This window comes from Stenotrophomonas lacuserhaii (assembly GCF_039674585.1).
GTDB lineage: Bacteria > Pseudomonadota > Gammaproteobacteria > Xanthomonadales > Xanthomonadaceae > Stenotrophomonas > Stenotrophomonas pennii_A.
Window position 1 is genome coordinate 1 of sequence record NZ_JBDJNU010000031.1, and the last position, 44,044, is coordinate 44,044.

Sequence of the window (44,044 nt, forward strand, 5' to 3'; positions counted from 1 at the left end):
CCGGGCGGCGCGCGGGGGGGCGGGGGTCCGGGCCGCCGGGGGGGGGGCCGGCCCGCGCCCGGCCCCCCCGCTACCAGGGCGCGACGCTCGCCGAGCATGGCTCGGCGCTACCAGGGCGGGGCGCTCGCCGCGCATGGCTCGGCGCTACCTTGCGGCCTGCTTCCACTCGCGCGGCGACTGCCCGGTCTGCGCCTTGAACGCACGCGACAACGCTGCTTCGCTGCCGTAGCCCACGTCGCCGGCGATGCGCTTCAGCGGCTGGCCACGGCGCAGTGCCTGCTGCACCAGCCGCGTCCGCCACGCCTGCAGGTACTGCCCCGGCGTGCTGCCGATGACCTCGCGGAAGCCTTCGGCAAAGGCACTGCGTGACATCCCTGCACGTTCGGCCAGCGCGTGCAGCGACCACTCTTCCGCCGGCTGCTCATGCATGGCCACCAGTGCGTGGCGCAGCCGTGGATGGCCCATGCCGGCCAGCAGCCCGACCTGGATCTGGCCGTTTTCCATCAGCGTGCGCAGCACCTGGATGATCACCAGTTCGAACAGGCGGTCGAGCATCGCCTGGCGGCCGCAGCGCTGCGCGAACGCTTCTTCGAACAGTACGCCGAGCACCGCGTTGCTGCCCAGCAGGTCGGCCAATGGCAGGCAGACAGGGCTCGGCAACGCGTCGGCCACCGGGCTGCCTTCGCCGGCTTCGAAGCGCAGACCGGCCGTCACCAGCGGTACCTGCGCTCCCCCATCGATGTTGAAATGATGTTCGCGCGGCCGGGCGTACAACAGCACGCTGGGCTGGTCGATGCGCAGGCGGGTGCCATCGCGGTCCGCCAGCTCCACGCCGCCCTGGCTGAGCAGGTGCAGCAGCGGTCGGCTGGCAGCCTGCGCCGGCACCCAGTGGCCGCTGACCTGGCCGCCCTGCAGCAGCCGCGCACTGACCGGGAAGCGGTCGAGCAGGGATTCAAGTCGATCAAGCATGGCTGGACGATCCGTCAAGTTTTCCGGACTCGATGTTGCCACACGTCCAGCCAAGGCGCGCAAAGTACACCTCACCGGCCAACCGGCCACCCCAACAAGGAACTCCGCCATGTCGATCGAAAAGGTTCTCTTCACCGCCCAGGCCACCGCAACCGGCGGCCGCGAAGGCCGCGCTGTTTCCTCCGACAACGTGCTGGACATCCAGCTGTCGACCCCGCGCGAACTCGGCGGCGCCGGCGGCCCGGGCACCAACCCGGAGCAGCTGTTCGCTGCCGGCTATTCGGCCTGCTTCCTGGGCGCGCTGAAGTTCGTCGCCGGCCAGGCCAAGGTCGCGCTGCCGGCGGACACCACCGTGGCCGGCAAGGTCGGCATCGGCCAGATCCCGACCGGTTTCGGCATCGAAGCCGAGCTGACCATCACCGCACCGGGCGTGCCGCGCGAGCAGCTGGAAGAGCTGGTGCAGAAGGCCCACGTCGTATGCCCGTATTCCAATGCGACCCAGGGCAACATCGACGTCAAGCTGATCGTGGCCTGAAAAAAAATGGGCGGATGCCGGTCGTGACCGTGCATCCGCCCATCCCACCGCTGTCGGTCGCAGGGCGACCGCTGGTCACCCCCGACCCCGTCCTGCCCGCCAGCACTCGCTGGCCGTGGGCTATTTTTCGTTGCTCACCAGCTGCACCACGCTGGAGAAATCCAGCTTGCCGCGGCCTGCCTGGTGGTTCATCGAATACAGGTTGCGCGCCAGCTCGCCGAGCGGGATCGAGGCGCCCACGCTCATCGCCGCTTCCACCGCCAGGCCCATGTCCTTGAGCATCAGGTCGCTGCCGAACCCGCCGCTGTAACCGCGGGAAGCCGGTGCGTTTTCCAGCACGCCGGGCCACGGGTTGCACACTTCGGTGGCCCAGCTGCGGCCGGTGCTGACCGCCATCATCTGCGACAACACCTTCGGGTCCAGCCCGTGTGCCACGCCCAGCGCGATGGATTCACCGGTGACCGCCATGATCACGCCCAGCGCCATGTTGTTGCACAGCTTGGCGACCTGGCCGGCACCACTGGCGCCCACATGGAAGATGTTCTTGCCCATCGCCTGCAGGTAGGGACGCGCGCGTTCCAGCGCGTCCTCTTCGCCGCCGACGATGAAGGTCAGCGTGCCGGCGCTGGCCCCGGCGGTACCGCCGGAAACCGGCGCGTCCAGCATCTGCAGGCCACGCGCCGCGGCGGCTTCGGCGACCTTGCGCGCGGTGGCCGGGGCGATGGTGCTGCAGTCGATCACCAAGGCGCCGCCCGGGATGTCGGCCAGCAGGCCATCGTCGCCGAGGTACACGCCTTCGACGTGGCGGCTGGCCGGCAGCATCGAAATCACGACTTCGGCATCGGCCAGCGTATCCAGTGCAGAGGTGGCCGCGGTGGCGCCTGCGTCCACGGCGGCCTGCACGGCGGCCGGCACCAGGTCGAACACGCGCACGGCGTGGCCCGCTTTGGCCAGGTTGGCGGCCATCGGACCGCCCATGTTGCCCAGCCCGATGAATGCAATGCGACTCATGCGACGGTCCTTTCAGCAGCGGTGGCGCCAAGGTCGGCCAGCGGATGCTGGTCGGCCGGCCACGGGGAAATGAAGAAGGTCTCTGCCCACGCCGCGCTGGCGTCGGCCAACGTGGCCGGGTCCCAGCGCGGAGTACGGTCCTTGTCGACCAGCAGCGCGCGGATGCCTTCGGCGAAGTCACCGTGTGCGGCGCAATGCAGGGCCGTCACGTACTCCAGCCGGTACACGCTGGCCAGGTCCGCGCCGGCGGTGCGGCGCTGCAGTTCGAACGCCAGCCGCGCCGAACCGGGCGCGCCGGCCGCGAGCGTCTTCTGCGCGTTCTGCAGCCACGCGTCCTCGGTCTGCAGGGCGCCGATGCGTTCGATGATCGCGGGCAGTTCGTCGCCGGCGCACAGCGTGTCCAGCACGGCCGCATGCGCCTGCAGCGGCCCCGCGGGTGCGTCGCTGGCGAAGGACTGCAGGAGGGTGTCCAGGCGGCCGTGGTTGGCCTCGCTGTCGCTGCCCCAGTCCGCCTGCAGCAAGGCATCGATAACTTCAGCGCGCCGCACTTCGGCAATGTGCACGTCGGCAAGGTCGGCATGGATCGCGTCGCCCGGGCCGAGCAGCGCGCCGGTCAGCGCCAGGAAAAGCCCCCCCTTGCCCGGCACGCGCTGCAGCAGCCAGCTGCCGCCCACGTCCGGGAACAGGCCGACGGTGATCTCCGGGAACGCCAGTTTCGAGCGCTCGCTGACCACGCGATGGCTGGCACCGGACATCAGGCCGATGCCACCGCCCATGACGATGCCGTGGCCCCAGCACAGGATCGGCTTGGGATAAGTGTGGATCAGGAAATCAACGCGGTATTCAACATCGAAAAACTCCGCAGCGTAGGCGTTCTGGCGGATATCCGCGTGGCCTGCCTGGCGGTACGCCAGCATGCTCTGGTGAAGGCTGTGCAGGTCGCCGCCGGCGCAGAACGCCTTCTCTCCGGCGCCCTGCAGCACCACCATCGCGATCTGCCCGTCGCTCGCCCAGGCCTGCAGCCGCTCCAGCAGCAGGTGCGCCATCGGCAGCGAGAAGCCGTTCAAGGTACGCGGCGCGTTGAGCGTGGCAACGCCGATGCGCATGCCATTGGCCGCCACGCGCTCTTCGAACAGCACCGGTGCCTCGTCGACCACGATGTCGGTTTCCCGGGTCATGCGTTCTTCCACTGCGCGCTGCGCTTTTCCAGGAAAGCGCTGACACCCTCGACCTGGTCGGCGCTGTCGAACAGGTCGACAAAGGCTTCGCGCTCTGCAACCAGCGCGGCGGCGTGGGTGCCGGTGCGGGTGGACTGCACCAGCGTCTTGCAGGCGGCGATGCTGGTCGGGCTCTGCTTGCCAGCCTTCTTCGCCCATTCCAGTGCCAAGGCCTTGGCTTCGCCCTTGCCGGCTTTCTGTTCCGCCAGGCCGATGCGCACGGCGGTGTCGGCGTCGATCCGCTCACCGAGCAGGATCATCCGCTTGGCCCAGCCTTCACCGACCAGGCGCGGCAGGTTCTGGGTGCCACCGGCGCACGGCAGCAGGCCGACGGTGGCCTCCGGCAGCGCCACCTGGGCATGTTCTTCGATGATGCGCAGGTCGCAGGCCAGCGCGCATTCCAGCCCGCCGCCCATCGCATAGCCGTTGATCGCAGCGATGGACACGCCGCGGAAGCCGGACAGCGCCTCGAAGGCTTCGCCGAAACGACGCGCGGCTTCTCGCGCAGCGCCCTTGTCACCGGAAGCGAACTGGTTGAGATCGGCACCGGCGGAGAAGAACTTCTCGCCCTCGCCACTGATCACCAGCGCATAGATGGAGCGGTCCGTGTTCAGCGCAGCAACCAGGTCGCGCAGCGCCGCCAGGCTGTGCACGGTCCAGGTATGCGCCGGCGGGTTGTGCAGGGTGATGACCGCGACGTGGCCATCGGCCTCGACCTTCAGGCCGACATGATCGTGGGTGCGCCAATCGTTCATCGCAGTTCCTCTTCGGTGTTGAGCAGGTGGCGGGCGACGATCACCCGCATGATTTCGTTGGTGCCTTCCAGGATCTGGTGCACGCGGCTGTCGCGCAGCAGGCGCTCGATCGGGTATTCGCGGATGTAACCGTAGCCGCCGTGGATCTGCAGCGCTTCGTTGCAGATGGTGAAGCCGGCATCGGTGGCGAACCGCTTGGCCATCGCACACCAGACAGTGGCATCGCTGGCGCCGGTGTCGAGCTTGCGCGCCGCCGTGTGCACCATCTGGCGGGCCGCCACCAGTTCGATGGCCATGTCGGCCAGCTTGAACTGCAGGGCCTGGAATTCGGCCAGCGCCTTGCCGAACTGGCGGCGTTCGCCCATGTAGCGGCGGGCAGCATCCAGCGCCCCCTGGGCGGCGCCCAGCGAGCAGGCGGCGATGTTGATGCGGCCACCGTCCAGGCCCTTCATCGCCAGCTTGAAGCCGCCACCTTCCTCGCCCAGCAGGTTGCCGACCGGCACCCGCACGTTCTCGAAGGTGATGCCGCGGGTCGGCTGGCTGTTCCAGCCCATCTTCTCTTCCTTGCGGCCGTAGCTGATGCCCGGCAGGTCGGCTGGCACGGCGATCGCACTGATCCCGCCCGCGCCCGCGCCACCGGTACGCGCCATCACCACCAGCAGTTCGGTGGCACCGGCCCCGGAAATGAAGGCCTTGGAACCGTTGAGCACGTAGTCATCGCCATCGCGCACCGCCGTGGTCTTCAGCGACGCCGCATCGGAGCCGGCGCCGGGTTCGGTCAGGCAGTAGGAGGCCAGCTTGATGCCGGCCGCCAGGTCCGCGCCCCAGGCCGCGCGAAGCGCCTGCTGGCCCCACGTGGATACCATCCACGAGGCCATGTTGTGGATGCTCACGTACGCCGCGGTGGACGGATCCACGTTGGCGAGTTCCTCGATGACGACGGCGGCGTCCAGTCGGCTCAAGCCGCTGCCACCGACCTCGGGATCCATGTACAGGCCACAGAACCCGAGTTCCCCTGCCTTGGCGATCGCCTCGCGCGGGAAGATGCCCTCCGCATCCCACCGCGCCGCGTGTGGCGCCAATTCCGCCTGGGCGAAGTCACGCGCTGCCTCGCGATAGGCCTGCTGCGCTTCTTCGAGTTCCGTCGTCATCGAGTTACTCATGGCTGGAACTCCGTTGTTACTTGAGGCTGATGGTGGTGTTGACGCCGTGGCCGAGCGTCTCGTCATCGAACCAGCGTGCGGTGATGGTCTTGGTCTGGGTGTAGAACATGACCACCTGCTTTCCGTACGGGCCGAGGTCACCCAGCTTGGATGCCCGCGAACCGGTGAAGGAGAACAGCGGGACCGGCACCGGGATCGGTACGTTGATGCCGACCTGGCCGACGTCGATGTCTTCCTGGAACCTGCGGGCGGCCGCACCGGACTGGGTGAACACCGCCGTGCCGTTGCCATTCGGGTTGCTGTTGACCAGCGCGATGGCCTCTTCCAGCGTTTCCGCTTCGAGGATCACCAGCACCGGCCCGAAGATTTCTTCCTGGTAGATGCGCATGTCGGTGGTGACGCCGGAGAAGATCGTCGGACCGACGAAGTTGCCCTTCTCGAAGCCGTCCACCTGCGGATTGCGGCCGTCCAGGTCCAGCGTGGCGCCCTGCTCCACCCCCGAAGCGATCAGCCCTTCCACGCGCTCACGTGCGCTGCAGGAGATGACCGGGCCGACATCGGTGCCGGCGACCGAACCGGCGCTGACCTTCAGCGTCTTCGCCTTGGCCACCAGGTCCGGCACCCACGAACGCGCCTCGCCCACCAGTACCAGCGTGGAGGCCGCCATGCAGCGCTGTCCGGCGGCACCAAAGGCGGCACCGACCATCGCGTTGAGGGTCTGTTCCTTGTTGGCATCCGGCAGCACGACGGCATGGTTCTTGGCGCCCATCATGCATTGCACGCGCTTGCCGGCCAGCGAGGCGCGGTTGTATACGTGGGTGCCGACGCGGGTGGAACCCACGAACGAAACCGCCTTGATGTCGGGGTGGTCGCAGATTGCGTTGACCACTTCTTCGCCACCGTGCACCACGTTCAGCACGCCCTTCGGAATGCCGGCTTCCAGCGCCAGTTCGACCAGCCGCATGGTGACCATGGGGTCCTGTTCGGACGGCTTGAGCACGAAGGTATTGCCGGTGGCGATGGCCATCGGGAACATCCACAGCGGGATCATCGCCGGGAAGTTGAACGGGGTGATGCCCGCGCACACGCCCAGCGGCTGCATCAGGGTGTAGGTGTCCACGCCGTTGGCCACGTTGTTGGCCAGCTCGCCCAGCTGCAGGTTGCCGATCGCCGCGGCGTGCTCGACCACTTCCAGGCCGCGGAACACATCGCCTTCGGCGTCCGGCACGGTCTTGCCCTGCTCGGCGCTGAGGGTATGGGCCAGCTCGCTCATGTTCTCGCGGATCAGCTGCTGGTACTTCAGGAAGATGCGCGCGCGGGTGCCGATCGGCGTCTTGCGCCAGGTCTTGAAGGCTTCCTTGGCGGCGGCCACCGCATCATCCACTTCGCTGGTGGTGGCGAAGGGCACCTGGGCCAGCACGTCCTGGGTGGCCGGGTTGACGACGTCCTGCCAGTGGGCGGTGGACGATTCGATGAACTGGCCATCGATCAACAGGCGGATACGGGGCGCTGCAACAGTCATGGCGGTACCGTGGGGTCTCAGGGATGCTTGGCATTATTCACAAGCGACCACTCGATTTCCGGGCTGTCTACGCTTAATCTGGCCAACCGGAACGACGAAAGTTGTTAATTCTGTGAATACGGAGTCACCCCAACGCCAGCTCGGGCTCCGCCTGGCGAAGCTGCGCGAGCAGCGCGGCTATAGCCAGGCGCAGCTGGCACAGCAGCTCGGCGTCTCGGCCAGCTACCTGAACCAGATCGAGCGCAACAAGCGGCCGTTGACCCCGGCGGTCCAGCAGCGCCTGCGCGCGGTGCTGGGTGAACTGGGCGATCTGTTCGACGCGGGCGGCCCGGCCGCGCTGCAGGAGGCACTGGGGCAGACCCTGCGCGACCTCGGCCTGGCCGATGTCAGCGCCAACGAACTGCGGGCACTGGCGGGCAACCTGCCCCAGGTCAGCCAGGCCCTGCTGGACCTGCACCGGCGCCATCTGGCGCTGCGCGAACACGCCGCCGCGCTGGAATTCCAGCTGGGTGAGCCCGGCGCCGGGATGAGCCTGCCGGCCGGCGACCAGGTGCGCGATTTCTTCAACCGCATGCACAACCACATCCCGGAACTGGACGCATTGGCCGAGCGCCTGTTCGCCGAGTGGGGCCTGACCGTGGGCCACATGGCGCCGCGGTTGCGCCAGCTGCTGGCCGACCGCCACGGGGTGATGGTGGAAGTGGCCCCGCTGCAGGCCGGGCGGGAGAAACGCGTGATGGACCGCCAGGCACGCACGCTGTGGCTGCCGGACTACCTGGAACCGGGCCAGCAGGCGTTCCAGATGGCGGCCGAGCTGGCGCTGCGCGGCCATGCCGAACAGGTGGATGTGGTGATCGAGCGGGCCGGCTTCCACGATGACGAGCGCATCGCGCAGGCACGCATCGGCCTGTCCAATTATTTCGCCGGTGCGCTGGTGATGCCGTACGGCCCGTTCCTGCGCGCGGCCGAGTCCAGTGGCTATGACATCGAACTGCTCGCCCACCAGTTCGGCGTGGGCTTCGAGGCGGTCTGCCACCGCTTGAGCACGCTGGCGCGGCGCAGTGCACCCGGCCTGCCGTTCTTCTTCATCCGCGTGGACCGGGCGGGCAATGTGTCCAAACGGCATTCGGCCACCGATTTCCACTTCTCGCAGGTCGGCGGCTCGTGTCCGCTGTGGATCGTGTACGAGGCGTTCAACCAGCCCGGGCGCATCCTCACCCAGACCGCGCGCATGCCCGATGGACGACGCCATTTCTGGCTGGCGCGGCAGGTCAGCAGCGGGCCGGTCGGCCACGGCCAGCCGCGCAAGACCTTCGCGGTGGCGTTGGGCTGCGACCTGCAGCACGCCGAGCGGCTGGTGTACACGCGTGGGCTGGATATCCAGAGCCCGGGCAATTCGGTGTCGATCGGCCCCGGCTGCCGGGTATGCCCGCGCGAAGACTGCATGCAGCGCGCGTTCGTGCCATTGCCGGGACGCTGAGCTGACGGGAAAGGTAGGGACGGCCGCTGGCCGTCCAACGGGAATGACGGCCAGCGGCCGTCACTACCTAGTAGATCGGGGTGACCTTCATCTGCGGCAGCGGGCGCGGGGCACCGTCGGTGAGGTCTGGACCGCAGTCATCCCAGCTTGCGCCCTGCTCCACCATCAGCGCGTACAGCGCCTGCGATGCGCGACGCTTTTCCTGCGATCCCAGCGGATACGATGGCGGTGCCGGTTGCCCTGCCGCGACGCTGGCATACGCGGCGCGGTAGGCCACCACCTGCTGGCCCGCGGCATCGGTGCGCGACACTTCCAGCGTGTAGCGCTGGTAGGCCGAAGCGGCATTGCGCCACCGTATCCAGTAGTGGTTCTCGAAGGAGAAACGGCAGAAGCGCTCGCCGGCCAGCGTGCCCTTCTGCGCGATGCGACCGAGCACCTCCTGCGGCATGTCCAGGTTCATGCCACCCTCGTCGCCCTCCAGGGCGACGTGCACGATGCGGTCGCGATAGCCGGGCGCGCGGGCCTGCAGCAGGTCGCGCCAGTTCTGCATGGTGGCGACGATGGCAAACAGGAACCGGGTCAGCTCGGTGGCGGCCACCGGCGAAGCGATATCGCGGTAACCGCGCTGCCAGCGTTCGCGATTGCCGGTGGGCAGTACCACCGCGCGTTCCAGCGCCTGCTGCGCATCGCCCGCTTCGGGCACTTCCCGCGCATCGCCGGGGTAAACCAGATTGATGGCGAAGGTCGGCCAGCGCGGCAGTGCGGCGTCGAACAGGTGGATCGGAAAATTGCTGCTGATACCCCCATCGGAGAACCAGCAACGGCGGTAGCCGGTGATCGATGAGCCGGCCGCGGCCGCTCCCTGCTGGCCCCCGCTGGCCAGGCCCTCCATGCTGTCGGCCACGTTCTTCCCGCCACGTCCGGGCTCGGCCCGGTTGCCCTGCGCGGGTGCAGCGTGACGTGCCGGCTCATGCAGCGGCACCGCACTGATCAGCAGCGGAAAGCTGAGGCTCATCCGTGTGGCGACCAGGACCGGCAGCTGGCCTTCCGGCGGCAGCCGGTAGTACCGCCTTCCGTCGACCTGCTCCGGTGCGCCGGCATCGGCCACCAGCCAGTCCACCACGCTGCGCGGAAACAGGCGATCGAACTCTTCGCGCAGGAACCAGAAGCGCGCTTCGGAAAACGGCAGCGTACGCGGTTCGTTGTGCGATACGCAGGTGCTGATCATCTGCAGGGTGATCGCCCGGTCATCCTGCGGTTCATCGGCATAGCGCGGCGCGGCGTGCAGGTCGGCGAAGGTCAGCGGCTGGTCGTCTGGTTTGCCCGACAACCGCTGCAGCGCATCGTGCAGCCAGTCGGTCAGCGCGGGGCGCCGTGGGTCGTCGCCGCGGCCATTACACAGTCCCAGCAGGTTGCCCCGGGCCACCCGCGCCACCCGCAGCAACGCGCCGGCCACGCCCGCGCCATAGGCGCACAGCAGCGCAGGCAGGAGGGCAGCCAGCACGCCCGCTACGCCGCCCGCGCCGTGGCCGATACCCAGCAGCACGACCAGCGACAGCAGCACTTCCAGCGGTGCGATGGTGAACACCGCGACCAGCAGGCACAGCAGTTTGCGGGGCCAACCCGCATGGCTGGCCAGCACCACCAGCAGGCGGTATGCCGCGCGTGCGCCGCGTGCGGGCTGGAACAGCCCGTAGATGAAACCGCGCGTGGACAGTTGCGCCGATACGGCGGCGAGTCCCTCGAAGCCGGCCTGCGGACCCACCGCTTCGCCCGCCTGGCGACGGCGATCACCGAGTGCGGCAGCCGCCGCCACGGCCGCCGCGATGGCCCCGGCCGAGGTGCCGCCGATGCTCTTGAAGCGGTATTCCCTGGCCAGCGCCAGCACCGCATTGGGATACACGATGCCGCTGGTGATGCCGCCCTTCATGACCAGATCGCAGTACTTGGCTGCCACGTGCCGACCCTCTGCTGGATTCGACCCTGATTATGGCAAGAGCGCCTCTCACCACATGAGATGCCTGACGCATTTCGCAGGCAAGGCGGCGCCCGGTAGTCGGCCGCTGGCCGTCATGCCTTGGCCCTTGGTAGGTGACGACCGTTGGTCGTCACGCCTTGGCCCTTGGTAGGTGACGACCGTTGGTCGTCACGCCGTTGCCTTTGCCGCTGCGCTCGCCGAGCATGGCTCGGCGCTACCGCTCCGACTGCGGCACCTTGCGGATCTTGCTGGTGTCGTACCCCATCGCGGCGATGCGCTCGATGGCCTGCCGGTAATCGGCCTCGCTGACCTGCGGCGTGCGCGCCATGTACCAGACGTAGTCACGCTTGCTGCGCGCCACGATGGTCTGCTGGTAATCCGCATCCAGCCAGGAAATCACGTACTCGGCCTGGATCGGCCAGATGAACTGCATGCCCCACACCGCACCGTTGCCTTCCTCCTCCACCCTACCCACCGGATGCATGGTCTTCAGCGGTGCATCGAAGCTGCCCTTGCGGTAGGTGAAGGTGGTCTGGATGCGCCCGTCAGGCCGCAGTGCATAGCGTTCCACCGAATCGAACGCCTTGCGTTCGATGAAGGTGGGGATCTGTGCGATCACATACCAATCCCCCATGAAGCGCGGCACGTCCACGGCGCTCGCGCGCGGCAATGGACGTTCCGGGCTGGACGAACAGGCGCTGGCCGACAACGCCATCGCGATCACGGGAAGCAGGCTGGACAGACGCATCGCGTTCTCCTTCAACGGGGACGGAACAGGTAGTGGGCCACCAGCCACTGCTGGCCGTTCTCATAACCGAACAGTTCAGCGCAGGCCATCCAGAACATCCGCCAACGCCGGAACCACAGCGCAGCGGCGGCATCACCGTAGGTCTGGCGCAGCACTGGCATCAACACGTCGCGCTGGCTGTCCTGGTTCTGCAGCCAGTGGTTGGCCGTGCGCTGGTAGTGCGTGCCGTCCAGCAACCAGCGCTGCTGCAGCTGCAGGTCGTGCTGGAAGTGCAGCAGCGTGTCCGCTGCCGGCATCAGGCCACCGGTGAAGAAATGCCGCCCCATCCAGTTGTCCTCGCCCTCGGTTTCAAAGGGATACATCGCGGTGCGATGCACGAAGATATGCACGAACAACGCGCCATCGCTGCGCAGCCAGCGGGCGATCCGGCCGAGCAGGCGGTCGTAGTTGCGCATGTGTTCGAACATCTCGATGGACACTGCGCGGTCAAAGGAGTTCGCGGGCAGGTCCAGCTGGTTGACGTCGCGGGTCAGTACCTGCACGTTGCGCAGCCCGCGTGCCTGGCACTGCGCCTCGATGTGCGCACGTTGCCCGTGCGAATTCGACACCGCGGTGATGCGTGCGTGTGGATAGCGTTCGGCCATCCACAAGGTCAGTGATCCCCAGCCACAGCCCAGTTCCAGGATGTCCTGCCCATCGGCCAGCCCGGCACGCTCCGCGTACAGTTCCAGCATCGCCTCTTCGGCCTGGTCGAGCGTCTCCGTGCCGGTGCGGTAGTAACAGCTGCTGTACTTCAGCCGCTTGCCGAGGCAGGCCTGGAAGAACGCTGCCGGCACTTCGTAGTGCTGGCGGTTGGCCGCATCCACGTGCAGGGCCAGCGGGCTGCCCGCCAGTTCGGCGATGCGCTCGGAAAAGCGCATTGCCTGGGCTTCGGTGCCGCCTTCGAACTCCTCGCGCAGGCGTTGCGCGCACTGGCGGCGGATGCCGTAACGCAGCAGCGCGTCCGGCAGCAGCCCGCGTTCGGCCAGGCCGGTCAGCCCGGCGGCAGGGTCCGGCAACGGCAGGCTCTGGAATTGGGTGCTCATCAGCGCAGCTCCTTGGATGTAGCGGATTTTCGGGGGAACCAGGGGAAGATCATCGAGGTGCTGCGCTGGTAATCACGGTAGTCCTCGCCGCGGCTGCGCAGCGCCTGTTTTTCAGTGAACGGCACGCCGCTCAGCCAGCGCAGGAACACGTACATCACCACCGGGCCGGCGCAGGCCAGCCACCACAGCGGAGAACCCACGGCCAGCAGCACATAGGTGAACCAGTGCAGCCATTCGAAAAAGTAGTTGGGATGCCGGGAATAGCGCCACAGGCCTTCGCGGCAGGTGCGACCCTTGTTCGCCGGGTCGGCGCGGAAGCGTGCCAGCTGACGGTCGGCCAGGCTCTCCCCACCCACGCTCAGCACCCACGTCGCCACCGCTGCCAGCACCCAGCCGATACCATCGCCGCGCGGGTTCTGCGCCACCGCGATGAACGGCAGGGCGAACAGCACCACCAGCAGCGCCTGGGCCTGGAAGAAGCCGAAGATCCTGCCCTGGTGGCCCTGCCAGTGATCGCGCAGGTAGCGGTAGCGACCGTCCTCTTCTTCGCTGCGCACGCGCCGCCACAGGTGGTGTGCCAGACGGGCTCCCCACAGCCCGCCCAGCACGCCCAGCGCCAGCCGTGGCAGCAGCGCGCCGGCCCCCAGCAGCGCCAGCAGCAGCGCGGCGGCGGCAACGCTCTTGGCCCACAACACATCCACCACGCCGATGTTCTGGTGCCGGCGTTGCCACCACCAGCCCCAGCTCATCACCACGGCGGCATACAGCCACACCCACCACAACAGCTTCATCGTGTTTCTCCTGTTTCCATGGGGTCGGCGCGGCGCGCCGGCTGCCAGCGCCGCGCGCAGGTGGCCAGCAGCGGCAGCGCGAGCGCCCAGCCGATGCCCAGCAAGGCGATGCCCTGCCAGGCCGGCGCGGCGAAACGCACCGAAGAAAATCCCCGCGCAGCCGAGACATAGGCCAGGGGGGCCAGCAGCAGGCCGACCAGCACGGCCAGCCGCCACCGGCGCTGCAGGGCAGCGAAAGAGACGGTCAGGGTCATCGCGAACGATGCCCACAACGCAAGGATCCAGACCGGCGCCAGCCCGCGTTCGGCGTTGCCTGCGGCATACACCACCCGTCCGGAAGCACCGGCCACGCCGTCCACCACCAGCCCGCAGCCGATCGCCAGCGCGATCAGCTTCAGGTCCACCACCGGGTGCGGGGACAGCAGCAGCTGGCTCAGCACATAGGCCGCTGCCGCCAGCAGCGCCGGCCAGTACAGCCCGCGCCCGGCACCGGCCACCGCGCAGAACCACACCAGCTGGTTGCCGATCACGTTGCCCCAGAAGTGCATGTCAGTGGGCTCCAGCCAGCGACGCGGGACGGTAGCCCGGTCGCGCCAGCAACAGCTGCGACACACCGATCGAGCGCTCCAGGAAGCCGCCTTCGCAGTACGCGAGATAGAACTCCCACAGGCGGACGAAGTCTTCATCGAAGCCTTGGGCGCGCACCGCCGGCAGCTGGGCGAGGAAGCGCTCGCGCCAGGCGCGCAGTGTCAGTGCGTAGGACTGCCCGAAGTCCATCTGGCCGATCAGCTGCAGGTCGCTGCTGCGGGTCTTGGCCGCCAGCATGGCGTTCAGCGAGGGGATGAAACTGCCCGGGAATACGAAGCGCTTGATGTAGTCCACGCTGCGCCGGGCCTGCTGGTAGCGCTCGTCTTCGATGGTGATCGCCTGCAGCAACGCCAGTCCTTCGGGCTTCAGCAGGCCGGTCAGGGTCGCAAAATACGTCTGCAGGTACTGCGCGCCGATGGCTTCGATCATTTCGATGGACACCAGCTTGTCGTACTGCCCGTCCAGGTCGCGGTAGTCCTTCAGCAGCAGGGTCACCCGGTCGTGCAGTCCGGCTGCCTCGATGCGCTGGCTGGCCAGTGCGTGCTGCTCCACCGATATGGTGGTGGTGGTGACACGGCAGCCGATGTGGCGTGCCGCGTACAACGCGAACCCGCCCCAGCCGGTACCGATCTCCAGTACGTGGTCGGTGGACTTGAGCTGCAGCTGTTCGCAGATGCGCGCGAGCTTGCGCTGCGATGCCGCGTCCAGCGTATCGCCGTCTTCGAACAGCGCCGAGGAGTACATCAGGTCCTTGGAAAGGAACAGCGAGAAGAACGGATTACCCAGGTCGTAGTGCGCGGCGATGTTGCGTCGGCTGCCTTCACGGGTGTTGCGGCGCAGCTGTGCCCAGGCCTTCAGCGCCCAGCCCCCGATCCGTGCCGGACCGCGTTCCACGCCGTCGAGCAGCACACGGTTGCGCACCAGCAGCTGCACCAGCGCCACCAGGTCATCGCAGCGCCAGTGACCGCGGATATAGCTTTCGCCGGCGCCCACGCTGCCCTGGGTCGCCACCGCGCGATAGAACGCCGGGTCATCGACGGTCACCGTCACCAGCGGGCCGCTGCCCTGCGTGCCGAGCACCACCTCACCGAGTGCGTCGCGGACCCGCAGGCGGCCGTCACGCAGCGCGCCCAGCTTGGCCAGCAGCTGGCGGCGCAGGAAAGTGTCCAGGCGCCCGGGCCGTGGCAGGGCCATGCAGTGGCTCATGTCGTTCATTGGTGTTTCCCAGCAAGCGAAGGATGGTCGTGGACCGGATTGCGTTTCAGCCACAGGCGCAGCGCCTGCCAATGGATCGCGCCGACCACCTGCAGGGTCATCAGCGGGTGCCGGGCCAGCACCATGGCCAGCCCGCGGCCGTCCAGCGCGCGGCGCTGCATCGACTGGGTCGCATCGAACTGGCGCTGGCCGTCGCGCCATACCTGCATGTGAACGCGCAGGTCGTCGCCGGGCACGGTGAAGCGCCAGTCGTAACCGCAGTCCATCTGCATGAACGGCGAAACATGGAACTGTTTGTCGAAACGCCAGCGCAGTGCGCGTCCACGCGCTTGCGCATCGGCGACCGGCAACACGTAGGCGTGGCGTTCCTTCCACGGCGTGTTGGTGATCTCGGCGACGATGCACTCCAGTGTTTCGTCCACCGCATGGCAGTAGTAGAAGCTGACCGGATTGAACACATGGCCGGCGTGGCGCAGGTGGGCGAGCAGGCGCACCGGGCCCAGCGGACGGTGGCCAAGCGCGGCCTGCGCGCGGTCGCGCACGGCCTCGGCCAGCGGTTGGCCGGGGTCGCCCAGGTAATCGCTGCGACGGAACTCGACCAGGTTGCGGCGACCCACCGACCACAGCCAGCGCCGGTCGAACACGCGGTCCACTTCGTCCAGGTCCAACAGCAGCTGCGCGATCGGATAACGGAAGGCGTGCGCATGCGGCAGGTGCCTGCGGTGCACGACATGGCCACGATAGATCGCACTGGTGCTCACGCGGTGGTTTCCTCGTGACGCGGCCAATGCGTCTGCGCACTCATGGCGTGCAGCGCATCCACCACGCGCCGCGCGCTGCGGATGCCATCTTCGTGGAAGCCCCAGCCCCAGTACGCGCCGGCAAACCAGGTATGGCGGCGCCCTTGCACTTCGTGCCATCGCCGCTGCGCACGGACCATGGCGTGGTCGTGCACCGGGTGCGCGTAGCGCAGTCGACGCAGCACCTTGGACGGGTCGATCGCCGCGCTGCGGTTGAGCGTCACCAGCAGCGGGGTCGGCGTGTCCAGGCCCTGCAGCAGGTTCATGCAATAGGTCACCGTGCAGGCCTGCGCCGGATCGCGCGGCACGTGCGCGTTCCAGGCCGCCCACGCCGCGCGGTTGCGCGGCAACAGACTGGCATCGGTATGCAGCACGACCTCGTTGGGCTGGTAGCGGATGGCACCGAGCACGCTGCGTTCCAGCATGTCCGGATCCTGCAGCAGCCACAGGGCCTGGTCACTGTGGCAGGCCATCACCACGTGGTCGAACCCTTCCGCACCCGCTGCGGTGTGCACCAGCACGCCATCGGCCAGCCGTTCCACCGCCAGCACCGGGCACTCCAGCCGCTCACGCACCTGCCAGCGTTGGCGCAGCGCGTCCACGTAACGCGCCGATCCGCCCTGCACCACCCGCCATTGCGGGCGGCCGGTGAGCTGGAGCATCTGGTGGTTGGCCATGAACTGCACCAGGTAGCGCGCCGGGAAGTCGCGCACGCAGGTCGCCGGCGAGGACCAAAGGGCCGATGCCATCGGCAGCAGGTGCTCTTCGATGAAGGCCTCGCCGTAATGATGGTCGTCGAGGTACTGGCCCAGCGTCGGCCCGGCCTCGTCGCCCTGCAACAGGGCCGGCGCCTCGCGGTAGAAGCGCCGCAGGTCCGCCAGCATCCCCCAGAAGCGCGGCGACAGCAGGTTGCGGCGCTGGCAGAACAGCCCGTTCAACGAGGTGGCGTTGTACTCCACCCCGCTGCGTTCGCTGTGGGCGGAGAAACTCATCGTGGTCGGCTGCGAGGCGACACCGAGCTCGTCGAACAGCCCGCTGAGCAGCGGATAGTGCTGCGGGTTGAACACGATGAAGCCGGTGTCCACCGAGACCGCGCGGCCATCCACCTGCAACGCGTGGGTGTGGGTGTGGCCCCCCAGGTAATCGTTGGCCTCGAACAGGGTGACCTCGTGCTGCGGGTCCAGCCACCATGCGCTGGCCAGTCCGGCAATGCCCGAACCAATGACGGCGATGCGCATGTCAGTCCTTTGCCTTGGCCAGCACCCAGGCCGGCACCGGCTTGAGTCCGTGCACCAGGCGCAGCGACTGCATCAGCCGCAGCCCGTACCAGGTGATGTCCACTTCCCACCAGCGGAAGCCCTGGCGCGCGGTACCCGGGAAGAAGTGATGGTTGTTGTGCCAGCCCTCGCCGAAGGTGAGCAGCGCCAGCCACAGGTTGTTGCGGCTGTCATCACCGGTGTCATAGCGCTGCCGGCCGAAGCGATGGGCGAGCGAATTGATGGTGACCGTGGCATGGAACAGCACCACGGTGGAGATGAAGAAGCCCCAGACCAGCATCTGCGGGCCGCTGGTACCCAGTGATGGTGCCACGTGCTGCAACAACGCGCCCAGTCCATACAGCGCAGCGGCCAGCGCGACCGGCACCAGCGTGTCGAAACGGTCCAGCCAGCGCAGTTCCGGGAAGCGGGCCAGGTCGGGGATCCGCGCCCAGTCGGTGCGGAACCCTTCGCGGGTCAGGAACCAGCCCATGTGGCTCCACCAGAACCCGTGTTCACGCGGCGAATGCGGGTCCAGCGGCTGGTCCGCATGGCGATGGTGGCTGCGGTGGTGCGCAGCCCACCACAACGGCCCACGCTGCACGCTGGACGCACCGATGGCCGCGAACAGGAACTGCACCGCACGCGACGTCTGGAAGGTCCGATGGGAGAAATAGCGGTGGTAGAAGCCGGTGATGGCGAACATCCGCACCGCGTACAGCAGCGCGGCCACGGCCACCGCCACCCATGAGACACCCACCCATATCACCGCCACGCAGGCCAGGTGCAGGCCCACGAACGGCAGCGCACGCAGCCAGTCGATGCGCTTGCCATCGGCTTCGGCGGCGTCGGCCGCGCTGGGTTCCCTGCCGGCGGTATCGAACCAGCGCAACAGGGTGGACCAGCGCCGCGGGCGGGGCGGCGGTACTGCGGGTGTGGCCGACATCGTGCATCCCTCCTGGGTCTACTGACAGGAGATACGGTGCCAGCGGCCCCGTGGATGCAGCTTCCGGAAAATAAATTCCCCGGATCGTTACAGGTTGGCGATGTCTCCCTTGGCGACCACCGGACCACTCGGCGCCGGGTGCGGCGCGCCCGCCGACGGTTCCAGGGTGATCGCAAGTACCGAACCGTTGACCAGCGCCGAACGCAGCGCGGCCGGTACGTCCACGGTGTGGGCGCGGTCGTTGGAGACCAGGCCCAGCGACACCGGTGCGCCACCGGCCGGGATCACCCACAGCTCCGGCGCGCGGCCCTGGGCATCCGGCGCCGACGGCACCGGCACCATCAGCACCTTGCCCAGCGTGGCATCGACTGAAGCCAGCCAGCCGGCGCGGCCATCGTCATGCAGCAGCGGGGTAACCGGACGCGTCGCCTGCTCCGGCTCGACCGCCGGGGTCGGTGCCGGGGTAACCGCCACCGGGGTGGGTACGGGGGCATCCGGTGCCGGCCGGGTGAACACCGCGACCAGCGCCAGCGCGGCGGCGAGTGCGGTGGCCCCCTGCCAGAAGCCGGTGCGCTGCCACGGACGCGCGTTCGGGGCGGCGTCGAAGGTCGCCCAGCCCAGTTCGCGCCGTACGCGCAGCCACACATGGGCCGGCACCGGGGCGCTGCCCACTTCGTCCAGCAGCGGCGCCAGCCGTTGTTCCCATTGGTCCACCAGCCGCGCGAAGCCCGCGTCGGAACTGATGCGCTGCTCGGCCTCGCGGCGTTGTGCGGCGTCCAGCACGCCCAGCACGTACTCACCGGCCTGCTGGTCGGCGCTCGGCGGCTGCCCGTCTTCGTGGTGGAGGTCACGGATGTTCATGGTTCCAGGCACACCCGAAGCTGGGCCAGGCCGCGGCGGATCCAGCTTTTCACCGTACCCAGCGGAGTGGCAAGGCGGCGCGCCAGTTCATCGTGGCTGGCGCCGTCAAGGAAGGCGGCGCGGATCAGGCTGCGCCGGCGCGGTTCCAGCGCCTGCATGCAATCCTGCAGCCGCGCGTCTTCATCATTGCGCTCGGCCAGCTGGGCCGGCTGCAGGTCGCCATCGGGTAGTTCCTCGGCGATGGACACATCGTCGAGCGCGCGCGGCGGCGCAGCGCGCAGGCGGTCGATCGACCGGTTGCGCGCCAGCATCGACAGCCAGGTCATCGCCGACGCCTTGCCGGGATCGAAGCGCGAGGCCTTGTGCCAGACGGTCACGAAGACCTCCTGCAGCACGTCTTCGGCTTCGCCGCGGTCACGCAGCAGGCGCAGGCAGATCGCGAACAGGCGTCCCCCGGCTTGCTGGTACAGCGCTTCAAAGGCATCGCGATCCTGCGTCGCCACCTGTTCGAGCAGGGCGTCGAGGCGGCGCGCGTCGGCACCGTCGGGGGCGTCCGGCTGGGGCATTGCAGGCTCCGGGTGGCACAGGGGCAGACCTGCATCCTCCTTGCTCGGCGCGCATACCGCAAGTACATCATCGCGTGCATGAAGCCACCAGGGGCTGCGTGCGTGCGGCGGAAAGCTCGCCTTCGCTGGCAGGCCGCGGCGCGCCGGGGAAGCGGATGCGTACCTGCGGCCAGTTGCCGTCGGCGTCGCGCACGTTGCCGGTCCCTTCGAACTGCAGCAGCCGGCGATCAGCGCGCGCGTACACCACGTTCACCGCCGGCACCGCGAAGCCGAACCAGGCGTCCAGCTGCATCTGCAGCTGCTCGGCCGGCTGCCCCTGCCAGTCCACCGCACCGACCCGGCGCAGTTTCACCGGTACCCAGCGCTGGCGGCTGGTGAGCAGGAACGGCAGGGCGACCGTATCGCCCTGCAGCAGCGCGGACCAGTGCGCACGCACGGCCGCATCGAATCCTGCGTCGATCACCCCGCCGCGGGGCATGTCCAGGGTCTTGGCGGCATCGGCTGCACCGCTGGCGCCGCGGATGCTGACCCGGCGCTGCGTACCCTGGGCCTGCACCGCTTCCCGGCGTCCGTCGCGGCCATCGATGAACTCGAAATCCGGTGCCTGCGCATTGGCGGCGGCCGGCATCCACTTGCGCGCGAATGCGCGGCCATCGTTGCAGCGGTACAGCACCAGCCGCGCCTGCTGCGCCCCCACGTCCTGCAGGTAATGGGTTTCGCGGTACAGGGCGCGGCCGCCCTTCGGCGCCAGCGCCTCGCCTTCCACGCGCAGCACCGTGGCACCGGCAGGCGGAAACTCTGCAACAAGCAACAGCAGGCAGGGCAGCAGGAAGGGGCGCATGGCGGGGTCCGCAGGGAGCTCATGGACAGATACGCAGCGGGCAGCGCATTGGATGCAGTGCAACGAAGGCCCCCTTGACCGCTGCCGTGCTTCGGCCTACCTTGTGCTCGCCGAAGGTATCCATCTCTTCATGCGAATGAAAGGATGGATTTAAACGGGAATCCGGTGCCCGTGCCGCGTGCACGCATTCCGGAGCTGCCCCGCAGCGGTGAATGGAAACGACCTCCGCCAACAGCACTGGGCCACGGCCTGGGAAGCGGCGGACGCTAGGTGGGCGGCAATGCCCGTGTCCAACAGCCCGAATACCGGCCCCGGCCGGAGGACCTGAGCGTCCTTCGATTCGACCTGGAATCTCCGCGGGGAGGTTGCCCGGCCCATGCCGTCCCGTCGCCAGCGGGACGCGTCGGCACGTGCGCCTGTCCACGGCATCCGGTTCGCCCGCGGGGGCGAAGGTCGCTGGCAGGAGGGACGTGGGCCGGCAACGGCGCGCGGCGCCCTGCAGTTCCTTCGTTCCTCAATGCCGACCTGCAATGAGGACACGCTGCAATGACCACCGTTACCAACCTGGGTTTCCCCCGCATCGGCGCCAAGCGCGAACTGAAGCGGGCCCTTGAACGCCACTGGAGTGGCGAGGATGACATCGCCACCCTGCAGGCCAGCGCCGCCGCGCTGCGCGCACGGCACTGGAGGCTGCAGATCGAGGCCGGCGTGGACGTGCCACCAAGCAATGATTTCAGCCTGTACGACCAGGTGCTGGATACCGCCTTCCTGTTCGATGCGATTCCTGCACGTTACCGACAGCTGGCCGGTCGCGAGCCATTGGCTGCCTACTTCGCGATGGCCCGCGGCCTGCAACGCGACGGCATCGACCTGCATGCGCTGGAGATGACCAAGTGGTTCGACACCAACTACCACTACCTGGTGCCGGAACTGCAGGCCGGGCAGGCGTTCGCGCTGCGCGGTGACAAGCCGCTGGCCGAATTCCACGAAGCCAGGGCGCTGGGCATCCACACCCGCCCGGTGCTGCTGGGGCCGGTGAGCTTCCTGCTGCTGTCCAAGACCACCGATGGTTCGGCCGCGCTGGACCTGCTGGATGCGCTGCTGCCGTGCTATGTCGACCTGCTGGTCCGGCTGGAGGCGGCCGGTGCGGACTGGGTGCAGCTGGACGAACCGGTGCTGGTGCAGGACCTGGATGCGGCCGCCCGCGCGGCCTTCGAACGCGCGTATGCCGTGCTGGGCGCGAAGGCGGCTGCACGACCGAAGCTGCTGCTGGCCACCTACTTCGGCGCGCTGGATGACAACCTCGGCCTTGCCGCCAGCCTGCCGGTGGACGGCCTGCACGTGGACCTGGTGCGCGCGCCGGAACAGCTGGATGCCGTGCTGCAGGCGCTGCCCGCCGGCCGCGTGCTGTCGGCCGGGCTGGTCAACGGCCGCAACATCTGGCGCACCCAGCTGGACAATGCGCTGATCCTGGCGCGCTACGCGCAGACCGATCGCGGTGCGGACCTGCTGTGGCTGGCCCCGTCGTGTTCGCTGCTGCATTCGCCGGTGGACCTGTCGCTGGAAAAGAAGCTGGACGGGGAGCTGCGCAGCTGGCTGGCGTTCTCACGGCAGAAGCTCGAAGAACTGCGTGTGCTGGCCGACGCCCTGGATGGCAAGCCGTCCGCGGACGCCGGACTGAGCGCAAATCGCGAGGCGCTCGAGGCCCGTCGTCGCTCGCCGCGCGTGCACGACCCGGCCGTCGCCGCGCGGCTGGCCAGCCTGTCCGCCGCCGATGCCCGGCGCCATGGCAACTACCCGCAGCGCCGCCTGGCCCAGCACGCCGCGCTGCAGTTGCCGCTGCTGCCCACCACCACGATCGGCTCGTTCCCGCAGACCCTGGACGTGCGCGAAGCACGCGCCCGGCACAAGTCGGGCAAGCTGTCGCTGGCCGCCTACGAGGCCTTCCTGGAGCAGCACACCGCGCACTGCGTGCGCGTGCAGGAAGCACTGGGACTGGACGTGCTGGTGCACGGCGAATTCGAGCGCAATGACATGGTGGAATACTTCGGCGAGCAGCTGGAAGGCTTCGCGTTCACCGGCAACGGCTGGGTGCAGAGCTACGGCTCGCGCTGCGTGAAGCCGCCGGTGATCTTCGGCGATGTCAGCCGTCCGCAGCCGATGACCGTGCGCTGGTCGCAGTACGCCCAGTCGCTCACCCGCAAGCCGATGAAGGGCATGCTGACCGGCCCGGTGACCGTGCTGCAGTGGTCGTTCGTGCGCGACGACCAGGAACGCGACGCCACCTGCCGGCAGATCGCCCTGGCGCTGCGCGATGAGGTGAACGATCTGGAGGCGGCCGGCATCGGCGTGATCCAGGTCGACGAACCGGCGATCCGCGAAGGCCTGCCGCTGCGCCGCGCGCACTGGCGCGGCTACCTGGACTGGGCGGTGGAATCGTTCCGGATCAGCACCAGCGGGGTGCGCGATGCCACGCAGATCCACACCCACATGTGCTACTCGGAGTTCAACGACATCATCCACTCGGTGGCGGCGATGGATGCCGATGTGATCTCGATCGAGACCTCGCGTTCGCGGATGGAGCTGCTGGATGCCTTCGTGCGCTTCAACTATCCCAACGAGATCGGGCCGGGCGTGTATGACATCCACTCCCCGCGCGTGCCGGACAAGGCGGAGATGGTGGCCCTGCTGCGCAAGGCGCTGGCGGTGCTGAAGCCACAACAGCTGTGGGTGAACCCGGATTGCGGCCTGAAGACCCGCGGATGGCCGGAAACCCGCGCGGCGCTGGAAGCATTGGTGGCCGCCGCGGCCGAACTGCGCGCCGAGCACGCCGAGGCCAGCGTGGCCTGATCCGCAAGGTGGGCGGCGGCGCGCTGCCGCCGCCCTTGTAGTGTCGAGCCTGCTCGACACCCCCCGCCTTCCCGTAGTGTCGAGCTTGCTCGACACCCCCTCCCGTGCCGTCGAACAAGCTCGACGCTACGCCCTGTCCCCCGCTACGCTGCAGGCTCCCCCGGTACGGATTTTCCCATGACGCCCCTGCCCGCCCACGTGGCCTTGATCGTGGTGGACCTGCAACCGGATTTCATGCCCGGCGGCGCGTTGGCCTGTGCCGATGGCGATGCGCTGGTCGCCCCGGTGGCCGCGCTGCTGGCCGAGCGCCGCTACCGCACCGTGGTCGCCACCCAGGATTGGCACCCAGCCAACCATGCATCGTTCGCCAGCCACTACGCCGGCCAGCAGCCGTTCGCGCAGATCCAGCTGCATGGCCATCCGCAGACCCTGTGGCCCGACCACTGCGTGCAGGGATCACCCGGTGCCGCGCTGCATCCCGGCGTGGACTGGAATGCGGCCGACCTGGTACTGCGCAAGGGCACCCGTCCGCGGGTGGATTCATACAGCGCGTTCCGCGAAAACCACGGCCCGGAAGGGTCGCGCCCGGCAACAGGGCTGGCCGGCTGGCTGCGCGAACGCGGCATCAGCGAAGTGCATGTGTGCGGGCTGGCACGCGACTACTGCGTGCTGTGGACCGCACAGGACGCGGCCAGCGCCGGCTTCGCCGTGGGTTTCCACTGGAACCTCACCCGACCGGTCAGCGCCGACAACGACGACGCCACGCGCCAGGCGCTGGCAACGGCGGGCATCGCGCTGCTCTGATCGCACCCGGTGCTGTTCCGGTAGCGCCGAGCCGTGCTCGGCGAGCGCAGCGGAAGGCGCAGGCATGACGGCCAGCGGCCGTCACTACCGGTCAATGCAGTTGCATCTGAGAGCATTTATTCCGCAGCGCAGCAGGCTGGCCTAGACTTGGCCGGATGCGACCCGACTCCATCCTCACCCTGTCCTGCCCGGACCGCACCGGTATCGTCTACCGCGTGTCCGGCCTGTTGTACGACCACGGCTGCAACATCCTGGACGCCCAGCAGTTCGGCGACGAGGAGAGCGGGCGCTTCTTCCTGCGCGTGCATTTCGACCGCGATGCCGCGCTGCCGCTGGATACCGTCCAGGCCTCCATGCAGACGCTGGCCAGCGACTTTGGCATGGACTGGCAACTGCACGACGGCCGCCGCCGCGCGCGCCTGCTGGTGCTGGTCAGCAAGCAGGGTCACTGCCTCAACGACCTGCTGTTCCGCGCCCACAGTGGCCAGTTGAAGGTGGACATCGCCGCAGTGGCCTCCAACCACGCCGACTTCGCACCGCTCGCGGCGTCGTACGGCATTCCATTCCATCACCTGCCGGTGAGCGGGGAAACGCGCGAAGTACAGGAACGCCAGATCATTGATCTGGTCGAGCGCGAGAAGATCGACCTGGTGGTGCTGGCGCGTTACATGCAGATCCTTTCGCCGACGCTGTGCCGCGCGCTGGCGGGCCGTGCGATCAACATCCACCACAGCTTCCTGCCCAGTTTCAAGGGCGCGCAGCCGTATCACCAGGCGCACGCACGCGGGGTCAAGATCATCGGTGCCACCGCGCACTACGTGACCGAAGATCTGGACGAAGGCCCGATCATCGAACAGGACGTGGCCCGCGTGGATCATGCGATGACCCCGCGTGACCTGGTACGGCTGGGCAGCGATACCGAGTCGCAGGTGCTGGCGCGTGCGGTGCGCCGGCACGTGGAGCACCGCATCCTGCTCAATGGGCATCGTACGGTGGTGTTCCGCTAGCGCCACGTGGCCTTTGCAGGAACCCGGACGCCGGATGGAATCCGCCGAGCATGGCTCGGCGCTACCGACCGCGCCCGGTAGTGACGGCCGCTGGCCGTCTCTGCCCTCAGCCCGGCGGATGCACTGTCAGTGCCACCAGCCGCAGCACCAGCGGGCGCACCACCAGCACGCAGCAGAACGCCACCGGCATCGCCAGCAGATAGGCCTCCAGCACGCGGCCCAGATAGGCCGCGTCCACCCCCGCATGCGCGGCGGTGATCACCAGGCACATCAGCATCGCCATGATGCCGGCCATGAAAAAGGCGAACACATAGGGCGTAGCGCGATGGCCGAACTTCAGCCCGCGACGGGCCGGCAATGCAGTGGAATCGGTCATGTGAGGGGAGTGCAGGAACAGCCTTCCAGCATGCCCGAAGCGCATCCCGGCTGCAGCCCCTGCGTGCTTGGGGCAGTCCGAAGCAGAACTTTGCCCCCGGCCATGGCAGGCTGTGCGGTCATGAACCTGCTCCAGCTCATCCGCACCTTCACCCGCACCGCCGAAGCCGGCAGCATCGCCGGCGCGGCGCGCGCACTCGGCATCAGCGCCACGGCCGTCGGCCAGAACATCAGCCGGCTGGAGGCCCACCTCGGCGTGCGCCTGTTCAACCGCAGCACCCGTTCGCTGTCCCTCAGCGAAGCCGGCGCGCTGTACCTGGCCAAGGTGCAGCACATCGAAGCGGACCTGGCCGGCGCACAGGCCGCGATCAGCAGCGGCGACATCGAACCGGTCGGCCCGCTGCGCATCGGCTGCAGCCGCGCGTTCGGGCGCCACGTGCTGGCGCCGATGCTGCCCGCGCTGCAGCGCCGGTATCCGCAGCTGCAGCTGGAACTGCGGCTTTCCGACCGCGCCGTGCGCCACGCCGAAGAGTCGGTGGACGTGAGCATCCGCATCGGTGCACAGCTGCAGGATGGGCTGGTGGCACGCCCGCTGGCACGCATCCCGTTCGTGTTCTGCGCCGCCCCTTCCTATCTGCAACGAGCCGGCACCCCGACCTCACCGGAGCAGCTGGCGAGTCACCGCGCGCTGCTGTTCCGCTTCCCCGCCGACGGCCGTCCGCTGCGTTGGGGGCTGGTCGGCGAACACGGCCGCGTCGAGGCGACGATGCGGCCGGGAATGATCTGCGACGACATCGATGCCCTGGCCGAACTGGCCGCAGCCGGCGGCGGTATTACCCGGTTGGCCGCGTTCGTCGCCGAACCCTATCTGCGCGACGGCCGCCTGCAGGCCGTGCTGGCCGACGATCCGGCGTGGCGGCCCGAACCCATGGATATGTACTTCTGCCTGAGCGACCGGCGCGACTTCACCGCGCGCATCCGCGTGCTGTTCGAGCACCTGCAGGCGGGATTGCCGGTGGCGTGGCAGGTGCCGGCGGGGTGAGGGTCAGCGGACGGAGGGCCAGCGGCCGTCAACGTGAGGGTGACGACCAACGGTCGTCACCCACCAGTGGCCAAGGGCACGGGCATGACGGCCGGCGGCCGTCACTACCGGATCAGCGCGTTTCGAAGACGCCGCGGGCTTCGCGCGGTTCGCAGCGCAGGTACTGCGGGGCTGGCACCACGCTGTCGCCGAGTGCGGCGGCGGCGTGCCACGGCCAGCGCGGGTCGTACAGGATGCCGCGTGCCAGGGCGATGGCATCGGCATGGTTGTGGCGCAGGATCGACTCGGCCTGGTCGGGCTCGGTGATCAGGCCCACGGCAATCACCGGCATGCGGCCCTTGGCCTTGATCGCGGCAGCGAATGGCACCTGGTAGCCCGGGCCGATCTCGATCTTCTGGCGTTCGTCCAGGCCACCGCTGGAAACATGCAGGAAGTTGCAGCCGCGCGATTCCAGGATCATCGCCACGGTCTCGGTCTGGGTGATGTCCCAGCCGCCGGCGACCCAGTCACTGGCCGAAATACGCACGCCCACGGCGATCGACGGCGATACCGCCGCACGCACCGCGTCGTACACCTCGATCAGCAGGCGCATGCGGTTCGGCAGCGGGCCGCCGTAGCCATCGGTACGCTGGTTGCTCAGTGGCGACAGGAACTGGTGCAGCAGGTAGCCGTGCGCGGCATGCAGTTCGATCAACTGGATACCCAGGCGCTCGGCGCGGCGTGCGCTTTCGGCGAAGGCTTCGACGATGCCGGCGATCTCGGCTTCGGTCAGTTCGTGCGGGGCCGGGTTGCCGGCGTGGAACGGGCGCGGCGACGGCGCGACCGGCGTCCAGCCGTTGTCATCATCGGCAGGAATCTGCTTGCCGCCTTCCCACGGACGCGACACCGAGGCCTTGCGACCGGCGTGGCCGAGCTGGATGCCGATCGGCATCGTCGACCAGCGGCGTACCGTCTGCAGCACCTTGTCCAGGGCGGCTTCGGTGGCGTCGTCCCACAGGCCCAGGTCGGCATGGCTGATGCGGCCGCGTGGCTCGACGGCGGTGGCTTCCAGGATCAGCAGTCCGGCGCCGGACTGGGACAGGTTGCCCAGGTGGATGGTGTGCCAATCGGTGGCCTGGCCGTTTTCGGCGGAATACTGGCACATCGGCGCGATCACGATGCGGTTGGGCAGGGTCAGGGGCCCGAAGGTGACGGGCGACAGCAGCTGGCTCACGTGGGGGATTCGCAGGGGGAAAAGACAGGGGGCTATTGCAGCGCCGATGGGGTTGGAGATCAAGCGCTGTGTTGGAACAGGGTTTTTTGGTGTGGATGAAGAGCGTGACGACCAACGGTCGTCACCCACCACGGCGGGTGTCACGATGCTGCCAGCCACGGTGCCAGGGCTTCGGCGCAGTCGCGCTCGTCCTTGAAGGCGAGCAGTTCATCGGCGCGGGTGCGGCCACGGTTCAGCGCTGCCACCGGCAGTCCGGCCTTGGCGGCGGCCTGCACGAAGCGGAAGCCGGAGTACACCATCAGCGATGAGCCCACCACCAGCACCGCATCGGCGCGCTGCAGGTGGTCATGCACGGCCGCGACGCGTTCGCGCGGCACGTTTTCACCGAAGAAGACCACGTCCGGCTTCAGCAGGCCACCGCAGTGCAGGCAGTCCGGCACGTTGAAGGCGGAGAAATCGGTCTCCAGGTCGGCGTCACCATCCGGTGCGATGCCAGCATCCAGCGCGTCCCAGCCGGGATTGGCCGCCATCAGGCGCTGCTGCAGGTCCTCGCGGCCAGTGCGCTGTTCGCAGCCCATGCAGCGCACGCGGTCCAGCCGGCCATGCAGGTCGATCACGTTGGCACTGCCGGCACGCTGGTGCAGCACATCCACGTTCTGGGTCAGCAGCACTTCCAGCTTGCCGCTGGCTTCCAGCGCGGCCAGCGCGTGATGGGTGCCATTGGGCACGGCGTGGCCGAAGCGCGGCCAGCCGACCAGGCTGCGTGCCCAGTAGCGCTGGCGGGTCGCCGGTTCGGCCATGAAGGCCTGGTAGGTCACCGGCGGGGTGCGCTTCCACTGGCCATCGGCATCGCGGTAATCCGGAATGCCGGAGGCAGTGCTGCAACCGGCGCCGGTCAGCACGAACAGGCGGCGGGCGCGCGCGATGAAATCGGTCAGCGGCTGGCTCATACCCGCTCAGATGGGGGCAACCCGGCCACCGTGCAAGCAGCGGCTCAGGCGTCCGGCGTGGCCTCGGGCAATGCCGGGACGGCAGTGGGATGGCCTTCGTCGTCCAGTGCGATCATCACGAAGTGGCCGCGGGTGCACAGCTTGCGCTCGCCGTTGTGCAGGTCCTCGGCGATCAATTCCACCTGCACTTTCATCGAACTGCGGCCAACTTCCACGATACGGCCAATGGTTTCGACCATCTGGCCAATGCGGATCGGCAGTTTGAAATCGACCTGGTCACTGCGCGCGGTGACCACGGTGCGGCGCGAGTAGCGCGCGGCGGCCAGGAACGCGGCCTTGTCCATCCATGCCAGCGCCTGGCCACCGAACAGGGTGCCCATATGGTTGGTGTGGTTGGGGAAGACGATCTCCGCCATGCGCACTTCGATGGGCGGCACGATTTCGGGCTGGGCGGTCATGGGGGTACCGGCATGAGAAAGGGACGGAGCGATTATGTCGCATCCGTCCCTTTTCAGTGTCACGCGTTGACGTCGGGTTGACGGCCAGCGGCCGTCACTACCCGATCAGAAGGACATGTCGAAGGCGACTTCGCCCTTCACGCCGACCTGGTACGCCGAGGAACGGCGTTCGAAGAAGTTGGTCAGCTCCTGCACGTCCTGCAGTTCCATGAAGGACAGCGGGTTGCGCACGTTGTACTTCTTTTCCATGCCCAGGCGGTGGAAATGGTTGTCGGCGCAGTGCTGCAGGTACTGGCGCATGTCGCGGGTGGAAATACCCGCCACGCCGCCGGACAGCACGTCTTCGGCGAACTGCACTTCGCACTCGATCGCTTCGGCCAGCATGTCGTACACCTGCTGCTTCATCGCATCGTCGAACAGGTCCGGCTCTTCTTCGCGGATCACGTCCACGCACTCGAAGGCGAACTCCATGTGCGCGCTTTCATCGCGGAACACCCAGTTGGTACCCGATGCCAGGCCGTTGAGCAGGCCACGCGAACGGAAGTAGTACACGTAGGCGAACGCGGCGAAGAAGAACAGGCCTTCGATGCAGGCAGCGAAGCAGATCTGGTTGAGCAGGAACTGGCGGCGCTGGTCGCGCGTTTCGATCCGGCGCAGGTTCTGGATGGAATCGATCCACTTGAAGCAGAAGTCGGCCTTCTTCTTGATCGAGTCGATGTTCTCCACCGCGGCAAAGGCTTTGACGCGCTCATCCGGATCCGGCAGGTAGTTGTCCAGCAGGGTCAGGTAGAACTGCACGTGCAGCGCCTCTTCATACAGCTGGCGCGACAGGTACATGCGCGCTTCGGGCGCATTGAGGTGCTGGTACAGGTTCAGCACCAGGTTGTTGGACACGATCGAATCGCCGGTGGCGAAGAACGCGACCAGGCGGTGGATCAGGTGGCGGTCGGCCGGCGACATCTTCGAATGCAGGTCGCTGATGTCGATCTGGAAGTTGATCTCTTCCACCGTCCAGGTGTTCTTGATCGCGTTCCGGTACATCTCGTAGAACTGCGAGTAGCGCATCGGACGCAGGGTCAGTTCGAAACCTGGGTCGAGCAGCATCTGGGTGGGTTTATCAGCCATGGTGATTCCTTGGTTTCACGGGCGACAACGCCGAGCATGGCTCGGCGCTACCGCTTTTACGATGATGTGACGGAGCGTGCCGCTTACTGGCACGCCTCGCAGCTTTCCGGATTTTCCAGCGAGCAGGCGACGGCATCGACCGGATCGACGGCGGCCACGTGGCTGCTGACGGTGGTCTTGGCGATCTTGGTGGCCGGACGCGAACGCAGGTAGTACGTGGTCTTGATGCCCTGCTTCCAGGCGTACATGTACATGGACGACATCGCGCCGATGTTCGGGCTTTCCATGAACAGGTTGAGCGAGGCGGACTGGTCGATGAAGGCGCCACGATCGGCGGCCATGTCGATCAGCGAACGCATCGGCAGTTCCCACGCGGTGCGGTACACGTGGCGCAGCGTTTCCGGGATCTGTGCAATGCCCTGGATGGAACCGTCGGCCAGCTTGATCGCATCGCGCATTTCCGGCGTCCAGTGGCCCAGCTTCTTCAGTTCGGTCACCAGGTAACGGTTGATCTGCAGGAAGTCGCCGGACAGGGTCTCGCGCTTGAACAGGTTGGACACCTGCGGCTCCACGCACTCGTAGCAGCCCGCGATGGAAGCGATGGTGGCAGTCGGGGCGATCGCGATCATCAGCGAGTTGCGCAGGCCGTGTTCCTTGATGCGCTCACGCAGGGCGTCCCAACGCGCGGTGTCTTCCGGCACCACGTTCCAGGCATCGAACTGCAGCTCGCCGCTGGCCGCACGGGTGTCGGCGAAGGACGGATGCCTGCCGCGTTCCTGGGCCAGTTCGACCGAGGTTTCCAGCGCATGGAAGTAGATGCTTTCGGCGATCTTCTTCGACAGCGCGCGGGCTTCGGCACTGTCGAAGGCCAGGCGCTTGCGGAAGAACACGTCCTGCAGGCCCATGCAGCCCAGGCCGACCGGGCGCCAGCGCAGGTTGCCGCGACGTGCCGATTCGATCGGGTAGAAGTTCAGGTCGATCACGCGGTCCAGCTGGCGGATCGCCAGGCGCACGGTGTCGGCCAGCTTGTCGAAATCGAACTCGCCGTGGGCATCGAAATGGTTGCCCAGGTTGATCGAGCCCAGGTTGCACACCGCGGTCTCTTCGGCCGAGGTGACTTCCAGGATTTCGGTGCACAGGTTGGACAGGTGGATCACGTTGCCCGGACGCAGGGTCTGGTTGCTGGCGCGGTTGCACTTGTCCTTGAAGGTCATCCAGCCGTTGCCGGTCTCGGCCAGGGTGCGCATCATCCGCGAGTACAGCTTGCGCGCGGAGATGGTGCGGTTGGCCTTGCCCTGCGCTTCGGCCTGCAGGTACGCCGCTTCGAAGGCGTCGCCGAACAGATCGGTGAACTCGGGGACCACGCGCGGATCGAACAGCGACCATTCCTGGTCGGCCTCGACGCGCTTCATGAACAGGTCCGGGATCCAGTTGGCCAGGTTCAGGTTGTGCGCACGGCGCGATTCGTCGCCGGTGTTGTCACGCAGCTCGAGGAAGTCCTCGATGTCGGCGTGCCAGCTTTCCAGGTACACACAGGCCGCGCCCTTGCGCTTGCCGCCCTGGTTCACCGCGGCGACCGAGGAATCCATGGTCTTCAGCCACGGCACGATGCCGTTGGAATGGCCGTTGGTGGACTTGATCAGCGAGCCACGCGAACGCACGCGGGTGTAGCTGACGCCGATGCCGCCGCTGAACTTGGACAGCTGGGCGATGTCGCCGTACTTGGAATAGATGGATTCCAGCGAATCCTGCGGCGAATCCAGCAGGAAGCAGGACGACAGCTGCTCGTGGGTGGTGCCCGAATTGAACAGCGTCGGCGAGGACGGCAGGTAATCCAGGTTGCCCATGCGCTTGTACAGCGCGAGGGTCTCGGCCACGTCTTCGCTCAGCGCGCTGGCGATGCGCAGGAAGAACTGCTGCGGGGTCTCGATCACCTTGCGGGTGTGCGGATGGCGCAGCAGGTAGCGGTCGTACAGGGTACGCAGGCCGAAGTAGTCGAAGTTCAGGTCGAGCGTCGGATCGATCGCATCGTTGAGCTTGCGCGCGTTGATCTGCACGAAGCCCAGCAGGCGGTCGTTGATCAGGCCCACTTCGTGGCCACGGCCGACCGACTGGGAGAACGCGTGGATCTCCTGGTTGGACACTTCCTTGGCGATGAAGTTGGCCAGCAGGCGCGCGGCCAGGCGGCCGTACTCGGGCTCTTCACCGATCAGCAGGGCGGAGGTGCGGATGGACAGTTCGTCCAGCTCCTGCGTGGTGGCGCCGTTGTACAGGCCGGAAATGGTGCGGGTGGCCACGCGCATCGGATCGACCGAATGCAGGCCTTCCGAGGAACGCTGCACCGCGCGGACGATCTTGTTCAGGTCCACCAGCTCGGTCGTACCGTTGCGCTTGGTCACACTCATGGTGTTGGCAGTCGGCGGCGACGTAAGCAGGAACTCGCTTTCCTTGTCGATGGTGGCACTGTTTTCGGTGGTCACGGCGGTGGTCCTCTGGGCGTGAGATGGGATGCACGGCGCGCCTGGGCAGGCACGTTCCGGTGCGGATCAATCCAAGGATGAAAGAGAGGTGTCGCATCCGGCGCGACAGTGACGGAAAGCCCGCACACCGCACCCTGCAAAACCCGTCATCCGATCAGAGATCACGCAGCCAGTGCCGCACATGTGCACATGCGGCTGTCGGCAAGACGGAAAGGCTCCCGAAAGTACCGTTGCGGGGCAGTGCCGGGGTCCCTGCGTGCAGGGGTCCAGGCTTCCCGTCCGTGTCCTCGACTTGTGGTCGAAGACACCGACGGCCACAAGATAGTGGGGGTAAGGGGGTCCGTCAACGCCAAATGTAGGGATTTCTCCTAATCCCTTGTGGCGCAAGGACCAGCGCTTTCCAACCCGCCCGGCCGGGGCGACACCCGTCGGAAACGGGTGCGCAGTCAAGGCCGCAGGACACCCTTTTGGTGTGACAGCGGGTCGCGATCAACGCAACAGTGAGCCTCACGCGGCCTGCACGAAGCTGGCTGGGCAGCCAAAAAGGGGACGGAGGGGATTAAGGCGCAAACGGCCGCCGTCGGGCCGTTTGCGCCTTAATCCCCGCCGTCCCCTTTTTTCAGGCTTTGTGCGCGGTGCCCAGGTACTCGGCGCTCTGCATTTCGATCAGGCGCGAGGCGGTGCGCTCGAAGGCGCCCTGCAGGCGGTTGCCGGTATACAGCTCGACCGGCGAGGTGGTGGCGGTGCAGACCAGGTTGACGTGGCGGTCGTACAGTTCGTCGATGAGGTTGACGAAGCGCCGCGCGGCGTCTTCGTTGTTGCGGTCGAAGGCGGGGACGCCGCCCAGCAGCACGGTGTTGAACTCCTGCGCGATCTCGATGTAATCCGAGGGCCCGCGCGGGCCTTCGCACAGCGCCGGGAAATCGAACCAGGCGATGCTCTTGCCGCGCCCGCGCACCGGAATCTTGCGGCCTTCGATCTCGATGTTGCCGGCCTTCGCCGGCTGCCCACCGCTGAGGTCGGCCCACCGGCTGCCCAGCCATTCATCGCTGTCGGCCGCCAGCGGCGCGCGGTACACCGGCGAACGCGTGAGCGCGCGCATGCGGTAGTCCTCGGTGCCTTCGGCGTACAGCTCCACGCAGTAGCGCTGCAGCAGGTCGATGGCGGGCAAGAAGCTGTCGCGCTGCAGGCCGTTCAGGTACAGGTTTTCCACTGCCGTATTGGAGGTGGTCACCAGGGTCACGCCCTCGGCGAACAGCCGTTCCAGCAGGCGCGCCAGCAGCATCGCATCGCCGATGTCGGTGACGAAGAACTCGTCCAGCACCAGCACGCGCAGCTTGCTGCGCCACTCCTGGGCGATCTTCGCCAGCGGGTCGCTCTGCCCCTGGTGTTCGCGCAGGCGTTCGTGGATGCCGCGCATGAACCGGTGGAAGTGGGTGCGGTACTTCTGCTCGATCGGCAGCCCGTCGTAGAACAGGTCCACCAGGAAGGTCTTGCCGCGGCCGACGCCACCCCAGAAATACAGGCCCTTGACTGCCTCCGGCTTCTTGAAGAACGACGACAGCCGGTCCAGCCAGCCGTCGTCGGCATCTTCCAGCAGCGCCAGGTGGATGCGGTCCAGTTCGGCCAGCGCGGCGTGCTGGGCCGGGTCGTCCTGCCATTCGCCGCGTGCCACGCCCTCGGCATAGCGCCGCGAAGGGGTCATCACCGCCTCGCTCATGCCGCCGGATCCGCTTGCAGCGGCAACCAGCGCTTCACCCCGTGGGTGATCGCCCCGCGCAGGTCGATCAGCTTGCGGTGGAAGAAGTGGCTGGTGTCGGGCATGCGCACCAGCTCGTGCGGTGCGTCCACGCTATCCAACCAGTCATACACCGCCTGCGGATCGACGATCTCGTCCTGTTCGCCCTGGATCACCAGCCACCGTGCCGGCGGCTGGATGCCGCCGAAGTCCCAGCGGCCGGCCGGCGGGGCGATCGATACCAGCGCCTGCGGCTGCACGTCGGCGGTGACTTTCAACGAAACGAAGGCGCCGAAACTGAAGCCTGCCAGCCACAGCTGGTCACCCGGGCGCTGTTCGCGCACCCAGGCCACCACGGCCTTCAGGTCGTCCTGTTCGCCGTTGCCGTGGTCGAAGCGGCCAGCCGATCCGCCGACACTGCGGAAGTTGAAACGCACCGTCGCCACGCCGAGGTCGCGCAGCGCGTTGGCGGCCATGGTGACCACCTTGTTGTGCATCGTGCCGCCCTCGGTGGACAGCGGGTGGCAGACGATGGCGGTCACCGGCTGGGCCGCCACCTCGGGCTTGGGCAGATCAACCGCGACATCCAGCGGACCGACCGGTCCGGCAAGCACGAGGGTGTCCGACTGCGGGGGGAAAGGAGGATTGCGCATGGCAACATGATAGCGTCCCCCACCCGTCCCCTGCTCCCGGCCCCCATGTACTTCCTTGCATTCGCGGTGATCTGCAGCGTGCTGGTGTCGGTGATGCTGAAGCTCGCACGGCGCCAGCAGCTGGACGTGGGCCAGATGGTCACCTGGAATTACCTGGTGGCCGCGGCGATGACCGGGCTGGTGCTGCGCCCGCCGCTGGCCTCGCTGCACTCCAGCGATGCCCCGTGGGCGGCCCTGTTGGCGCTGGCGGTGATCCTGCCGGCGATCTTCCTGGTGCTGGGCCGCGCGGTAGCGGTGGCCGGCATCGTGCGAAGTGACGTGGCGCAGCGCTTGTCGCTGCTGCTTTCGCTGCTGGCCGCGTTCGCGTTCTTCGGCCAGACCGCCACGCCGTGGAAGCTGGCAGGCCTGGGCCTGGGACTGGTGGCGATGCTGGCCATCAGCGCGCGGCCGCGCGGTCCGGCGGCGGACGCCGCGCCGGCAGGCTGGCGCTGGCTGCTCGGGGTGTGGGCCGGCTTCGCGGCGGTGGACATCCTGCTGAAGAAGGTCGCGCTGTCCGGCACCCCGTCGATGGCCGCGCTGCTGCTGTGCTTCAGCCTGGCCTTCATCCTGATGCTGGCCCTGCAGCTATGGCGGCATGCGCGGGGCCGTACCCGGCTGGCGTGGCGCAACCTCGGCGCAGGCGCGCTGCTGGGCCTGCTGAACGGCGGCAACATCCTGTTCTACGTGCATGCACACCAGGCCCTGCCCGACAACCCGGCCAGCGTGTTCGCCGGCATGAACATCGGCGTTGTGGTGCTGGGGGCGCTGGTCGGCATGGTCGGTTTCGGCGAGCGCACCAGCGCGTGGAACCGCGTGGGCCTGGCGTTGGCCGTGCTGGCGATCGGCTTGATCGCCGCCGGGTGAGGCCTGGCAAAGGGGTCAGACTCTGACCCCACCGCGAAGGTCAGCGATCGAAGCCGAGCAGCAGGGGATCGTGGTCGGAACTGCGCCACGGGCCATCGACATTGCGCTGCTGGTAACCGCTGGCATCCATTTCGTCGGCGTTGCTGTGCCATTCCGCCGCGCCCGCCAGGCGCTTGGCCATGCCCGCATTGAGCAGCGCGTGGTCCAGCCGTCCGCTGTAGCCGTTGTAGACGTAGCTGTAGGGACGCTCCACCTTGGCCAGCGCGAAAGCGTCCTGCCAGCCGGCGCTGCGCAGCGCGCGGATCGGGTCTTCCATCGCATAGGCATTGAAGTCGCCCAGCAGCACCCCATCGCGTGCGCCGGTACCGGTCGGGTCCTCCTGCATCCAGGCGTTCAACTGTTCGGCTGATGCCACCCGGGTGGCGTTCCAGCAGCCTTGGCCGTCGTCGTGGTCGGCATCGGCGCCGCTGGCATCGCGGCAGCCTTTCGACTTGAAGTGGTTGGCGACCACCATGAAGGGGGCGCCGCCCTTGGCCTGGAAGGCCTGCGCCAGCGGAACGCGGCTGTGTTCGACGAAGCTGCCGCCTTCCAGCGTGGCTGGTTTGCCGAGCGCGGTCAGCCGGCTGGCGCGGTAGATGATGCCGACCCGGATCGGATTCCCGCCCGGGCCGTTGCCGGCATCGACGAAGCGCCAATCAGCGTGGCTGCCGGGTGCGGCGTTGAGCGCATCGACCAGCGTGGCAATCGCCGACTGCGGCCCGTAGCCATCGTTCTCCAGCTCCATCAGCGCCGCCACGTCAGCATCCAGCGGGCCGATGGTGGCGATCAGCTTGTTCAGCTGCGCCTTGTGTTCGTCCAGGGTCCTGGCGCCGCGCAGGGTGGGGAAACCGCCGCCTTTGCCGTCGCCATTGAAGAAATTCTCCAGGTTGAACGCGGCTACCTTCAGCGAGCCGCCCACCTGCGGCACCGCCGGACGCTGCAGTGAAGGCAGCTCCAGCACGCGGCCGGGCTGCAGGCTGGGGCGGCCTTCGGCGTCCACGCGCACCCGGCCTTCCACGCCACGCAGCTGCATGCCGGTGCGCAGCACCGCGTCGCTGGCCAGGTAGGGCACCTGCTGCGGGTCGCGGGCATCGCTGCCGTCGTCGAGCAGCAGCCGCCGACGCTGGTTGTCGGCCATCACCTGGCGTTGGCCGGCGCTGCCCGGCACGGCCACCTCGGTGGGCTGCCACAGGCGGCCTTCGAAGGCGACGGTGAGCTGGCCGGAACGCTCCAGCCCGTCGGTGCCGGCCAGCGTGAGCGGCGCGGTGATGCGGACGTACCGGCCATCCAGCGCACGCCAGTCAGCTGGCGCACGGGCCAGGGTGAGGGGGGCGCCCTGCGGGCTGGCCAACTGGCCCGGCATGGCCTGCGGCGCGGGCTGCGGCTGCGGCTGGGCGAAAGCGGGGGAAACAGATAAAGCCACGGCAAAGGCAAGCAGGCAACGGCGCATCGACAACGGCTCCAGACAGTTACAGCGGCAACGGAAGGGGATGCCGCCACTGTAACCACAAAACATGAAGGCCTGATGCGTCGCCGCTCCGCTGGCCGCAAGCGGCAAAGAAGAAGGGGGCGAGCCCCCTTTTTTACTTCAGGTTGCCGAGCATCCAGTCGACCGTGGCGTGGATCTGCTCTTCGGTGAGCGCGGGGTTTCCGCCCTTGGGTGGCATGATCCCGCCGTCCGGGCCGGTGTAGCCCTCGATCGCGTGCTTGTAGAGCGTTTCCTTGCCCTGCGCGATGCGCGCATCCCAGTGCGAATGGTCCAGCGTGGGGGCCAGGCCGACACCGGTGGTGTGGCAGGCGGTGCAGAGGTTGTCGTAGATCACTTTGCCGTCGGTGGTGCCACCGTAGGCCACCTGCGAGGCGGCCTTTGCGAGCGCGGCCGCCTGGGCCGCTGCCTGCGCCGCCGCGCCGGTGCTGCCGGCGTAGACCGCGCCGGACGGGGCGATGCGCTGGCCGGTCCGCATCACCGCCGTAGGCGATACCTCGGCAGGAATCCGGGTATGCAGCCAGGCGGCCAGGAAGATCAACCCCAAGGTGATCACGGCCAGCAGGCCGATGACCATGGAAAAGCGTTTCAGGAACTCAAGATCGTGATTCCGCACTCTTCGTTACCCCTGGCTGATAGTCGATGGACCACGGCTGAGCGTATGAGCCTGCCGGCCGAGTATAGAACGGGCCTCGCCGGGGACAACAGCGCAGTGCAGCATCGGCGTGGTCGCCAGACCGCTGCGCTCGCCGAGGGTGGCTCGGCGCTACCGGTTGCGCCGGCCGGCTCTGGTAGCGCCGAGCCGTGCTCGGCGGCTTTGGCTGCCGGCCGCACGGCACCTCATGCAGGCCGCGTCGCTGCGCTCGCCGAGCATGGCTCGGCGCTACCGGTTGTGCATGCCGGGACCGTGATCAGCCGCCGGCGGCACGCAGGCAGAACGCGCTGATCGAGTCGGCCAGCGCATGTTCGTCGCGGTGGGCCTGGCGGCTGGGCGCGGTCGGGCCCACCAGGGCTTCGGTGAAGGCACCGACGATGCAGGCCGCGGTGACGTCCACGTCCTGCGCCGGGAACGCGCCGCTGGCGATGCCATCTTCGACCAGCCGACGGAACACGTCGCCGAAGCGTCGCCGCCCGCGCATGCGCTCGGCTTCCACTTCCGGGTCGACCGGTTCGACGATGAAGGCATGCGCCAGCCCCGGGCCGGCCAACGCGCGCCGCACGAAGGCAGTGATCGCCAGCCGCAGCCGCTGCGGGGCCGGTTCGGGGCCGGCGGCGATGCCTTCCAGGATCTCGACTTCGTGCTCCACCGCCGCGCTCAACACCTCCACGAACAGCTCGGCCTTGGACGGGAAGTGGCGGTAGATCAGCCCGGTGGACACCCCCGCCTGGGTCGCCACGGCGGTCACCGGGGCATTGCGGTAACCGCCCGCCGCGACCAGTTCACGGGCCGCCAGCAGGATCCGCTCGCGCGCCCCCGCCATCCGTTCTTCCATCAGCGGGGAGCGTTTGTAAGCCATGGGGTGATTGTAGATTCAATTTTTGAACTTGTGTTCACTTTTTATCCGATCCGGGCTAGTCTGGCTCCATCGCCCGCGCAGGCGCCTTGCCTGCCCCCCTCCGGTGCGCCCCCTACCCGCCGCCTGTCCGTGGAGTCGCCCGCATGCACGTTCCATCCCTGAACTTCGACCTTGGCGAAGACATCGACCTGCTGCGCGACAGCGTGGCGCAGTTCGCTGCCGCCGAGATCGCGCCGTTGGCCGCCCATGCCGATGAAACCAACCAGTTCCCGCTGGCGCTGTGGCGCAAGCTGGGCGAGCAGGGCCTGCTCGGCATGACCGTGGAAGAGGAATACGGCGGCACCGGCATGGGTTACCTGGCCCATGTGGTGGCGATGGAAGAAGTCTCGCGTGCTTCCGGCGGCATCGGCCTTTCCTACGGCGCGCACTCCAACCTGTGCGTGAACCAGCTGCGCAAGAACGGGACCGAAGCGCAGAAGCAGCGGTTCCTGCCCGGCCTGTGCAGGGGCGAGCTGGTCGGCGCGCTGGCGATGAGCGAACCCGGTGCCGGCTCCGACGTGGTGTCGATGAAGCTGCGCGCGGAAAAGCGTGGCGACCGCTACGTGCTCAACGGCAACAAGATGTGGATCACCAACGGCCCGGATGCCGACGTGCTGGTGGTGTATGCCAAGACCGATCCGGACGCCGGCGCGAAGGGCATCACCGCCTTCCTGGTGGAAAAAGGCATGAAGGGTTTCAGCACCGCGCAGAAGCTGGACAAGCTCGGCATGCGCTCCTCGCCCACCAGTGAACTGGTGTTCCAGGATTGCGAAGTACCGGCGGAAAACGTGCTCGGCCAGGAAGGCAGTGGCGTGCGCGTGCTGATGTCCGGGCTGGATTACGAACGCGTGGTGCTGTCCGGCGGCCCGCTGGGGCTGATGGCCGCGGCGATGGACGTGGTGATGCCCTATGTGCACGAGCGCCACCAGTTCGGCGAAGCCATCGGCAGCTTCCAGCTGATCCAGGCCAAGATCGCCGACATGTACGTCGGCCTCGGCGCGTGCCGGGCCTATGTGTATGCGGTGGCGCGCGCCTGCGACCAGGGCCGCACCACCCGCCAGGATGCGGCCGGCGCGATCCTGTATGCCGCCGAGAAAGCCACCTGGCTGACCGGCCAGGCGATCCAGATCCTGGGCGGCAACGGCTACATCAACGAGTACCCCACCGGCCGCTTGTGGCGCGATGCCAAGCTGTATGAAATCGGCGCGGGCACCTCGGAAATCCGCCGCATGCTGATCGGTCGCGAACTGTTCCAGCGCACGCTGTAAGGGCCTTCCATGAGCATTCTGAACACCCAGCTGCAGCCTGGCAGCGGATCCTTCGAAAGCAACCGCAGTGCCATGCAGGCAGTGGTCGATGACCTGCATGCCACCCTGGCGCGCACCGCGCTGGGCGGCAGCGAGGCGGCACGCAGCAAGCACACCGCGCGCGGCAAGCTGCTGGTGCGTGAGCGCATCGATGCGCTGCTGGATGCCGGCAGCGCCTTCCTGGAAATCGCCCCGCTGGCGGCGCACGGCATGTATGAAGACGCCGTGCCCTGCGCCGGCGTGGTGGCCGGCATCGGCCGGGTGAGCGGCGTGGAATGCGTGATCGTGGCCAACGATGCCACGGTCAAGGGCGGCACCTATTACCCGATGACGGTCAAGAAGCACCTGCGTGCGCAGGAGATCGCCGAGCAGAACCGCCTGCCCTGCATCTACCTGGTCGACTCGGGTGGCGCCTTCCTGCCGCTGCAGGACGAGGTATTCCCGGACCGCGACCACTTCGGCCGCATCTTCTACAACCAGGCCAATCTGTCCGCGCAGGGCATCCCGCAGATCGCCTGCGTGATGGGCAGCTGCACGGCTGGCGGTGCCTACGTGCCGGCGATGAGCGATGAAACGGTGATCGTGCGCGAGCAGGGCACCATTTTCCTGGGCGGCCCGCCGCTGGTGAAGGCCGCCACCGGTGAAGTGGTCAGCGCCGAAGACCTCGGCGGTGCCGACGTGCACACGCGGCTTTCCGGCGTGGCCGACCACATGGCCGACAACGACCTGCAGGCGCTGGCGCGGGTCCGCGCGATCATCGCCCAGCTCAACTGGCGCAAGCCGGAGCCGGCGATGGCGCTGCAGCCGGTGGAGGCGCCGCTGTTCCCGGTGCATGAGCTGTATGGCGTGATCCCGGCCGATACGCGCAAGCCGTTCGACGTGCGCGAAGTGATCGCCCGGCTGGTGGACGGATCGCGGTTCGACGAGTTCAAGCCGCGCTACGGCAGCACCCTGGTCACCGGCTTTGCGCACCTGCACGGTTACCCGGTGGGCATCATCGCCAACAACGGCATCCTGTTTTCCGAGTCCGCGCTGAAGGGCGCGCACTTCATCGAACTGTGCACCCAGCGCAACATCCCGCTGGTGTTCCTGCAGAACATCACCGGCTTCATGGTGGGCCGCAAGTACGAACAGGGCGGCATCGCCAAGGACGGGGCCAAGCTGGTGATGGCGGTAGCGTGTGCGAAGGTGCCGAAGTTCACGGTGGTGATCGGCGGTTCATTCGGGGCCGGCAACTACGGCATGTGCGGCCGCGCCTATTCGCCCAATTTCCTGTGGATGTGGCCCAACGCACGCATCGGGGTGATGGGCGGCGAGCAGGCCGCCAGCGTGCTGGCCACGGTCAAGCGCGATGGCATCCAAGCCAAGGGCGGCGCTTGGGCGGCGGCGGAAGAAGAGGCTTTCAAGGCGCCTATCCGCGACCAGTTCGAACACCAGGGACATCCGTACTACGCAAGCGCGCGGCTGTGGGACGACGGCATCATCGACCCTGCCGACACCCGCCGCGTGCTGGCCCTGGCCTTGTCGGCCAGCCTCAACGCCCCGGCCCGCGAGACACGCTTCGGCGTGTTCCGCATGTGACCTGCGCCATGACCGAGCCCTCCATGATGTTCACCAAGATCCTCATCGCCAACCGCGGCGAGATCGCCTGCCGCGTCATTGCAACCTGCCGCAGACTCGGCATCGCCACGGTGGCGGTGTACTCCGATGCCGACCGCAACGCGCGCCATGTGCGGCTGGCCGACGAAGCCATCGCGATCGGTCCGGCACCGGCCGCGGAAAGCTACCTGCGTGCCGAGGTGCTCCTGGAAGCGGCCCGCCGCAGTGGCGCCCAGGCGATCCACCCCGGCTACGGTTTCCTGTCTGAAAATGCGGCCTTCGCTGACGCGTGCGCGGCTGCCGGCGTGGTGTTCATCGGTCCGCCGGCCAGCGCCATCCGTGCGATGGGTGACAAGAGCGCGGCCAAGGCGCTGATGCAGCAGGCCGGCGTGCCATTGACCCCCGGCTACCACGGCGACAACCAGGACCCGCAGTTCCTGCGCGGACAAGCCGATGCGATCGGCTATCCGGTGCTGATCAAGGCCAGCGCCGGTGGCGGCGGCAAGGGCATGCGCCGGGTGGACGACAGCGCGGCCTTCATCGAGGCGCTGGCCAGCTGCCAGCGCGAAGCGCGTTCGGCCTTCGGCAATGACCACGTGCTGGTGGAAAAGTACGTGCTGCGCCCGCGCCATATCGAGATCCAGGTGTTCGGCGATGGCCACGGCAACGTCGTGCACCTGTTCGAGCGTGACTGTTCGGTGCAGCGCCGCCACCAGAAAGTGCTGGAAGAAGCACCGGCCCCGGGCATGACCGCCGAGCGTCGCGCTGCGATGGGCAAGGCCGCAGTGGATGCCGCGCGCGCGGTGGGTTACGTGGGCGCCGGCACGGTGGAGTTCATCGCCTCGCCGGAGGGCGACTTCTACTTCATGGAAATGAACACCCGGCTGCAGGTGGAACACCCGGTGACCGAGTTCATCACCGGCACCGACCTTGTGGCCTGGCAGCTGAGCGTGGCCGCCGGCCAGCCGCTGCCCAAGCGCCAGGACGAGCTGGCGATCCGCGGTCATGCGCTGGAAGCGCGGCTGTATGCCGAGGACGCCGACAAGGGTTTCCTGCCCTCCATCGGCACGCTGCGCCACCTGCGCCTGCCGCTGGAAAGCGCGCACGTGCGCGTGGATACGGGCGTCGAGCAGGGCGACATCATCACCCCCTTCTACGATCCGATGATCGCCAAGCTGATCGTCTGGGACGTGGACCGCGACGCCGCGTTGCGCCGCATGCAGCAGGCGTTGGCCGCCTGCCAGGTGGTGGGCGTGACCACCAATGCCGGGTTCCTGCGGCGGCTGGTCGGCACCGCTTCGTTCTCGCAGGCGAAGCTGGACACCGCGTTGATCGAACGCGAGCAGGACGCGCTGGGCGCACCCGCGGCCGGCGATGAAGTGCTGTGGACGCTTGCGGCGGTTGCCGCGACGGTGACGACGGCGAGCGCAGCGGTTGATGCGCGCGATCCGCGCTCACCGTGGCAGGCACAGGATGGCTGGCGGATCGGGGCTTCAGCCTCGCGCCTGCTGCCGCTGCAGCAGGGCGAGCACCAGTACACGCTGCGGGTTTGGACGCAGCCGGATGGCTGGCAGGTGCAGCGTGATGCCGAACCGGCGCGGCAGGTCAGTGGCCGCTTCACCGACGGCCAGCTGGACGTGACGCTGGATGGGCAGCGCTGGCGTGCAGGCGTGCTGCGCGATGACGGCCAGGTATATCTGTTCACCGCGCAGGGCCAGCAGCGGTTCACGGTGCATGACCCGGTAGGCGAATCCGAGCAGGCCACGGCCGACGCCGGCAGCCTGCTGGCGCCGATGCCGGGCAGGATCGTCGCTACGCTGGTGGAACCGGGCAGCAAGGTCAGCCGCGGTACGCCGCTGGTGGTGCTGGAGGCGATGAAGATGGAACACACGCTGGCCGCGCCGGCCGACGGCACCGTGCATGGCTATCGCGCGAAAGCGGGGGAACAGGTGGGCGATGGCGCGGTGCTGGTGGATTTCGAGGCGGTTTAGCGTCGCGGCCAGGGCGGGGGGCTGTGGGCTGGCGGGGGGGGGGGGGGGGGGGGGGGGGGGGGGGGGCAGAGGGAACGAGCGGGGCGCGGGGAGCGCGCAACGACCCGACGCAAACCCACCCCCCCCCCCCCCCCCCCCCCC

At 68.0% G+C, this 44,044-nt stretch carries 39 protein-coding genes and 1 riboswitch; of the genes, 10 read left to right on the plus strand and 29 right to left on the minus strand.

Features of this window, described 5'->3' with window-relative positions:
• Nucleotides 1–144: 144 nt before the first annotated feature.
• Nucleotides 145–969, minus strand: a complete 825-nt coding sequence (locus ABE522_RS12410; protein WP_346591949.1) for an AraC family transcriptional regulator — start codon at nucleotides 967–969, stop codon at nucleotides 145–147.
• Between the two features lie 109 nt (nucleotides 970–1,078).
• On the opposite strand from ABE522_RS12410, the gene ABE522_RS12415 reads away from it, so the two are divergent.
• Nucleotides 1,079–1,504 carry an organic hydroperoxide resistance protein gene (locus tag ABE522_RS12415; RefSeq protein ID WP_346591950.1) on the plus strand — a complete coding sequence of 142 codons (426 nt, stop codon included), beginning with the start codon at nucleotides 1,079–1,081 and terminating at the stop codon, nucleotides 1,502–1,504.
• A 120-nt stretch (nucleotides 1,505–1,624) separates the two neighbouring features.
• On the opposite strand, the gene mmsB is transcribed toward ABE522_RS12415, so the two are convergent.
• From mmsB to ABE522_RS12440, 5 genes are read right to left on the minus strand one after another with little or no spacing between them, the layout of a single operon-like run.
• Entirely contained in the window at nucleotides 1,625–2,515 is an 891-nt protein-coding gene (gene mmsB, locus ABE522_RS12420) for a 3-hydroxyisobutyrate dehydrogenase (RefSeq protein ID WP_346591951.1), read from the minus strand.
• On the minus strand, nucleotides 2,512–3,693 hold the full coding sequence (locus ABE522_RS12425) for an enoyl-CoA hydratase/isomerase family protein (protein ID WP_346591952.1): 1,182 nt from the start codon (nucleotides 3,691–3,693) through the stop codon (nucleotides 2,512–2,514). The genes mmsB and ABE522_RS12425 overlap by 4 nt, the downstream gene beginning before the upstream one ends.
• Nucleotides 3,690–4,487, minus strand: a complete 798-nt coding sequence (locus ABE522_RS12430; RefSeq protein WP_346591953.1) for an enoyl-CoA hydratase — start codon at nucleotides 4,485–4,487, stop codon at nucleotides 3,690–3,692. The genes ABE522_RS12425 and ABE522_RS12430 overlap by 4 nt, the downstream gene beginning before the upstream one ends.
• Nucleotides 4,484–5,638: an acyl-CoA dehydrogenase family protein gene (locus ABE522_RS12435; RefSeq protein WP_474200917.1), complete on the minus strand. Its 1,155-nt coding sequence runs from the start codon at nucleotides 5,636–5,638 to the stop codon at nucleotides 4,484–4,486. Before ABE522_RS12435 ends, ABE522_RS12430 begins: the two co-directional genes overlap by 4 nt.
• A gap of 28 nt (nucleotides 5,639–5,666) precedes the next feature.
• Nucleotides 5,667–7,172, minus strand: coding sequence for a CoA-acylating methylmalonate-semialdehyde dehydrogenase (locus ABE522_RS12440; RefSeq protein ID WP_346591955.1), 1,506 nt, complete (start codon nucleotides 7,170–7,172; stop codon nucleotides 5,667–5,669).
• A gap of 112 nt (nucleotides 7,173–7,284) precedes the next feature.
• Here ABE522_RS12440 and ABE522_RS12445 point away from each other — a divergent pair, with 112 nt between their 5' ends.
• On the plus strand, nucleotides 7,285–8,652 hold the full coding sequence (locus ABE522_RS12445; protein WP_346591956.1) for a helix-turn-helix domain-containing protein: 1,368 nt from the start codon (nucleotides 7,285–7,287) through the stop codon (nucleotides 8,650–8,652).
• Between the two features lie 67 nt (nucleotides 8,653–8,719).
• Here ABE522_RS12445 and ABE522_RS12450 read toward each other — a convergent pair whose 3' ends face one another.
• The 12 genes from ABE522_RS12450 to ABE522_RS12505 all read right to left on the minus strand — a co-directional run bounded on the left by ABE522_RS12450 (nucleotide 8,720) and on the right by ABE522_RS12505 (nucleotide 20,327).
• Complete coding sequence (locus ABE522_RS12450; protein WP_346591957.1) at nucleotides 8,720–10,609, minus strand: RpoH suppressor; 1,890 nt, start codon at nucleotides 10,607–10,609, stop codon at nucleotides 8,720–8,722.
• Nucleotides 10,610–10,844: 235 nt separating this feature from the next.
• Nucleotides 10,845–11,378 (minus strand): lipocalin family protein, encoded by a 534-nt coding sequence (locus ABE522_RS12455; RefSeq protein WP_346591958.1) that lies wholly within the window; start codon nucleotides 11,376–11,378, stop codon nucleotides 10,845–10,847.
• An 11-nt stretch (nucleotides 11,379–11,389) separates the two neighbouring features.
• Nucleotides 11,390–12,463, minus strand: coding sequence for an SAM-dependent methyltransferase (locus ABE522_RS12460; protein ID WP_346591959.1), 1,074 nt, complete (start codon nucleotides 12,461–12,463; stop codon nucleotides 11,390–11,392).
• Complete coding sequence (locus ABE522_RS12465) at nucleotides 12,463–13,254, minus strand: DUF1295 domain-containing protein (protein ID WP_346591960.1); 792 nt, start codon at nucleotides 13,252–13,254, stop codon at nucleotides 12,463–12,465. Before ABE522_RS12465 ends, ABE522_RS12460 begins: the two co-directional genes overlap by 1 nt.
• Complete coding sequence (locus ABE522_RS12470; protein ID WP_346591961.1) at nucleotides 13,251–13,802, minus strand: DUF2878 domain-containing protein; 552 nt, start codon at nucleotides 13,800–13,802, stop codon at nucleotides 13,251–13,253. Before ABE522_RS12470 ends, ABE522_RS12465 begins: the two co-directional genes overlap by 4 nt.
• A 1-nt stretch (nucleotide 13,803) precedes the next feature.
• Nucleotides 13,804–15,057: a cyclopropane-fatty-acyl-phospholipid synthase family protein gene (locus ABE522_RS12475; RefSeq protein WP_346591962.1), complete on the minus strand. Its 1,254-nt coding sequence runs from the start codon at nucleotides 15,055–15,057 to the stop codon at nucleotides 13,804–13,806.
• On the minus strand, nucleotides 15,054–15,818 hold the full coding sequence (locus tag ABE522_RS12480) for a DUF1365 domain-containing protein (protein ID WP_346591963.1): 765 nt from the start codon (nucleotides 15,816–15,818) through the stop codon (nucleotides 15,054–15,056). The genes ABE522_RS12475 and ABE522_RS12480 overlap by 4 nt, the downstream gene beginning before the upstream one ends.
• Nucleotides 15,815–17,095, minus strand: coding sequence for an NAD(P)/FAD-dependent oxidoreductase (locus ABE522_RS12485; RefSeq protein WP_346591964.1), 1,281 nt, complete (start codon nucleotides 17,093–17,095; stop codon nucleotides 15,815–15,817). Before ABE522_RS12485 ends, ABE522_RS12480 begins: the two co-directional genes overlap by 4 nt.
• A 1-nt stretch (nucleotide 17,096) precedes the next feature.
• Entirely contained in the window at nucleotides 17,097–18,059 is a 963-nt protein-coding gene (locus ABE522_RS12490; protein WP_346591965.1) for an acyl-CoA desaturase, read from the minus strand.
• A gap of 87 nt (nucleotides 18,060–18,146) precedes the next feature.
• A complete protein-coding gene (locus ABE522_RS12495; RefSeq protein ID WP_346591966.1) occupies nucleotides 18,147–18,920 on the minus strand; it encodes an anti-sigma factor in 774 nt (257 codons plus the stop codon).
• On the minus strand, nucleotides 18,917–19,486 hold the full coding sequence (locus tag ABE522_RS12500) for a sigma-70 family RNA polymerase sigma factor (RefSeq protein ID WP_346591967.1): 570 nt from the start codon (nucleotides 19,484–19,486) through the stop codon (nucleotides 18,917–18,919). The genes ABE522_RS12495 and ABE522_RS12500 overlap by 4 nt, the downstream gene beginning before the upstream one ends.
• A 67-nt stretch (nucleotides 19,487–19,553) precedes the next feature.
• Nucleotides 19,554–20,327 carry a hypothetical protein gene (locus tag ABE522_RS12505; protein ID WP_346591968.1) on the minus strand — a complete coding sequence of 258 codons (774 nt, stop codon included), beginning with the start codon at nucleotides 20,325–20,327 and terminating at the stop codon, nucleotides 19,554–19,556.
• A 96-nt stretch (nucleotides 20,328–20,423) separates the two neighbouring features.
• A riboswitch (cobalamin riboswitch) is annotated at nucleotides 20,424–20,655 on the plus strand.
• Between the two features lie 218 nt (nucleotides 20,656–20,873).
• On the opposite strand from ABE522_RS12505, the gene metE reads away from it, so the two are divergent.
• The 3 genes from metE (at nucleotide 20,874) to purU (ending at nucleotide 24,988) form a co-directional block, all read left to right on the plus strand.
• A complete protein-coding gene (gene metE, locus ABE522_RS12510; RefSeq protein WP_346591969.1) occupies nucleotides 20,874–23,177 on the plus strand; it encodes a 5-methyltetrahydropteroyltriglutamate--homocysteine S-methyltransferase in 2,304 nt (767 codons plus the stop codon).
• A gap of 177 nt (nucleotides 23,178–23,354) precedes the next feature.
• A complete protein-coding gene (gene pncA / locus ABE522_RS12515) occupies nucleotides 23,355–23,981 on the plus strand; it encodes a bifunctional nicotinamidase/pyrazinamidase (protein ID WP_346591970.1) in 627 nt (208 codons plus the stop codon).
• 155 nt (nucleotides 23,982–24,136) lie between these two features.
• Nucleotides 24,137–24,988: a formyltetrahydrofolate deformylase gene (gene purU / locus ABE522_RS12520; RefSeq protein WP_346591971.1), complete on the plus strand. Its 852-nt coding sequence runs from the start codon at nucleotides 24,137–24,139 to the stop codon at nucleotides 24,986–24,988.
• 106 nt (nucleotides 24,989–25,094) lie between these two features.
• Here the strand turns inward: purU and ABE522_RS12525 are convergent, their stop codons facing one another.
• Nucleotides 25,095–25,364 (minus strand): DUF2798 domain-containing protein, encoded by a 270-nt coding sequence (locus ABE522_RS12525; RefSeq protein ID WP_346591972.1) that lies wholly within the window; start codon nucleotides 25,362–25,364, stop codon nucleotides 25,095–25,097.
• A 120-nt stretch (nucleotides 25,365–25,484) separates the two neighbouring features.
• On the opposite strand from ABE522_RS12525, the gene ABE522_RS12530 reads away from it, so the two are divergent.
• Nucleotides 25,485–26,405 carry a LysR family transcriptional regulator gene (locus ABE522_RS12530; RefSeq protein WP_346591973.1) on the plus strand — a complete coding sequence of 307 codons (921 nt, stop codon included), beginning with the start codon at nucleotides 25,485–25,487 and terminating at the stop codon, nucleotides 26,403–26,405.
• A 112-nt stretch (nucleotides 26,406–26,517) separates the two neighbouring features.
• Here the strand turns inward: ABE522_RS12530 and ABE522_RS12535 are convergent, their stop codons facing one another.
• The 7 genes from ABE522_RS12535 to ABE522_RS12565 form a co-directional block, all read right to left on the minus strand.
• Nucleotides 26,518–27,618, minus strand: coding sequence for an NADH:flavin oxidoreductase/NADH oxidase (locus ABE522_RS12535; RefSeq protein WP_080335134.1), 1,101 nt, complete (start codon nucleotides 27,616–27,618; stop codon nucleotides 26,518–26,520).
• A gap of 140 nt (nucleotides 27,619–27,758) precedes the next feature.
• On the minus strand, nucleotides 27,759–28,568 hold the full coding sequence (locus tag ABE522_RS12540; RefSeq protein ID WP_346591974.1) for an NAD-dependent protein deacetylase: 810 nt from the start codon (nucleotides 28,566–28,568) through the stop codon (nucleotides 27,759–27,761).
• A gap of 44 nt (nucleotides 28,569–28,612) precedes the next feature.
• Nucleotides 28,613–29,026 carry an acyl-CoA thioesterase gene (locus ABE522_RS12545; RefSeq protein ID WP_346591975.1) on the minus strand — a complete coding sequence of 138 codons (414 nt, stop codon included), beginning with the start codon at nucleotides 29,024–29,026 and terminating at the stop codon, nucleotides 28,613–28,615.
• A 105-nt stretch (nucleotides 29,027–29,131) separates the two neighbouring features.
• A complete protein-coding gene (locus tag ABE522_RS12550) occupies nucleotides 29,132–30,151 on the minus strand; it encodes a ribonucleotide-diphosphate reductase subunit beta (protein WP_346591976.1) in 1,020 nt (339 codons plus the stop codon).
• An 83-nt stretch (nucleotides 30,152–30,234) separates the two neighbouring features.
• The gene (locus ABE522_RS12555) at nucleotides 30,235–32,631 is read right to left on the minus strand and encodes a ribonucleoside-diphosphate reductase subunit alpha (RefSeq protein ID WP_346591977.1); all 2,397 of its coding nucleotides are present in this window, start codon (nucleotides 32,629–32,631) and stop codon (nucleotides 30,235–30,237) included.
• A gap of 619 nt (nucleotides 32,632–33,250) precedes the next feature.
• Nucleotides 33,251–34,351, minus strand: a complete 1,101-nt coding sequence (zapE, locus tag ABE522_RS12560) for a cell division protein ZapE (RefSeq protein WP_346591978.1) — start codon at nucleotides 34,349–34,351, stop codon at nucleotides 33,251–33,253.
• The gene (locus tag ABE522_RS12565; protein WP_346591979.1) at nucleotides 34,348–35,022 is read right to left on the minus strand and encodes an alpha/beta hydrolase; all 675 of its coding nucleotides are present in this window, start codon (nucleotides 35,020–35,022) and stop codon (nucleotides 34,348–34,350) included. Before ABE522_RS12565 ends, zapE begins: the two co-directional genes overlap by 4 nt.
• Nucleotides 35,023–35,067: 45 nt before the next feature.
• Here ABE522_RS12565 and ABE522_RS12570 point away from each other — a divergent pair, with 45 nt between their 5' ends.
• Nucleotides 35,068–35,925 (plus strand): EamA/RhaT family transporter, encoded by an 858-nt coding sequence (locus ABE522_RS12570; RefSeq protein WP_346591980.1) that lies wholly within the window; start codon nucleotides 35,068–35,070, stop codon nucleotides 35,923–35,925.
• Nucleotides 35,926–35,965: 40 nt separating this feature from the next.
• Here the strand turns inward: ABE522_RS12570 and ABE522_RS12575 are convergent, their stop codons facing one another.
• From ABE522_RS12575 to ABE522_RS12585, 3 genes are all read right to left on the minus strand, one after another.
• Nucleotides 35,966–37,414, minus strand: a complete 1,449-nt coding sequence (locus ABE522_RS12575; protein WP_346591981.1) for an ExeM/NucH family extracellular endonuclease — start codon at nucleotides 37,412–37,414, stop codon at nucleotides 35,966–35,968.
• Between the two features lie 133 nt (nucleotides 37,415–37,547).
• Entirely contained in the window at nucleotides 37,548–38,066 is a 519-nt protein-coding gene (locus ABE522_RS12580) for a c-type cytochrome (protein WP_346591982.1), read from the minus strand.
• Between the two features lie 295 nt (nucleotides 38,067–38,361).
• A complete protein-coding gene (locus tag ABE522_RS12585; RefSeq protein WP_346591983.1) occupies nucleotides 38,362–38,967 on the minus strand; it encodes a TetR/AcrR family transcriptional regulator in 606 nt (201 codons plus the stop codon).
• Between the two features lie 143 nt (nucleotides 38,968–39,110).
• Between ABE522_RS12585 and ABE522_RS12590 the strand changes: the two genes are divergently transcribed.
• The 3 genes from ABE522_RS12590 to ABE522_RS12600 are packed head-to-tail and all read left to right on the plus strand — an operon-like array spanning nucleotide 39,111 to nucleotide 43,903.
• Nucleotides 39,111–40,274 carry an isovaleryl-CoA dehydrogenase gene (locus ABE522_RS12590; protein ID WP_346591984.1) on the plus strand — a complete coding sequence of 388 codons (1,164 nt, stop codon included), beginning with the start codon at nucleotides 39,111–39,113 and terminating at the stop codon, nucleotides 40,272–40,274.
• A 9-nt stretch (nucleotides 40,275–40,283) separates the two neighbouring features.
• Nucleotides 40,284–41,894, plus strand: a complete 1,611-nt coding sequence (locus ABE522_RS12595) for a carboxyl transferase domain-containing protein (protein WP_346591985.1) — start codon at nucleotides 40,284–40,286, stop codon at nucleotides 41,892–41,894.
• 26 nt (nucleotides 41,895–41,920) lie between these two features.
• Nucleotides 41,921–43,903: an acetyl/propionyl/methylcrotonyl-CoA carboxylase subunit alpha gene (locus ABE522_RS12600; RefSeq protein ID WP_346591986.1), complete on the plus strand. Its 1,983-nt coding sequence runs from the start codon at nucleotides 41,921–41,923 to the stop codon at nucleotides 43,901–43,903.
• Nucleotides 43,904–44,044 lie beyond the last annotated feature (141 nt).

Coding starts and splice junctions, on each gene's coding strand:
- ABE522_RS12595 (WP_346591985.1), top strand. CDS start 40,284: ATGAGCATTCTGAACACCCAGCTGCAGCCTGGCAGCGGATCCTTCGAA.
- ABE522_RS12530 (WP_346591973.1), top strand. CDS start 25,485: ATGAACCTGCTCCAGCTCATCCGCACCTTCACCCGCACCGCCGAAGCC.
- ABE522_RS12430 (WP_346591953.1), bottom strand. CDS start 4,487: ATGAACGATTGGCGCACCCACGATCATGTCGGCCTGAAGGTCGAGGCC.
- ABE522_RS12565 (WP_346591979.1), bottom strand. CDS start 35,022: ATGCGCAATCCTCCTTTCCCCCCGCAGTCGGACACCCTCGTGCTTGCC.
- metE (WP_346591969.1), top strand. CDS start 20,874: ATGACCACCGTTACCAACCTGGGTTTCCCCCGCATCGGCGCCAAGCGC.
- ABE522_RS12490 (WP_346591965.1), bottom strand. CDS start 18,059: ATGTCGGCCACACCCGCAGTACCGCCGCCCCGCCCGCGGCGCTGGTCC.
- ABE522_RS12455 (WP_346591958.1), bottom strand. CDS start 11,378: ATGCGTCTGTCCAGCCTGCTTCCCGTGATCGCGATGGCGTTGTCGGCC.
- ABE522_RS12600 (WP_346591986.1), top strand. CDS start 41,921: ATGTTCACCAAGATCCTCATCGCCAACCGCGGCGAGATCGCCTGCCGC.
- ABE522_RS12465 (WP_346591960.1), bottom strand. CDS start 13,254: ATGAAGCTGTTGTGGTGGGTGTGGCTGTATGCCGCCGTGGTGATGAGC.
- ABE522_RS12500 (WP_346591967.1), bottom strand. CDS start 19,486: ATGCCCCAGCCGGACGCCCCCGACGGTGCCGACGCGCGCCGCCTCGAC.
- ABE522_RS12585 (WP_346591983.1), bottom strand. CDS start 38,967: ATGGCTTACAAACGCTCCCCGCTGATGGAAGAACGGATGGCGGGGGCG.
- ABE522_RS12590 (WP_346591984.1), top strand. CDS start 39,111: ATGCACGTTCCATCCCTGAACTTCGACCTTGGCGAAGACATCGACCTG.
- ABE522_RS12470 (WP_346591961.1), bottom strand. CDS start 13,802: ATGCACTTCTGGGGCAACGTGATCGGCAACCAGCTGGTGTGGTTCTGC.
- ABE522_RS12460 (WP_346591959.1), bottom strand. CDS start 12,463: ATGAGCACCCAATTCCAGAGCCTGCCGTTGCCGGACCCTGCCGCCGGG.
- ABE522_RS12540 (WP_346591974.1), bottom strand. CDS start 28,568: ATGAGCCAGCCGCTGACCGATTTCATCGCGCGCGCCCGCCGCCTGTTC.
- ABE522_RS12570 (WP_346591980.1), top strand. CDS start 35,068: ATGTACTTCCTTGCATTCGCGGTGATCTGCAGCGTGCTGGTGTCGGTG.
- ABE522_RS12545 (WP_346591975.1), bottom strand. CDS start 29,026: ATGACCGCCCAGCCCGAAATCGTGCCGCCCATCGAAGTGCGCATGGCG.
- zapE (WP_346591978.1), bottom strand. CDS start 34,351: ATGAGCGAGGCGGTGATGACCCCTTCGCGGCGCTATGCCGAGGGCGTG.
- ABE522_RS12485 (WP_346591964.1), bottom strand. CDS start 17,095: ATGCGCATCGCCGTCATTGGTTCGGGCATTGCCGGACTGGCCAGCGCA.
- ABE522_RS12505 (WP_346591968.1), bottom strand. CDS start 20,327: ATGCGCCCCTTCCTGCTGCCCTGCCTGCTGTTGCTTGTTGCAGAGTTT.
- ABE522_RS12435 (WP_474200917.1), bottom strand. CDS start 5,638: ATGACGACGGAACTCGAAGAAGCGCAGCAGGCCTATCGCGAGGCAGCG.
- ABE522_RS12525 (WP_346591972.1), bottom strand. CDS start 25,364: ATGACCGATTCCACTGCATTGCCGGCCCGTCGCGGGCTGAAGTTCGGC.
- ABE522_RS12410 (WP_346591949.1), bottom strand. CDS start 969: ATGCTTGATCGACTTGAATCCCTGCTCGACCGCTTCCCGGTCAGTGCG.
- ABE522_RS12550 (WP_346591976.1), bottom strand. CDS start 30,151: ATGGCTGATAAACCCACCCAGATGCTGCTCGACCCAGGTTTCGAACTG.
- ABE522_RS12440 (WP_346591955.1), bottom strand. CDS start 7,172: ATGACTGTTGCAGCGCCCCGTATCCGCCTGTTGATCGATGGCCAGTTC.
- mmsB (WP_346591951.1), bottom strand. CDS start 2,515: ATGAGTCGCATTGCATTCATCGGGCTGGGCAACATGGGCGGTCCGATG.
- ABE522_RS12415 (WP_346591950.1), top strand. CDS start 1,079: ATGTCGATCGAAAAGGTTCTCTTCACCGCCCAGGCCACCGCAACCGGC.
- ABE522_RS12425 (WP_346591952.1), bottom strand. CDS start 3,693: ATGACCCGGGAAACCGACATCGTGGTCGACGAGGCACCGGTGCTGTTC.
- pncA (WP_346591970.1), top strand. CDS start 23,355: ATGACGCCCCTGCCCGCCCACGTGGCCTTGATCGTGGTGGACCTGCAA.
- ABE522_RS12495 (WP_346591966.1), bottom strand. CDS start 18,920: ATGAACATCCGTGACCTCCACCACGAAGACGGGCAGCCGCCGAGCGCC.
- ABE522_RS12575 (WP_346591981.1), bottom strand. CDS start 37,414: ATGCGCCGTTGCCTGCTTGCCTTTGCCGTGGCTTTATCTGTTTCCCCC.
- purU (WP_346591971.1), top strand. CDS start 24,137: ATGCGACCCGACTCCATCCTCACCCTGTCCTGCCCGGACCGCACCGGT.
- ABE522_RS12475 (WP_346591962.1), bottom strand. CDS start 15,057: ATGAACGACATGAGCCACTGCATGGCCCTGCCACGGCCCGGGCGCCTG.